Origin of the sequence: Microbispora sp. NPDC049125, from assembly GCF_040802045.1 — a bacterium.
In the GTDB taxonomy this organism is placed as follows: domain Bacteria; phylum Actinomycetota; class Actinomycetes; order Streptosporangiales; family Streptosporangiaceae; genus Microbispora.
Window position 1 is genome coordinate 1 of sequence record NZ_JBEZDW010000034.1, and the last position, 54,053, is coordinate 54,053.

The window sequence follows — 54,053 nt, forward strand, 5'->3', positions numbered from 1 at the left end:
TCTTCCCCAACACCCCGTATTTCGCTCCGGGGACCACCCCGTCCTCTGCTGCCTTTCCCAATAACCGCCGGGGCGCGCCGGGCGAAGCCGGCCGCGCGCCGGCGGCACACGTTTCCGGATCAGATGAGTCAGGCCCTGCCGCCCGGGGGCAGATCGAACTCGTCGTCGCGCATGCGCAGGAGGGCGACGCCGGCGCCGGCCATGCCGACCGCACCGACCGCCAGGCCCGCGGCGCTGCCGATGTGGCCGGGGATGAACGGGTGCGTCGGCCCGGCGACCATGAGCGCGATGCCCATCCAGGCGGGGGCGACACGGCTGCGCCACAGAGCCGCTCCGGCAAGTGCCAGACCCACCGTGAGCCCCAGGATCCACAGGCCCGACGCGACGGCCACGACCGGATTCGCCCACAGGGCCTGGTCGAGCGCGGTCACCACGCCTCGGTCGAGGCCGTCCCGCAGGGTGACCAGCGCGAGAAGGTGGTCGTTCGGCAACAGAGCCGAGGCGAGGAACCCTGTGATCGCAACTAGGGCGCCGGCCGTCGCGAGGCGGGGAGCGCCACGCCTGCCCACCCATGCCACCGTGCACGTGGCCGGGACGAGTGTGACGGTGAACACGGCCCCCACCCACTGGAGCGCCCCCACCATCCCCGGCGCGGCGGCGACACCGTTCAGCGTTCCGGCGAAGTCGCCGTCGCCGAGGTCCGGAAACAGCAGCTGGTAGAGCGACTGGGCCAGCAGGGGCAGCGGCGTGATCACCGCCAGCAGGAACCGCCAGAAGGTGCGGACGTCTCGCAGTGGCCTGCCGGTCGCCGGCGCCGCGGCCCGGCCCATCGTTTCTGTACGGGACTCGTGTTCCATGGATCGATCCTCCGATGGCTGCGATCGTGTTCTCGATCAGACAGTGAGCCGCCGGAGGTCCCGCCATCGTGGGTGCGGGCTCCCATCTGTTCCCGGGCGCCCTCTCCAGGGATGGGAGTCCGCCCCTATGGTCGCGGGAGTCACGGAGCCGGATGATGGTGCGCATGTCAGCCAGGCGAGCAGGGCCGATCGCGATACTCGCGATCACGATCATGGTGATCGCGGCGGCATGGGTGTCATGGTTCGCCGGCGGCTACGGCCTGCGTGACGCGGCCGAGACGTACCTGTCGACCAACACGGCGATGGCCGTGACGTTCATCGCGTTCGGCGCGCTCGTGCTGGCGCATCGGCCACGGCACCGCATCGGACTGCTGTTCGTCGCGTTCGGCGCCTGCTACGCGGCGAGCGTGGCGTGCCTGGGCCTGCTGTCGGGCGTGATCTCTCTGTCACCGGGGTGGGAGCGCCTGATCGACGTGCTCGGCATCACCGTATGGATTCCCGCCCCGGCGGTCTGCCTGCCGTTGATCCTGCAACTCTTCCCCGACGGAACACCGCTGTCCTCCCGATGGCGACCGCTCGCGGGCATCACCGTGGCCCTGCTCCTGCTCACTCCCACCTTGACGTTGCAGCCGGGAGCGATCGACCGTGAGCCGATCGCCGATCGCAGCCCCCTGCTGCCCGAAGCGGCCGGACGCGTCGTGGGCGCGATCGTCCCGGTGGCCGTCGCCGCCGTCGGGCTCGTGCTGGTCGCCTCCGTCCTCGTGTTGTGGCTGCGGGTCCGGCGTTCTGGCGGCGTGCAACGCCTCCAGCTGATGTGGGTGCTGTGGGCGGCGGCCGTCTTCCTCCTCCTCAACGTGCAGCGCGTCGTGACCGCCGACGGTCCGATCATGTTCCTGCTGACTCTGCCGCTGATCCCCGCGGCCGCCACGATCGCGATCGTGCGTCACCAGCTCTACGACATCCGGCTCGTCGTCAACCGTTCCATCGTCTACGGGGTGCTCACACTCGGCGTGATCGGCGCTTACCTCGGCATCGTCGCGGGCCTGGGCGCGCTGGCCCGTGAGCAGCTGGAGGCCAGTCCCCTGGTCGCGACCGGCGTGGTGGCGCTCGCCTTCGCACCCGCCCGCGCCGCGGTCCAGTCGTGCGTGGACCGGCTCATGTACGGCCAGCGCCACGATCCGGCGGCGGCGGCCGCCCGCGTCGGAGTGAGGCTCGGCGCCGGGCTGGACGGCGTGCTCCGCGCGGTGTGCGAGGCGTTGCGCCTGCCGTACGCCGCGGTCAGCGCCGACGGCCTGCTCGTCGCGACGTACGGCGAGGCACCCGACGGCCGGCTCATCCCGGCGTACGGCGAGGCACCCGACGGCACGTACACGGTGGCGCTGGAGATCGCCGACGGCACGCCCGCCGACCTGCTGGTGGGGCCGCGCACAGGCGAGTCCCGGCTGTCGGCGGCCGACCGGCGGGCGCTCGATCTGCTCGCCGCACCCATCGGAGTGGCTCTTCAGGCGGTCCGCCTGTCGGACCAGCTGCGCGAGTCACGTGCTCGCATCGTCGCCGCCCGAGAGGAGGAGCGCCGCCGGTTGCGCCGCGACCTGCACGATGGTCTCGGCAGCGCGCTGACCGCCGTAACCCTCAAGGCCGACGCGGCGCACAACCTGAAGATGGTCGACCCGGACCGCTCTGGGCAGTTGCTGCTCGACCTGCGCGCCGACCTGACCGCCGCCATCGCCGACATCCGCCGCCTCGTCTACGACCTGCGCCCGCCGGACCTCGACGAGCTCGGCTTGCTCGGCGCTCTGCGGCAGCACGCGGAACAATCCTGGCGCCGCGATGACTCCTCCTTCGTCGTCACCGTCGACTCCCCCGACGGCCTCCCCGTGCTCCCGGCCGCCGTCGAGGTCGCGGCGTACCGCATCGCCACGGAGGCCGTCACCAACGCCCTGCGCCACGGGAGTGCGGGCTCGTGCGTCATCTCACTGCGCGCCGATCACGCCCTGCACCTGGAGGTGCGCGACGACGGCGGAACCCGCGCCCCGGCATGGCAGCACGGTGTCGGCCTGCGCTCCATGCACGAACGCGCCGCCGAGCTGGGGGGCGTCCTGACCGCGGGGCCCACCGACAGCGGCGGCCACGTCCATGCCCTCCTGCCGCTGGAGCGATCATGACCTCCGAGACCCCGATCCGTGTTGTCGTCGTCGACGACCACCCGATGATGCGTGAAGGCATGCGTGCCCTCGTCGCCTCCCTGCCCGACATCGAGATCGTCGGCGAGGCCGGAGACGGCGAGGCCGCACGGCGGGAAGCACAACTCGCTCACCCCGACGTCATCGTGATGGACCTCCACATGCCGGGAGTCAACGGGGTCGAGGCGACCCGGTCGATTCTGCGGGCCGCGCCGGCCACCCGGATCCTCGTCCTGACCATGTTCGAGGACGACGAGTCCGTCTTCGCCGCGATGCGCGCCGGCGCCTGCGGCTACCTCGTCAAGGGCGCCCAGCAGGACGAGATCGTCAGGGCGATCCGCTCCGTCGCCGCCGGTCACGCCATCTTCGGGCCGACCGTGGCACGACGGATCATCGGTTTCTTCGCCGGAGGCGACCGGAGCACGTCGGCCTCGGCCCCTTTCCCCGAGCTGACCGGCCGGGAGCGTGAGGTCCTCGACCTCATCGCCGGCGGCCACTCCAACGCGGTGATCGGCCGGCGCCTGGTCATCAGCCCCAAGACCGTGAGTAACCACATCTCCGCGATCTTCGCCAAACTTCAGGTCGCCGACCGCGCCGAGGCGATCGTGCGCGCCCGCCAGGCCGGGCTCGGCCGGCGGCCGTGACGCTCCTCCCCCGACCACGTCCCCTGACCGTGCTCCAGGCGAGCGCTCCGATCGGAATCGCGGCAGTCCGTCATCGTGGGCTCGGGACATGGGGGCGGCGAGCCCGACCGTGTTTACGACACGGCATACCCAAGCCGACCTCTTCCCCAATAGGCGATATATACCGGATTGTCGCTTTCGAGTCCAGGGTATGGACGTCTCATGACCGATAAACACCAGCAGGACGAGCCGGCCGTGGGTGACAGGGTGACCTGGAAGAGCCACGGCTCCACCACCTCCGGCACGGTGAAGAAGAAAATCACGGAGAGGACCGAGGAAGCCGGCCGGAGCGTCGCCGCCTCCCCCGAGGAGCCGCAGTTCCTGGTCGAGAGCGAAAAGAGCGGCAAGACGGCCGTGCACAAACCCTCCGCCCTGCGTCACAAGGACTGACCGGAAGCGCCGGGAAGCCGGGGTTGGGGGGACGACAAGTCGATGAGCGAGGGACGGGGACTCTCGGTCACCACCCGCATCACCGTTCTGACCGGCGTGGTCGGGGCGCTGCTTTGCGTGCTCCTGGGCGTGGTGCTGATGACGGCCATCAACCGCCTCGCCAACGCCTACCTCACCGACGAGGTCAAGGGAGGCGCCGGCCGGGTCTCCAGGGAGATGGAGCTCGGCGCGCTCACCGACCCGATCGCCCCGGGCCCGATCCGCTACATCCAGGTCGTGGACGAGGCGGGGCGCGTCTTCGCCTCCACCCCCGAGCTCCGGGGCAGGCCGCCGATGGCCCGGTTCACGCCGCCCGACGACAATGACACCGCCCAGACCGTCATCTGCGGCGGCGTCTTCGCGAAGGGCGAATGCGCGATCGTGGTGGCGCAGTGGGCGCACCGGGCGGGCCGTTCGTGGATCGTGTACAGCGCGGCGCCGCGGTTCAAGCCGTGGGTGCATCCGGTGTTCGCCGTGCTGCTCCCGACGGCGACCGCGCTGCTGGCCGGAACCATCATCTACCTGGGGCGCCGGATCGCCACCGTGTCGATGAGGCCGGTGAGGGAGATCAGGGCCGAGCTGGACGAGATCAACGCGACGTGCCCGGGGCGGCGCGTGCCCGTCCCTCCCGGCGACGACGACATCCACGCCCTGGCGGAGAGCGTCAACCACACCCTGGGCCGGCTGCAGACCGCGATGGAGCAGCAGCGCCAGTTCGCCTCGGACGCCTCGCACGACCTGCGCAGCCCGATCACCGCGATGCGGGCCGAGGTGGAGGACGCCCTGCTCGCGCCCGACAAGACCGACGTGAAGAGCGTCGCCGGCGCCATGCTCCGCAGCCTGGACCGCCTTCAGGCGATCGTGTGCGACCTGCTGACCATCGCCCGCCTCGACGCGGCCATGCCCGGGGAGCGCGATCCCGTGGACCTCGCCGAACTGGTCACCGCGGAGCTCAAGATCCACCAGCACAGGACCAAGCGGATCGAGTGCCACCTCCAGGCCGGCGTGGTGGTGTTCGGCGACTGGCTGCGGCTCGGGCGGCTGTTCACGAACCTGCTCGACAACGCCGAGCGGCACGCGGAAAGCGCGATCGCGATCACCGTACGGCACGACTCGCGGGGGCCGTGCGACCCCGAGCGGTTCCCGGACGGCGCGGCCGTGATGGAAGTGCTGGACGACGGCGCCGGCATCCCCCCGGACAAGCGCGAGCTGGTGTTCCAGCGGTTCGCCCGCCTGGACTCGGCCCGCGCCCGGGACACCGGCGGCACCGGGCTGGGGCTGCCCATCGCCCGGCAGATCGCGGAGTCGTGCGGCGGCACGTTGCGCATCGAGGACAGCGACAAGGGGGCTCGCTTCGTCCTGTGCCTGCCCGCCGCCGCCGGCCCGCCGCTCCACGGCGCCTCCGCCACTCCCCCGGCCGCCAAGTGCGGCGCCGCGGAAGCCGGCGGCCGGGCCCAGGTCCCGCCGGTGGCCGGCGCCTGACCCGTTCGCGTCGCGCGTACGGAGCGGCGGGAGAGGAGAGGAGGAACGGCGATGGGCGGGACGATGGTCCAGATCGCGCTCAAGGCGGTCGCGGGAGGGCTGTTCGTGCTCCTCTTCGCCGCCCTCGCGGAGATGCTGGCGCCCAAGAGGCTGGCGGGAGTGCTCTCGGCCGCGCCGTCGGTGGCGCTCGGAAGCCTCCTCGTGACGGCGCTCGTCAGCGGGGAGCCCGGGATGCGGGCCGCCGCCGAGGGGATGCTGGCGGGGGCCGTGGCATTCACGGCGTACTGCCTGGTGGCGGCGCCCCTCCTGGAACCGTGGGGCACCTGGCGCGCCACCTTCACGGCCCTGGCGGTGTGGCTGCTCGTCGCGGCTGCGTGCTTCCTGGCGGTCCGGTGATGGGCATGGGGATCCGGCTGCGGCCGGGGGAGCTGACCCGCACCAGGCCACGAGACTGGCTGATCCGATTCGTGTTCGGCGCCGGGGTCTCGGCGTTCGCCGGAACGGTCACCGCGATCGCCGGGCCGCGAGCCGGCGGGGTGTTCCTGGCCTTTCCCGCGATCCTGCTCGCGTCGCTGACGCTGGTCGCGAGGGAGGAGGGCCTGCGCCAGGCGAGTGACGAGGCCCGTGGCGCGACGTTCGGGACCATCGGCCTCGCCGGGTTCGCCGTGACCGCCGCGGCCCTCGCCGGCCCCTGGGCTCCAGCGGCCGCGTTGTGCGCCGCCGCGGTGGCGTGGGCCGTGCTGGCCTTCGGATCCTTCCTGCTGGGCACGCGAACGCGCCCCCATGGCGCCGACGGCCACAAGACGGGAGTGGGCACATGCGAGCGGTAGTCCGACGGGTCTACGAGGACCCTTCGCCTGAGGACGGCACACGGGTGCTGGTCGACCGGATGTGGCCGCGCGGCCTCACCCGGGAGGCGGCGCATCTGGACGAGTGGATCAAGGATGTGGCGCCTTCGGCGGCGCTGCGCACGTGGTACGGCCACGTGCCGGAGCGGTTGGAGGAGTTCCGCCACCGCTACCTGGCCGAGCTGGCCGACCCCACGCGGCGCGAGGCCCTCGCCGAGCTTCGCCGCCTGCAGGACGCCGGGCCGATGACCCTGCTCACCGCGACCAGGGACGTCACACTCAGCCACGCGACCCTGCTCGCCGACATCCTGTCCGAACCGCCACCCTGAACCGGGCCGTGATCGCGCCGATGTCAGTGCACGATGCGCGTGTGCCTGCCTGGCCGGACCAGGCTCAACCGGACCAGTGCCGGCAGACGGCGCAGACCGAGCGTCGAGCGCAGGGCGGGCACCGCCTCGTCGTGAAGCCGGGTCACCAGCGCGCTCAGGTCGGCCGGCTCGCCGGCCGCCACGCCGAGATCCAGCCTGGGGTGATCCGACGACCCACGGAGGACGGCACGGGCGCGGCGCACATCGGGATACTCGCCGATCTGCGCGGCCACCGCGTCGCTCGCCGGTCGCGCGTCGACCTCGGTGATCCCCGACATGCCGGACTGCAGCCGCAGCCGCCGCACGCGGCCGATCCGCATCTGCGCGAGAAGCCATGCCAGCCCGAGCAGACCGAGCACGATCCCGAGACCGGCCATGGCCGGCCAGAACCAGGCGCGGCCCGCCGCGAGGCCGGAGCCGGCCTCGATCAACGGCCGGCGCGCCGCGGAGGCCCCGAAAGCGCCCAGCCCCCGGGCGAGCGCCAGCAGCCCGCCCGCGAGCAGGGCCAGCCCGAGCAGGAAAAGCCCGATCCGGTTGACTCCGGCCATCCGACGGCCCATGACCGTCCTCCTCTCGACTGGCGGCACCGGCTCAGGACGGCCCGTGCACCCGGACGCGTACGGAGATGGGGTGGGCGGGCGCCAGCCTGGCCAGCTCCTCACCCACCGCCTCGTGCACGCGCTCGGTCAACGCGGGCGTGTCGCGCAGGTCGGTCCTCACCATGACGTCCGTCTTCCAGCCGTACACCCGGGCGTGGGCTCTGCGCACGCCGTCGACGCGGGACGCCGCGGCCGACAGCGTGCCCGCGAGCGTACGGCGCGGCACCCCCACCACCAGGTCGGGGTCGCCGGTGCGCAGCGCGATCAGCCGGCCCCGCCCGGGAACCACCGCGATCAGCAGCAGCACCAGCCCGGCCAGCGCGACCGCGGTCGCGATGGCCACCGCCCGGCCGTCGTCCCATGTCGTGGTGCGGGCCCAATCGGTCGCCCGGTCGTACGGCACGAGCCGCATGGGACGTTTGAGCAGGGCGGACACCACGTGAGCCGCGGTCAGCACGCCCACCGCGAGCAGCGCGAGGGACGCGATCGTCGCGGGGATCGAACGGGTGGGCCGGAAGGCCCGCACCGCGCCTCTCCCCCCGGCCCGGGGCATGGGGACGAAGAACCCCCCGCCGTCGGACGGGGCCCGCTCCGCCGTCATGATCTCTCCTCCGCCCTCCGCTGCGCGGGGACCAGCCGGACGACCTCGATGTCGACGTTCTCGATCGTGATGCCGGTCAGGTCGCGCACCCGGCTCCGTACGTGCTCGCGCAGCTCCGACGCCAGCTCGGGCACCGGCGCCGGGTAGCGGACGGCGAGATCGAGGTGGACGGCGGCGACGCAGCCGCTCACCGAGCCTGACGCGTGCGGGCGGCCGGCGACCCGGTCGTCCTCCGCCGCGGCCTGCTCGGTGATCTTGATGAAGGCCCGGTCGGAGACGATCGTGTCACCGCGCCCGGAAGTCGTGTTCACTGGCGTCTCGGGTGAAGCGTCGGCATGCGGACGCCGCCTTCCATGACCAGCCCGACGAAGAAGCCGACGACGCCGAGGACCAGGACGATGAGGAAGGCGTTGAGACCGCCGAACGCCCCCACCACTCCCAGCACCGTGCCGAACGCGAGCCCTGCCAGAGCCCATACGGGAAACTCGCCCATGATCAATTGCCCCTTCCGGTGTCGTCGCCGGTGATGACGTCGGCGATGGTCACGTCCACTCTTCTGCCGCCCGCGAGATCCCCGATCGCCTCGCGCACCTCGGCCGCCACCTCCGGCAGCGGCCTGCCGTACCGTGCGACGACGTGGACCTCGATCTGGTCGTCACGCAGCGCCACGCCCGGGACCAGGTCGCCGGGCAGGTAGGTCGCCACCGTGCCGAACGGCCCGCCGGACAGGCGGGCGACGTCCGGGCACGACAGCACGCGCTCAGCGACGCGCCGGGCGGGCGCCTCGCTTTTCGCGTCCGCCACGCTCATTGGACCCTCGGCTCCCCGTAGGCGCCCTCCGGCGTCTCCTGCTTCGGCAGGTGCACGTCGTCGACGGCGATGTTGACCTCGGTGACCTCGAGCCCGCACATGTGCTCCACGGCGTCGATCACGTTGCGCCGGACCGACTCCGCCAGGTCGGGAATGGCCGCGCCGTACTCGACGATGAGGTCGATGTCGACGGCGGCCTGCCGCTCGCCGACCTCCACCGACATACCGCGGGTGACGCCGTCCTCCGCGCCGAGCCTGCCCTTGATGGCGCCGAGCGCCCGGGCCGTGCCCGTCCCGAAGTCGTACACGCCCTTGATCTCACGGGCGGCCATCCCGGAGATCTTGGCGACCACCTCGCCCGCGATGGTGGTACGCCCGTGCTCGGTCCTCAGGTGCGATTCGCCACGGTCGCGAGTCATGACCTGCTGAGTGCCCGACTGAGTGCCCGTCGCCGGGGCGCCGCGCACGTCCCCCTGGGCGGTCGCGCGGCCGGTGGCCGGCATGTTGGTCTCCGTCATGTGATTCCCCCGCTTCGACCCTCCGGCTTACGAGGCCTTTTGCCATTCACGCCGGTAATACCCGGTTTGCGTAGAGTAATCAGGTGAGGTAGGGCGAGGTTGTGTCAGCGGAAACCCCCTAAACAACCAAGGCCGCTTCGGAAGAGTCGATCGTCCCCATGGGGATCGCCGCCCGACGGTCCGCCACCCGGGACCGCTCCGGGACAGCCGGGAGGTCGCTCCGCCCGGATGGCATGACTGATCGTTCCTGAGGCGCACCGGCTTGGTCCGCCCCCCAGTGACTGGTGCGTCTAATCGCGGCTTAGCCTGCGTCAAATCTGTCCGTTATGTACAGATGTGAGTTTTTGTGTCCACCTCTCGGGCATGCCTCGGTCGATCGGGAGCGCGACGCCGCACCACGAGACGGGCCTCAGGCCGGACCGACGCTTCCAGGGCACTCAGGCGAGGAGGGGCGATCGATGAAGGACACCGTGAAGCTGGCCCTGGCTGTCATCGCAGGCTATTACCTCGGGCGCCACCACAAGCTTCGCTTCGCGTTCGCGCTGGCACTGGCCATCCTGTCCGGGCGGCTCAAGGGGGAAGGGGCCCTCGGCGGCCTCCTCGAACAGGGGACCAAGATCCTTGGCAGCTCGCCCGAGGTGGGGAAGATCACCGAGCGCGTGCGCGGCGACCTGCTCGACATCGGCAAGGCCGCGGCCATGCGGGCCACCAGCCGCCAGATCGACTCTCTCAGCGACAAGCTCCACGAGCGGGCGGAGTCGCTGCGCACTCCCAAGGGCCGCGGCCGCCCCGAAACCGCGGAGGAGGAGCCCGAAGCGGGCCGGCGCAGGCCCGCCCGGACCGCCACGCGACGCCCCCCGGAGCCCGAGCCCGAGGAGGACTTCGAGGACGAGGAGGCCTACGACGAGGAAGAGCCGTACGAGGAGGAAGAGGAGCCGGAGCCCGAGGAGCGCCCCCGGCCCCGAGCGCAGCGTCCCACCCGGCCGGTGACCCGGACCCGGAGGTGAGCCAGGCATGTCGGAGCAACTCAGAGACACGCCGCCGCGTACGGCGACGGACGAGCTTCCCACACACAGGCTTGGTGTGGAGTTCCAGAACCTCGCGACGGCGGTGACCGAGCGCGCCCTGTCGTCGGTGACGAACAAGATCGACGGTCTCGCCGGCCGTCTGACGGACTACGTCGAGCACGGCGGCCCGGGCCTGCTCGGCGCCGTGACCGGGAAGGCGGCCGGGGGCAACGGATCCCGGCTGCTGGGCGCGGTGACGAGCCGGTTGACGGGCGGTTCCGGCGGCTCCGGGCTGCTGGGCTCCCTGGCGCAGAAGCTGGGCGGCGGCGAGGGCGCCTCAGGCCTGCTCGGCGCGCTGACCGGCGGCGACGGAGGGGGGAGCCACCCCATGCGCGCCGCCGCCTTCGCGTTCGCGAAGGAGAAGATCAAGGGCATCTTCGGCGGAGGCGGCAAGGGCGGCAAGGGGGGCAAGGGCGGCAAGCTCAAGGTCGTCAACATCGTCGAGTCCCTCGACATCGGCGCCCCGGTCCGCGTTGTCTACAACCAGTGGACCCAGTTCGAGGACTGGCCCAGCTTCATGAAGAAGGTCAAGACCGTCGAGCAGAAGGCCGACGAGAAGGTCGGCTGGAAGGCGCAGGTGTTCTGGTCCCACCGCACCTGGGAGTCGACGATCATCGAGCAGGTGCCGGACAGCAAGATCATTTGGCGTTCACAGGGACCGAAGGGCCATGTGGACGGCGCGGTGACGTTCCACGAGGTCACCCCCGACATGACGCGCGTCCTGCTGGTGCTGGAGTACCACCCACAGGGGCTTTTCGAGCGCACCGGCAACCTGTGGCGCGCACAGGGCCGGCGGGCGCGGCTGGAGTTCAAGCACTTCCGGCGGCACGTGATGACGAACGTACTGCTGCATCCCGACGAGCTCGAGGGGTGGCGCGGAGAGATCCACGACAGCCAGGTCACCAAGGATCAGGAGACCGCCCTGCGCGAGGAGCGGGAGCGCGAGGAGCGCGAGGGCGGACGCGAGCCCGAGGAAGGCGTCGAGGAAGCTCCCGAAGAGGGGTTCGAGGAGGGCGCCGAGGAAGCCCCAGAAGAAGCCCCCGAAGAAGAGGCCGGTGAAGAGGAGGCCGCCGAGGGCGCGGAGGCTCCCGAGGACACCGAGGAGCTCGAAGAGGGCGAAGACTTCGAGGAGGAGCCGTACGAGGAGGAGCCCGAGGAGGGCGAGGAGGAGGCCGAGGAGGAGCCCGCGTACGCGGGGGCCGGAGCCCGGAGGCCGGCGGGAGCCGCGGGCGGCGCGGCGCGAGCGCGAGCCGAGCGGGGAACCGGGCGGCGCGCCGCCGAGTCCACGGCGCGCACCGGCACCCCCTCCGCCCGCGCGGCCACCGGCACATCCACCGGCCGCGCGTCCACCGGCACCGCGCGCGCCGGACGCGGCACCGCCGAAGGCGCCGGAACCACCGGACGCACCGGCCGGACCGGCCGGACCGGCGGCGCGGCCACCGCGACGGGCGGGCGCGCCGGGCCGGGAGCCGAGCCCGCGGCCCGCCGGGCCCCGGCGACCCGCGCGCGACGCCCCGGCGCGGAGGCCGAAGGCGAGGGCGGCGGCGAGCAGGCGGCCAGGGGTGGCCGCGGCGACGAGGCCGACGAGGCGCCGCGGCGCCCGGTCCGCCGCCGCGCGCCTCAGGGAGAAGCCGGACGACCAGCCGGCCGCAGGGGCGGCGCCCAGGACGAGTGATCCCGGACGACCGGCGACACCCTGACGACCGGCGACATCCGCGAGAGCACACGAGGAGGCGGAACGTATGACCGTAGCGGTTCCACCGGCGGGTGGCGGGGGGCTACCCGGCCGCTCATCCGGATCGGGCCTGGCCGACGTCATCGACACGATCCTGGACAAGGGTCTGGTCATCGACGCCTACGTCCGGGTTTCGCTCGTCGGCATCGAGGTTCTCACCATCGACGCGCGTGTCGTCGTGGCGAGCGTGGACACCTATCTGCGCTTCGCCGAGGCCGTCAACCGGCTGGATCTCACGCAGACCCAGGACACCCTGCCCGAGTTCATCGGCGGCATCACGCAGGGAGTCGCCCACAACAAGTCCAAGGGCGTGGCGAAGGGCGTGCTGGAGGCGGCCGGGGAGAAGCTGCAGGATCTCATGTCCGGCTACGCCGAGGAACCCGCGCCGCGTTCCCGTCGACGGCGAGAGGGGAGCTGACATGTCGAGTCCCACCAAGGCGTCAGGAGCGGCCGGCTCCGCTCCCGCCCCCGATGACCGGCGCGCCGTCGCCTGCTACGTGTACGGCATCGTGCCGGAGGACGTGGAGATCAGCGCGGACGCCGTGGGCGTGGGCGACCCGCCGGGGCGCATCCAGCTCGTACGGCACGGCGAGGTGGCGGCGCTGGTCAGCGACGTGAACGTGGACCGGCCGCTCGGCCGCGCGCAGGATCTCGTCGCCCATGAGCTGCTGCTCGACGAGGCCGCGGCCGAGGTGCCCGTGCTGCCCCTGCGCTTCGGGGCGGTGCTGACCACCCCCGAGGCGGTCGTCGAGGAGCTGCTTGCGCCCCACCACGACCAGTTCGCCGCCGCGCTCAAGGAGATCGACGGCCGCGCCCAGTTCGTCCTCAAGGCGAGGTACGCCGAACGCCCCGTGCTGACCGAGGTGCTGAACGAGAGCCAGGAGGCCAGACGGCTGCGCGACCGCATACGCAGCCTCCCGGAGGACGCGACGCGCAACGAGCGCATCCGGCTGGGTGAGGTGATCACGCAGGTGATCGCCGCCAAGCGGGAAGCCGACACGCAGGCCGTGGTCGACCGCTTCGGCGACTGCACGGTGGCCGCCACCGTCCGGGAGCCGAGTCACGAGCGGGACGCCGCCCACATCGCGTTCCTGGTCGAGAACGAGCGGCAGGCCGACTTCGAGGAGGCCATCGAGGAGTTGCGCGACGACTGGGGCGACCGGGTCGAGGTGCGGATGCTCGGTCCGATGGCACCGTACGACTTCGTCGTCACCTGACCGTGAACACGGGGCTGATCGTGAGGAGGATCTCGTGGGACTGATGGGCCTGCTCTTCGGCTGGCCGCTCGCCCCGGTACGCGTCGTCATGCGGCTGGGAGAGCTGATCCAGGAGCAGGTGGAGCATGAGCTGAGGGACCCCGCCGCCGTCCGGCGCCGGCTGGAGGCCATCGAGGAGGCGAGACGCTCCGGGCAGATCACCGAGGAGGAGGAGGCCCAAGCGGTCGAGGAGGTCCTCCGGACGATGACGGGCACGCGATGACGGGCACGCGATGACGGGCACGCGGAGAGGGTGATGGACTGGTGCCTCCCAGGCGACGGGCCCGCTACGAGGACGAGCCGTTCACCGGCACGGCCTCGCCCGAGGTGGTGATCGAGGAGGATGAGCGCCGCTCCCCCCGGCGGCGCGTCCTCACCGCGGCGACCGCGGGCCGGGCGGGGCTGCGGCACATCGCGGACATGACCGCGAAGGAGCCCGAGGCCGTCACGCTCGTGCAGCCGGTCGAGAACGGCTGGGTGGTGGACGTGGAGGTGGTCGAGGACCACCGGATCCCCTCGTCGAGCGACATCATCGCGCTCTACGAGGCGGAGATGGACGACGAGGGGACCCTGCTGTCCTACCGCCGCACCCGGCGCTACCGCCGTGGGGCGGGCGACTGTGGTGACGGCCGATGACCGATCCCCGGTCGCGCCCCGTCCTGCGCGAGTCGTACGCGCCTCCTGCGAGCATGGGCAGGGAGTCGGCGAACCTCGGCGACATCCTGGAGCGCGTGCTCGACCGGGGCATCGTCATCGCCGGCGACATCCGGGTGAACCTGCTCGACATCGAGCTGTTGACGATCAAACTGCGGCTGGTGATCGCCTCGGTGGACACGGCGCGGGAGCTCGGCATCGACTGGTGGGAGCACGACCCCTGGCTGAGCGGGAAGGACCACCGGCTGCGGGAGGAGAACCGCCGGCTGCGCGAGCGGCTGGCCGCCGTGGAGGAACGCCTGGCGCTCGACCAGCCGTCCGGCGACGTCGACGACGCCTACGACGAGGCGTACGACGAGGCGTACGAGCCCGTCGAGGAGCCCGCCGAGACACGGCCGCGCGGACCGGGACGACGAGGTGGCCGGGATGACTGACACCGGCGTCTACCTGTACGCCGTGACCCCCGAGCCGGCCGGGCCGCGGCTCGAAGAGCTGCGTGGCGTGCTGGGCGGGCCGGTGCGCCCGATCGCGAGGGGCGGGCTTGTCGCGTACGTGAGCGACGTTCCTCTCGACCAGTTCGGCGAGGAGCCGTTGCGGCGGCTGCTTGAGGACCTGGACTGGGTGGAGGGGGTGGCGCGGGCCCACCACCGCGTCGTCGAGGCCCTCGCGGACGACGGCCCGGCCGCCCCCGTCCGGCTGGTGACCGTCTACAGCGGGGAGGACCAGATCCTCGACCTGCTCGACAGGCGGCACGACGACTTCGCCGCGGTCCTGGCACGCGTCGCCGGGCGGCGCGAGTGGGGGGTCAAGGCGTACGTCAGCCGCGCGGCGAGAGGAGAGGGGCCGGCCGCCACCACCGGCGCGGCCCAGCCTGGCGGCCCGGCCACCGCGGGCACAGGGCGCGCGGGCGGCCCGGTGCCGTCGAGTACGGGCGGCGCGGGGCCGGTCACGGCGGCTCCAGGCGGCGGCGCGGCAGGCGGCCCGGGCACCGCGTACCTCAAACGGCGCAAGGCGAGCCTGCGAAGCCGGGAGGACCTTTGGCGTGCCGCCGTCGAGCAGGCCGAGCGCCTGCACTCCGCGCTGGGGGGCATCGCCGTGGCCAGCAGGCGCCACCGTCCACAGGATCCCCAGCTTTCCGGCAGGAGCGACCTCATGGTGCTGAACGGCGCCTACCTGGTCGAGCCCGGCCGCGACCGTGAGTTCGCCGCCGCTCTCGGCGCCTTCCGGGCCGAGGGGATGGACGTGCAGCTCACCGGCCCCTGGGCGCCCTATTCGTTCACCTCCCTGGAGCTCGGCACGACCGGTCCGGAGGCGCGCGATGACCGTTGAGCACCGGAGAGGCGCGGGGCCGGCCGCGCAGGGCCGCCTGCCGCCCGAGCGGGTGGCGCTCGTCGACCTGCTCGACCGGCTGCTCGCGGGCGGCGTCGTCGTGACCGGCGAGCTCGTGCTGTCGATCGCCGACATCGAGCTCGTCCGCATCTCCCTGCGGGCGCTGCTCGCCTCCGTACGTGAGGGCGACGACACGGGGGCCGGCGCCATGGACGACTACCACCGGGCGGCGGGCGCCGTACGAGACGGGACGGAGGGTGACGATGAGCCGTCCTGGCGCTGACCACGCCGAGCGCGCCCGGCATGCACCTGGCGAGGCTGCCGGCCGTGTTGAGCCTGTCGAGCCTGTCGAGCCTGTCGAGCCTGTCGAGCCTGTCGAGGCTGTCGAGGCTGTCGAGGCTGTCGAGGCTGTCGAGGCTGCTGAGCCTGCTGAAGCTTCCGGCCGGCGTGAGTCTCTTGGCCGGGCCGAGCGTGCTCGGTTCGAGGAGTTCGAGCGGCCCCTCGCCGCCGGTCCCGGCCGGGATCCGGCGAGGTCCGGTACGTGGCGGCTGAACACCGACCCCGAGGCCGTGCAACGCGACCTGAGCCGCCTGGTCCTCACGCTCGTCGAGCTCGTACGCCAGCTCGTGGAGCGCCAGTGCATCCGGCGGATGGACCAGGGCGACCTGTCCGACGAGCAGGTCGAGACGCTCGGCCTCACGCTGATGCGCCTGGAGGAGGCGATGACCGAGCTGTGCGACCGCTTCGGTCTCACCCCCGCCGACCTCAACCTCGATCTCGGCCCGCTCGGGACCCTGCTGCCCACCGACTGACGCGGCGGCCGCCCGGCGCACAGGTGTGTACGGGGAGATGTGAGGGGTACGGCGAAATCAATCGTTAAGGGGGCTTCATGGCACTGGTCGGACGAGACGATGTCCGTACGCTCCTGGAATCGCCCGCGCCGGACGCGACGATGGTGCTCGTCGAGGGGCGATGCCAGGTTGTGCCTGGCGGCGAGGCCGACGGTCTCGTCATCACCAGCAGGCGCGATCTGGAGGAGCAGATCGCCGCCGAGGATCTGGACGACCGGCGGCTCGACGAGCTGGCCGACCGGCTCGACACCGTCGTCCGCGATCTCGGCGCCTGACTTGACGCAGGCGGTCGTGCAGAGGGGCCTGCGAGGGGGAGGCACATGACCGGGGACTTCGACGCGTCCGCGTACGGCCGGGGGATCGCCGACGTCTACGACTCCACCGTGGAGCACCTGCCCATCGAGCCCCCGGTGGACCGGATCGAGAAGCTCGCCGAGGGCGGGCCGGTCCTTGAGTTCGGCATCGGCACCGGCAGGCTGGCCCTTCCGCTGGCCGCCCGTGGCCTCGCCGTCGCCGGGATCGACGGCTCACCGGACATGGTGGAGGCGCTGCGCGCCAAGCCCGGCGGCGACCGCATCCCGGTGGCTGAGGGCGACTTCTCCGAGATCCGGGTCGAGGGCACCTTCGCCCTGGTCCTGCTGGCCATCAACACGATCTTCGCGCTTCCCTCCCAGGACGCCCAGGTCCGGTGCTTCCGCAACGCGGCGGCGCACCTGCGGCCCGGCGGCCGGTTCGTGGTGGAGGCGTGGGTCCCCGACGTCGGGGCGTTCCGCGACCGGTCGGCGCTGCGGTTGCTGACGCTCGGCGACGACGCCGTGGTCGTCGAGGCCGCCCGGCTGTCACCCGCCGGCCAGATGATGCACACGACCAAGGTGCGTCTGACGTCCGACGGCGTCCGGCTGTTCCCGGCCAACCACCGGTACGCCTGGCCGTCGGAGATGGACCTGATGGCCCGGCTGTCGGGGATGGAGCTGGAGCACCGGTGGTCGGACTGGTCCGGCGCCCCGTTCACCGACGACAGCCGGGCCCACATCTCGGTCTACCGCATGTGACCGCCGCCTGACCCTGGAGAGTTTCCGATGCCGATGCCGATGCCCGCGCCGAGAGGCCCGATCACCGCCTGGTTGCTCCGGGAACTGAAGCAGCCGCCCCACCCGCTCGGTCCGCCGCCGTTCACCCCGGACGACCGCCGGCTGACCGACACGCGGCCGGGCCACTCCCGGCTGGACGTTCACGAGCTGCACCTCTCCGGGCTGGACGTGGCCGAGCTGGGCAATCCAGGGCTTGCCGAAGCCGAGCTGGACGACTCATGTCCGGACGACTCACAGCTCGACGACGAGGACCTGCAACTCGCCCTGTTCGCCTGCTACGAGCTGCACTACCAGGGCCTCGACGGCGTGGACGACCGCTGGGAGTGGAGCCCCTGGCTGCTCGGCCTCCGCGGACGTCTGGAGGAGCGGCTGGAGCGCGCCCTGGCCAGGGCCGTGCCCCGGCCGCCCGCCCCAGAGCCTCGTGACATGCACCGGGCGCTGGCCGATCTGGTCGCCTCCTACGACGGAGGGCCGTCGCTTTCGGCCTTCCTCCGGGGCAAGGCCGACCTCGGCCGGTTCCGCGAGTTCGTGGTGCACCGGTCGATCTACCACCTCAAGGAGGCCGACCCCCACACGTGGGCGATCCCGCGCCTGCTCGGCCGCCCGAAGGCCGCGCTCGTGGAGATCCAGGCCGACGAGTACGGGGGAGGCCGTCCCGGGCGCATGCATTCCGAGCTCTTCGCGGCCACGATGCGCGGCCTGGACCTGGACGACGCCTACGGAGGGTACGTGGACAGCGTGCCGGCGATCACGCTCGCGGTCAGCAACACCATGTCGCTTTTCGGGCTGCACCGGCGCCACCGGGGCGCGCTCGTGGGGCACCTGGCGGCGTTCGAGATGACCTCGTCGCAACCGAACCGCCGGTACAGCCAGGGCCTGCGCCGCCTGGGCGGCGACGCGGCCTCCCGCCGTTACTACGACGAGCACGTACAGGCGGACGCCGTACACGAGCAGATCGCCGCCCACGACATGTGCGGCGGGCTCGCGGCCGAGGCCCCGCATCTGGCCGGCGACATCATGTACGGCGCCGGGTGCGCGCTCACCCTCGACCGGCTCTTCGCTGAGCACGTGCTCGGACGGTGGAGGAAGGGGGCGTCGTCGCTCCGGGACGCAGGCGTCGCGGCGGCGACGGTGCCGTGAGCCGCGTCGACTACGTGCTGCCGCTGCGCTGGGAGGACGACACCGGTCTGGAGGAGCTGACCGCGTACCTGCGGATGATCGCCCAGCACGCGCGCGTCATCGTCGTGGACGGCTCGCCGGCTCGCCTCTTCGCGCGCCACGCCGGCCACTGGGCCGGGCTGGTCACGCATCTGGCGCCGGACGAGGACCTGGCCGTCGCCAACGGCAAGGTCGCCGGCGTCCTCACCGGGATGCGCAGGGCCACCGCCGACGACGTGGTCATCGCTGACGACGACGTCCGCTATGACCCTGACGGGCTGGCCCGGGTGATCGCTCTGTTGCGGCGGGCCGACCTCGTCCGGCCGCAGAACTACTTCGACCCGCTCCCCTGGCACGCCCGGTGGGACACGGCGCGCACCCTGCTCAACCGCAGCGTCGGCGCGGACTACCCGGGGACCTTCGGCATCCGGCGGGACATCTTCGAGAAGATGGGCGGCTACGACGGCGACGTGCTGTTCGAGAACCTGGAGCTCATCCGCACCGTCCGGGCGTACGGCGGGCGCGAGAACCGCCCCCTCGACCTCTACGTGCGGCGCCTTCCTCCCGGGGCGGACCGCTTCTGGTCACAGCGCGTACGGCAGGCCTACGACGACCTGGCACAGCCCGCCCGGATGGCCGCGTTCCTCGCCGTCCTTCCCGGTCTCGGTACGGCGCTGCTCCGGCGGCGCCTCGGAGCGGTGGCGATGGGCGCGGGCCTGACGGTCGCCCTGGCCGAGGCCGGCCGCCGTCGTGCGGGCGGACGCCGGGTTTTCCCCTTCATGGCGGCGCTGTTCGCCCCGATATGGGTCCTGGAGCGGGCGACGTGCAGCTGGGTCGCGCTGACCGCGCGGCTGGCGCTCGGCGGCGTGCCGTACGCGGGGAGGCGGCTGCGCGTGGCCGCCCACCCGGTCCGGCTGCTGCGGCGCCGTCAGGCCGGCGGCTCCGGCTCGCTCGCCGCGCGGAACCCGGCCGGCTTGTGAGACCCGTCGCAGAACGGCTTGGTGGACGACCGCCCGCAGCGGCACAGCGCCACCGTCGCCCTGCCCGGGTCTATGCGGCGCCCATCCTGGGTCATGAGCGTGAACGGCCCTCGCACCAGCAGAGGGCCGTCCTCGCATGGCGTCACCGTGACCCCGTCATCCGGCTCTTGTCTCATGTGCACCGGCATGCCCGGAATGTCCGCTAGGTAACGAGCCGGGTCAGTCCGTACGGGCACAGCGGCTGGAGGGGCTGAAGACCCAGCAGCCCGATCGGTCACCCGCCGGATGCCCCTGCTTGATCGGCACGGCGAACACGCCCGGAGCGCTCGTGGCCGGCGCCACCTTCGTCGAAGGCGGCGCGAACACCCAGCTCGGCGTGGCGAGCGGGCTCTCCATGAGCGCGGCGGCGCGCGCGCCGTGCCGGACGCCGACCGTACGGCCCCGCCATGGTGCGAGACTCCAGCACCCGGGCCCGCCGCTCTCGCAGGAGTGGGGGTACCGGGCGGCGAACGGCGGCAGTGGCAGCGAGTCCGCGATCCCGGGCGGCGGAGAGATCCGAGCGACCGGCGGTGCGATCGGCGGCGGCGCCTCACCCGGCGGTGTGAGGCCGGTCGTCACGGTGGGCGTGGGGCTCACTGTCGCGCTCACGCTCGCCGACGGCGTCGGCGTCAGGGTCGGCGTCAGGGCCGGTGTGGGTGTCGCGGGTGGGGACGGCGGCTTCGCCGTGACGCTCGGCTTGGGCGCCGGCGGCTTGACGGTCGGCCTGTGCGTGGGAGGCGGCGGCCGGTGGGTCGCAGAGTGCGTGGGAGTGGGCTTCGGCGAAGGCTTACTGGGGCTCGGGCTGGCACTGGGCTTCGGGCTGGGGCTGGGGCTCACGCTCCGGCTCGGCGAGGCGCTGGGCGACGTGCTGGAGGAGGGGCTCGGCGTCGGCGGCACGCTGACCGTCGGGCGCCCGCTCGGCGTCGCGGTGGGAGTGGAGCCGCCGGTCGGTGTGGGGGTGGCCCTCGGCGTCGCGGTGGCCGTCGCTGTGGCCGTCGCTGTGGCCGTCGCGGTGCCGCTGGCGGTCGGCGTCGCGGTGCGAGTCACCGTAGGGCTCGCGGTGGGAGTCCCTGTGACCGTTGCCGTCGGAGTGATGGTCACGGTCGCCGTCGCCGTGGGAGAGGACGGAGGGCTGACCGTCGCCGTTGGAGTCGCCGCGGTCGGGGTCACTGTCGTGGGAGGGATCGGGGCGCCGGGCCTGCGCCTGTCCCTCCGGGTGGGCGTCGGCGTAACGGTCACGGTGACGGTGACCGTGGGGGTCGCCGACGGGCTCGCCGACCCCGTCGGGACCGCCGTGCCGGTCGGCGTGCTCGTCGGAGGCGTCGAGGAGGGCCGCGGCGCGGTGGAGCGGGTGTGGCGAGGATACGGCGGCTGCGGGGCGATGATCCCCGGGCTTCGACTCGGATGAGGCGCCGGGTCCGCCGCCGTGGGGGACGGAACCGGCGTAGTGGACGAAGGGCGCTGCGGGGTCGACGGAGCGGTCGACGTGGGGGCCGAGGCGTGCGGCGTGGTGGGCTCAGTGGAGCTGGGCGCGGGGTCCGGGCCGCCACTGGACGTGGGGTCCGGGGTGCCGCTGGGTGCGGGGTCCGCGCTGCCGCTGGACGAGGGGCCGGGCTGTTCGTCCCGGGTGGGCTGTGTCTCGGGCAGGCTCCGGCGAGGGTGCTCGTCCCGGCTCGGGGTGGGCTGGGGCGCGGTCTCCTGCTGCCGGGGGGCCTCCGGCCGGTGGCGTGACCTCCTGGTGTGCTCCGGCTCAGGCGCCTGTCTCGTATGGGTCGGCTCCACGGCAGGGACCCCGTTCACGGCGCCGCCGTCCCCGTCACCGCTGCCCGCACCATTACTCGTGCCACCGCCTCCACCCCCGCCGGCGCCCTCGGAACCCCCGCCGTCCGAATCGGCGCCGTCAGAGTCGCCACCATCGGAGCCGCCACCATCGGAAGCGGCACCATCGGAAGCGGCACCGTTGGACCCGCCACTGTCGGAGCCGCCTCCATCGGAGTCGGCGCCATCCGAGGCGCCGTTCGCCGCGGAATCGTCAGAGGACTCGCCGGAGGTGTCGTCAGAGGCGGTGTCGGCGGCGGTGTCGGCGGCGGTGTCGTCAGAGTCGGCGGCGGGTTCTTCGGCCGACTCCGCGGCGGCCGGATCGGCCGCTTCGGGGGCGACACCGTCCACCGGCGGCGAACCAGGATCCGCGACGGCGGCCCAGGGCTGGGCGACTATGGCGCCGGTCGTCGCGGAGACCGCGGCCAGGAGGAGGCCGGAGACCAGGGTTGCGCGCCGGGAGGACATGCGTGATGTCATGGAGGGGCTCTTCCTCGATCTATGGGGTGGGCCGGGGACCGATGAGCGACTTCCAGCCCGCCGCGGCGAACTCGGGCGTGCCGGGGAGGGCGGCGGCGGGCACCGCGGGGGGCGTCGGGTCGGGGATGTTCACCCAGTCGCCCTTGTTCGTGCCACGCATATTGGGAGCCCACGCCATCAGCAGGCTCATGGCGTACGGGCTGGAGTAGACAGGGCCGGAGTCTCCAGCGCCCTTGGTCGCCGTGACCTGGACCAGCACAGACACCTGGATCTGGTCCTCTGCACGGCTTTTCCACTGGACACCGATCGTCTGTGTCCGAAGGGCCGCGCCGTCAGGCAGATCGCCGTCGGCGGGGAGCCCGAGTGTCTCGCGCCAGCCGCGTACGGCCGCGCGGGCGCCGTCACGAGCCGCCTCCCGCTGGTCCGGCGGCGCGTAGAGCACGGCGGCCTGCTCGGCCTGTCCGGCGTCCAGCGTCCAGGCCGCCTCCAAGGCGGCCGCCGCCGCCGACACCGCCCCCAGCTCGGTGCGGGGGAAGCCGACCGGATACCCCCCCTCGCCGTCGTGGCCGGATGGCGCCGCCAGCGCGACGACCGGCGTGGAAGGGACGACGACGGGTTCCGGCTCCGCCTTCCGGGTCTGCAGCACGATGACCGCCGCGGCGACCACGGTGATCGCCGCGACGACGATCAGCAGCACGTGGCGTGAATCCCACCGCTGCGGAGGGCTCAGGTCCCAGTCGAGCGACGGGTCCGGGATGATCGCCGGCACTAGTTCCCCCGGTCTGGGCGCTGCCCGAACGCCTGCCCGGCCGCGGCGGCCAGGCGCAGGTACGCGCCCCGGGTGGTGGGCCGGAGGCGGGCCAGGTCGACCTCCGCGCCTTCCTTGAGGTGCGGGTCGAACGGCACCCGGACCACCGCGCGGCAGCGGTTGGAGAAGTGCCGCTCCAGCAGGTCGACGTCGACGTGCGACTTGGGCTCGACCGCGTTGAGCACGACGATGGCGTTTCTCACGAGTGCGCCGTGGCCGTGGGCGGTGAGCCAGTCGAGCGTCGCGGCCGCGGAACTCGCGCCGTCGACCGCGACGAGCGTGACCAGCACGATCTGGTCGGCGAGCTCCAGCGTCGCACCCATCGCGCCGTGGAGGAGCCCGGTGCCGCAGTCGGTGATGCAGATCGAGTAGTACCGCTCGATCAGCCCGGCGACCGTCCGGTAGTCCTCCGCGTTGAAGGCCTCGCTGACCGCGGGGTCGGTGTCGGAGGCCAGCACTTCGAGCCTGGCCGGAGACTGCGAGGTGAACGCCCGCGCGTCCGCGTACCGGACGATGTGCGGGGCCTCGGCCAGCAGCGTACGGATCGTCGCGGCCGTCTCCGCCTTGACCTTGATGCCGAGCGTCCCGCGATCCGGGTTCGCGTCGATGGCGATCACCCGGTCGCCGCGCAGGGAGGCGAGCGTGTTGCCGAGCGCGGCGGTCGTGGTGGTCTTCCCCACGCCCCCCTTGAGACTCATGACCGCGATCCTGTGGTGGCCGCTGGCGACGGGCGTCTGCGCGTGGGCGATCAGCGTGCGCCGCTCCAGCTCGGCCGCCGACTCCGCGGGGATGACCCGGCCGCCGGAGACCTGGTAGACCAGCCTCCGCCATCCTCCGGTCGGCTCGGGTCGCCGGTTGGTGAGCAGGTGTTCCGCCGTGAGTGGCACCGTCTCCGGGTACTGCTCGGCGGGAACGGGCACGGGGGTGTGGGTCTCAGTCATGACCGGGTCCTTTCACCGACAGGGGAATCAGCGGCCGTCAGCAGGTACGCCAGCGCACGGTCGTGGTGGCCGAGCCCTTCGTGCCGCGCAACTCCAGGGGAGCGGAGGCGGGAGCGGGGGCTCCGCACCAGTAGCGCACTCGGAGGGCGCGCACGCTGAGCACCAGGGTCTGCCCGGGTTTCAGCGTGCCGCTGGACGGTTCGACGGCGAGGCCTGGCGCCGACAGGCGCCATGTCACGGCCTTCTTCGACGTGGACGCGAGCGTCAGCCGCCCCCGGCCGAACTCGTCGAGCGTTACGGCGGAGGGGGCCTCGATCCCACCGGCCGTCACCGCCGGAGGAGCGGACGAGGCTCCCTGCGCCGCGACGGTCGCCTCGACCGTGGCGAGGGCGTTCGCCTGCTCCGAGGCGGGTACGGACCCGGGGGCGGCGGCTCCCGCGGCCGGCTGGGCGACGCTCGGCTGGAGAGACCGGGCAGGCGTGCGCGGGACGTCCGGCGCCATGAGGTTGATCCCCGTCACCGTCCCTGCGGTGCCCGCCACCACGATGATCACAATCCGCAGTGCCGTGGCACGCACCAGCGAGCCCACCCGGGTCAGGACCCGCACGATCCGGATCTGGGCTCCGGCGGGCCGGGGACCCGGCGCGTCCACCGGCAGATCGGCGGCCGGAATCTCGTCGCCGGTCGCGGCCGAGTGGGCGAGGGACTCCCGTGCCTGGATCTGGGAGAGCAGCGCGTCGTACAGGGGGGTGCCCGGGCCCGCCGAGGAGCCTGTGGCCGGCAGAGGGCTCTGCCGGACCTCTGCTCCCTGCCGCGGCCCCGCCTCCCGTGCCCCGGTCTGCGGCCGCGCCTCCCGTAGCCCGGTCTCCGGCCGTGCCTGCCGTGCCTGCTGCTCGGGCGGCGAACCGGGGGGTGACGTACGGGGCTGGTGGGGCAAGCGGCGGCGAGAGCTGGGGACGGCCCGGGGGGCGCCCGCGGCCGGTGGGGGTGTCACCCCCGAGTCGGGCGGCACCGGGGGCGCCTGCCCCGTCGGCGTGTGCCTCGACGCCGGGGAGGACGGAGAGGCGGCAGATTCCGGAGACCGGGGAGACGGCGAAGGGCCCAGGGGCGGCGGAGGGGACCGGAAGGCCGCGGACGGCGGGAACGCCCCGGACGGCCGGGAAGGCGGGGACTGCGGCGGCGGAGACTGCGGGGATCGGGACGCCGGCGGGGACTGCGGCGGCGGAGACTGCGGGGATGGCGCGGCGGCGGTCCTCGGCTCCTCGGCGGTCTCGACAGGCGCGCCCAGCGGCACGCCGAACGACGACGGCGGGCGGAAGGCGGACCCGGCCTGAGACGGCTCTGGCGAGCCGGCCGAGCCAGCAGAGCCGGCAGAGCCCACCAAACCCGGCGATCCGGGCGAGCCGGAGGAACCCACAGAATCCGGCGAGCTGAGCGGACCAGCCGAACCAGGCGACCCGAACGAACCGGCGGGGCCGGCCGAACCAAGCGAGCCGCGCGAGCGGGCGGAAGGCGGAAGGGCGGTGACGGCCTCCATGAGCCGCCCCCTCACGTCCGGGGCGAGAGGCGCGAGCGGCGGATGGGACAGGACCTGCGGCACCGTGTACCGGATGTTGATGGGCCGCTTGCACACCAGGCAGGTGACGATGTGCGTCAGCAGGGCCGTACGGGCCTGGCCGTACCCGGCCCCGGCGCCGGGCCCGTCGGGGAAGACCGCGGCGGCCAGCGGGGCGAGCTCCGGGCAGAGGGGACGCCCGCGCGCCAGGCCGTCCAGCCCGCTGACGAGGATCTCCACCATGTCCTGCGTGCGCGCGACCAGGCGGCCGACCTCCCGCACCGGCAGAGCCAGCACGTAGGAGAGCTCTCTGACTCCGAGCTCGTGCCGGTAGAGCAGGCGCAGGGTCTCCGCTCCCAGCGGATCCACCAGCGCCCACGCGCGCCGTACGGCCCGGTCATCGGGCGCACCCGGGCCCGGCCCCGGCCGGAACCCCTCGGGGCGTCCGGGCGAGGCGCACTCGCGGCGCAGCGCGGCCATCAGCCAGGCGCGCTCTGCAACGTTCCCAGGTCTTGCCTGGACGGCGCACGCCTCCAGTGCCGCGACGGCCGCCGCGACCGCCCGGGACGGCTCGAAATGAAAGGAGGCGTAGTCGACGAGGTGCGCGCCGTGCTCGTCGACCCACGCCATTCTCGTTCCGGGATCGAGCACGACATCCCCGCTTCCGGCGGGCGGGTTCATGCGCGCGAAGGCGTGGCGGCAGCGACGACGGCATGTTCGGCCAGAGCATCACTGCGACGCGGGAGTCGCACTCGCCTAACTGGAAAGTCTGATGCATACCGATACATAGCACGAGATCTTAGACTGACCGCGTTCTGTTGGGAAGGAAAAGAACCAGAGAAATCATCGATTGATGATAAGCCGCAAATGACGCCCATAAGGTCGTCCGAAACCAGGCCGGAAGGCGGGGCCGTTACGCGCCCAAAGCTCTCCAGAGATGCCTCGACAGAGCGCTTTCATGAGTTCCATCAGCCGTCGCGACCTGGGCGTACGCCAAAATCCCGCTGGCAGTGAGGGCGCCGAGGCGGGGTTCGTTTCCGACCTCGACTTTGTACGTCCATCTCGCCGTCACGTCAATGCGAATAACCTTCATATCGGGAATGTTTGAGCGACCGGAGCCCCCTATTCGCCCCCCTTTCCGTCATTACGGCACGCGTACGCGCGACCTCACGACGCAGCGGGCGGACAAGAGGTCCATCGGCCGGCTGAATGGGCGTCCGCACTCCGGAGCGACACCATAGGAAAGGGGCCACTCACTCCCGGCGCGCTCAAGAGAGGCAACCGGCCGGCCACGCGCGCGCGAATACATAGTCGTGGACACCGTCATCGTGCTGTTCAACAGGGACCTGCGGCTGCATGATCACCCCGCGCTCGCCGAAGCCTGCGCCCGGGCCCGGCGAGTCGTGCCGCTGTTCGTGCTCGACCCCGCCATCGAGGCCAGGCACCGCCGGGACTTCCTGCACGAGACCCTCCACGATCTGCGGGCGTCCCTCCGTGCGCTCGGGGGCGACCTCGTCGTACGGCACGGCGACCCGGTGGCCGAGGCGATGCGGGCCGCCGCGGAGGTGCGGGCCACGGAGATCTGGGCGAGCGGCGACGTCAGCTCGCTGGCCCGGCGGCGCGAACGGCGACTGGCCGAGGCCTGCGCCGCCCAGCGGATCGGCTTCCGGCTCTTCCCGGGCGTCACCGTGGTGCCGCCCGCGGCCCTCACGCCTCCCGGCGGCAGCCACTACCGCGTCTTCACGCCGTACTGGCGGGTCTGGTCGGCCACCCGCAGGCGACCGGTCCTCCCCGCCCCCGAGAGCGTACGGCTGCCCGGCGGCGTGGATCCGGGCGCGCTCCCCGAGCCGCCCGCGCAGCCGTACGGGATCGTGCGGGGCGGGGAGACCGAGGGTCGCCGGCGCCTGGACCACTGGGTGAACGAGGGCCTGGCCGCGTACGGGGAGACCCGCGACAGGGTGGCGCGCCGCACGTCCATGCTCAGCCCCTACCTGCACTTCGGGTGCGTGTCGCCGGCCGAGGTCGTCGAACGGGCCTGCGAGCGGCCCGGCGCGGAAGAGTACGTCCGGCAGATCTGCTGGCGTGACTTCTACTACCAGGTCACCTACGCCTTCCCCGACCTGGGCAGGCGCGACTACCGGCCACGTGAGGGCGACTGGGAGCACGACGAGGACAAGGCCCAGGCATGGCGCGAGGGGATGACCGGCGTGCCGATCGTGGACGCGGGGATGCGCCAGCTCCTGACCGAGGGGTGGATGCACAACCGGTTGCGGCTGATCGTCGGCTCCTACCTGACGAAACGGCTGAAGATCGACTGGCGCGTCGGCGTGGACCACTTCGCCGACCTGCTCCTCGACGGCGACATGCCGAACAACTGCGGCAACTGGCAGTGGGTCGCGGGGACGGGCAACGACACCAAGCCCTACCGGACGCTCAACCCGCTCCGTCAGGCGAAGAAGTTCGATCCGGACGGGGAGTACGTCCGGCGGTACGTTCCTGAGCTGGCGTCCCTGCCCGGCTCTCTCGTGCACGAGCCATGGAAGGCGCCCGCCCTGGTCCCCGGCTACCCGCCGCCCCTCGGCGGCGAGCTCAAGGCCTGACGCCGCCCCAGCCGGGAGCTGCTCCGCAGTGCCGTACGGCACGGCTGGGACCGCGAAATCTGGTCATTGGTTGTCGCGATGTCCGCCATATTTCGTGCTGACACGACATAGAACGGTCAGTTTTACAGGCTTAGGCTCCCGGCTGGCCAAGCTCGTCAGACCGAACGCTCTCCGGAGGACAGTTGTCTCCCAGGACCCTCACCCTCGCGCTTGTCATGCTCCCCGTCGTGGCCACCGCGGCCCCGGCGGCGGCCGCCCCCGATCCGTACACCCACTCGGCCACGGGCGTGGCGTTCACCCCCAACCCCGTCACGCAACTGGGACGGCAGGACCTGACCGACGCCAAGGACGCCGACCTGCCGGTTTTCGCGCCGGCCTACAAAACGGTCACGCTCACCGACCTCGACGGGTCGGGCACGCTGACCGGCCGTTATGTCCGGGTCAAGAGCTCGACGGGCAAGGCCGCGCAGGCCGCCGGCGGCGCCTTCCCCGCCTATCACCGCGACGTCGACCAGTTCGAGCAGGTCATGGGCTACTACTGGGTCACGCGGGCGCAGCGCTACCTGCAGTCGCTCGGCTTCGGCGGTACGCTCCGGCCGGTGAACCAGCGCCAGATCGAGCTGCGCATCGACCAGTACGGCGGCGACAACTCGTTCTTCCGCGACGACAAGGCCAACATCACCCTGGGCAAGGGCGGCGTGGACGACGGCGAGGACGCCGAGGTGATCGTCCACGAGTACGGTCACAGCGTCCAGGACGGCCAGGTCCCCGGCTTCGGCACGACGCTCGAGTCCGGCTCCATCGGCGAGGCCTTCGGCGACTACCTTGCGGTCGCCGTGACGAACTGGGCCACCGGCCGGCCGGCGCTGACGGACGAGGCGTGCGTCGCCGACTGGGACTCGGTGACCTACACGGCCGCACCCCACTGCCTGCGCCGGCTCGACGGCACCAAGCACTACCCCGAGGACGTCGTCGGTGAGGTGCACGCCGACGGGGAGATCTGGTCGCGCGCCCTCTGGGACATCCGCATGGCACTCGGCGACGCGAAGGCCACGACGCTGATCGTCGAGGCGCAGTTCGACTTCGCCAAGGACACCACGTTCAAGGCGGCCGCGCAGGCCACCGTCGCCGCGGCGCGCAAGCTCTACGGCGCGACCGCGGCCGGCGCCGTCACCAAGGCGTTCACCGACCGCGGCCTCCTGTGAGACCGCCGGTCCCCAGGTGACGCGGCGGCGTTACGAGGACGGCGCAAGCCGCATCCCGCGGCCACGCCGTTCTCATCCGCCGGCCAGGTGGGCCCCCCACCGCTCGCGCCTCCTGGAACGTACGGCGTCATGGGCGTTTGGCCGTCAGCTTGGCCAGCTGGTCGACGACCCGCTCCCGGTACTGCCTGGACAGCGGATCGACGCCGAAGATGCCCTCGACCACGCGGGGCAGTGCGATCGGCGCGAAGGTCAGGGCGTAGGCGATCAGGAGGATGAACTCGGCGTCCAGCTCATCGGTGATCTCTCCCGTCTCCTGGCGGCGCCGCGTCCGCTCGACGGCCTCCCGCAGCCGTGCGCGCTGCGCCGCCGGACAGGCGTCCCGATCCCCCTCCGGCTCCGAAGCGTCCCGGTCCTGCTCGGGCTCATCGGCCGGCGGGCCGTCGCCGAGGGCCTGCCAGATCACCAGCCGGGCCCAGTCGGGCCGGTCCAGGGTGGCGTCGAGATGGGCGGCCACGCTCTCGGCGTACGTCGCGCCGGGCGGTGTCACGGCGGCCTGCGCCCCCGCCCACCTGCGTCGCAGCTCGTCGATCAGCCCTCGCTTGCCGCCGAAGTAGTACGAGATGAGCTGCTGGTTGACCCCCGCCCGGGCGGCGATGCAGGCCGTACGCGCCCCGGAGTACCCCTTCGCGCCGAACTCCTCGACGGCGGCCTGGAGGATGCGCTCGCGCGTCCTGTCCGCCGCCCTTCCACGCTCTTCCGGGGCGGGAGACCTGCGGGGCCGATCCGATGACGCCATACACCGCATTCTAGTGAATCAACCGTTTGATTGATATTTGTCAACCAAACACATGAAACAGCCCGTACCATGAAGCCATGATCTTCACTGAGCTTGAGATCGGCTACCTCGACGACCAGCGCCTCGGGCGGCTGGCCACCATCCAGCCCGGCGGGACGCTCCAGGTGAGCCCGGTCTCGTTCACGTACAACCGGAAGCTGGAGACCATCGACATCAGCGGTCACAACATGGCGGCGAGCCGCAAGTTCCGCAACGTCCTCGACAACGGCAAGGTGGCGTTCGTGGTCGACGACGTCCTGTCTCTCGATCCCTGGCAGGTGCGCTGCCTGGAGATCCGCGGGTACGGCGAGGCGCTGAAGGATCCGGTCGACTCGGCGGCCATGTTCCCCGGCCCGATCATCCGCCTGCACGCCCGGCGCGTGATCAGTTTCGGGATCGACCCCGGCAACCCGGCGGCCGGCGCGCGTGACGTCCAAGCGTAGAAGGGGCTACGCCGGGATCATGCCGTGCGGATCGAGGACGTACTTGCGCGCCGCCCCCTTGTCGAACTCCTCGTAGCCCCGCCGCGCCTCGTCGAGCGGCAGCACCGTGGCGTTGACCGCGTCGGCGATCCTGACGCGGTCGTTCAGGATCGCCGTCATGAGCCTGCGGTGGTAGCGCATGACGGGGCACTGGCCGGTGAAGAAGGCGTGCGCCTTGGCCCATCCCAGACCGATCCGGATGGACAGCGATCCCTGCTTGGCGGCCTCGTCCCCCGCGCCGGGGTCCCCGGTGACGTACAGACCGGGGATGCCCAGCCGGCCGCCCGCCCTGGTCGTCTCCATGAGCGCGTTCAGCACGCTCGCCGGCCGTTCGGCTCCGGCGTCGGAGCCGTGCCCGCGCGCCTCGAAGCCCACCGCGTCGACGGCGCAGTCCACCTCGGGCACGCCGAGGATGCCCTCGACCAGGTCCTTGGGGTCGCCTTCCGCCACGTTCGCGGTCTCGCATCCGAAGCCGCGGGCCTGGGCCAGGCGCTGCTCGTTGAGGTCGCCGACGATGACCACGGCGGCCCCGAGGAACCGGGCCGAGACGGCGGCGGCGAGCCCGACCGGGCCCGCACCGGCGATGTACACCGTCGATCCGGAGGTGACGCCCGCCGTGACGCATCCGTGGTAGCCGGTCGGGAAGATGTCCGCCAGCATGGCCAGGTCGAGGATCTTCTCCAGCGCCTGCTCCCGGTCGGGGAACACCAGCAGGTTCCAGTCGGCGTACGGCACGAGCACGTACTCGGCCTGGCCGCCGGGCCAGCCGCCCATGTCGACGTAGCCGTACGCCGCGCCCGCCTGCAGCGGGTTGACCCGCTCGCAGATGTGCGTGTCGCCCACCTTGCAGTTGCGGCAGCGACCGCACGCGATGTTGAACGGCACGGACACGAGGTCGCCCACCTTGACGACCTCCACGTCGGGGCCGATCTCCGCGACCTCGCCGGTGATCTCGTGGCCGAGGATGAGGCCGGGCGGCGCCGTGGTGCGGCCGCGCACCATGTGCTGGTCGCTGCCGCAGATGTTGGTCGCGACGGGCCTGACGATGGCCCCGTGCCGCAGCTGACGTCCCACGTTCTCCGGGGGGACTCCCGGCCCCTCCTTCAGCTGGAACTCCGGATAGCCGGCGTCGACGAGCTCCACGTTCCCCGGCCCCTGGTAGGCGACCGCCTTGTTGCCCGGCATGATGCGTTCCCTCCTGGCCGGCGTGCGGTCAGTTGGTCGCGCGCGGCCGCTGCCCGCCGCGGAGGAGACGGTGCCGAGCGGCCCTCAGCCGGGATGACCGGCCATCGCTCCCCCCGAAGCGGATGGCTCTGTCATTTCACGCTATCCCCTGGTCCGGCGGTGGACGTCGCCGGTCCGCTCGGTCAGCCCCTTGCGGTCGAGGTGCTCAAGCAACGGCACGGCCACCCTGCGGCTGGTGTCCAGGGCCGTCCTCGCCTGGCTGACCGTGAACGGCTGCGGCAGGCGGCTCAGCAGCGCCGCCGCCCGTGAGTCGGCGCCGGGGAGCAGCACGACGCCGTCCGCGATCCGCAGCAGGGCTCCCGCCCGTACGGCTGCCGCCAGCTCACGCGGCCCCAGCCCGAGCGCGGCCAGCCGCCCGGCCTCCGGCGCCGCGAAGGGGCGCTCGGCCAGCTCGGCCGCGAGCCGCCGCAACGCCTGGGCCACCGGAGCGGGCAGGCCCGCCGGCCCGGCGGCGATCCTCCCGTCGACGACGGCCAGCGGCGGCCGGACGAGCGCTCCCACCAGCCGCCGATCCGGGAGCCCGAGCTCGTGACGGGCTGCCTCCAGCGGCATTCCGGGTTCGAGAGGGTCGCGCGCCGCATGACGCCGCACCACCTCGGCCAGCCGGTCTCCCAGCTCCGCCCAGTGAGCCGGGTCGGCGTGCCAGTCGGCGAGCACCGGGCGCCCCGCGGGCGGGCAGCCCATGGCCGTCAGCTCGCTTTCGCGCAGGAACCGGTGTGTGCGCAGCAGGGACGCCGCGTCCGCCGCCGAGGCGGCCAGCGCGGCCGCACGGTCGCGTGCGGCGCCCCGCCGGCTCAGCCCAGGGGGGCGGACGTCGAGCACCTCGGCCCCCGCCAGCACCCGCAGCGCTCCGCCCCCCGGGTCGCGGAGCAGCAGCGAGTCACCCAGGTGCAGGGGCAGCGGCCGGGCCAGCCGCAGCCGGGCCGTGCCGGGGCCCAGCGGCCGGACGTCGCACGGCACGGCGGCCGACCCGATGTGCGCCGTCAGCCGGGGAGGCAACGTCTCACCCGCGCCCTCGGCCGGGGTCAGCCGCACGTCGATCAGACCGGTGCGGGTCCAGGCGCCGGGGGCGACGAGGGCGTGGCCGCGTTCGGGCGCGGCACGCCCGCGCAGGTTCACCGCCACCCGCGCCACCCCGCTGACCGAGCCGACCTGCTCCTTCAGCGACTCCAGGGCCCGGACCCGTACGGGCTCGCCGTCCAGATCCAGCTCGTCGCCCACGTCGATCCGGCCGGCCGGGAGGGTCCCGGTCACCACGGTCCCGCTGCCCCGGACACTGAACGCCCGGTCGATCCACAGCCGGACCGGCGCACCCGCATCCGGCTCAGGCAGCTCCGCCACCAGCCGGTCCAGCGCCTGCCGGAGCTCGTCCAGCCCCTGGCCGGTGCGCCCGCTCACCGCGAGCGCCTCCGCGCCGCCCAGACCGGCGTCCGCCAGCCGGACCGCCGCCTCCTTCATCGCCGGCCCGGGGTCGGCGAGGTCCGACCGCGTCACCACCAGCAGGCCATGCCGTACGCCAAGGGTGCGCAGGGCGACCAGGTGCTCCTCCGACTGGGGCATCCAGCCCTCGTCGGCGGCGACCACGAACATGACGGCGGGCACCGGGCCCACCCCGGCGAGCATCGTGCCCAGGAATCTCTCGTGCCCGGGGACGTCGACGAAGGCCACCCGCTCCCCCGAGGGCAACGCCGTCCACGCGTAGCCGAGCTCGATCGTGAGCCCGCGCCGCCTCTCCTCGGCGAGCCGGTCGGGCTCCATCCCGGTCAGGGCGCGCACCAGAGTCGACTTTCCGTGGTCGACGTGCCCGGCCGTGGCCACCACGTGCATCAGCCGCTCACCCCGAGCACCGCCTTGAGCACCTCGCCGTCCAGGGTGGGGGGCACGGCCCGCACGTCCAGCAGCAGCCTGCCCGCCTCCACCCGGCCGACGACCGGCGGCTCGCCGGTCCGCAGCGGCACGGCGAGCCGCTCGGGCAGGCTCACGGCCGCGCTCGGCAGCGCGACTCCCGGCGCTCCCCCGCCGCCCACCGTCGCCTCGGCCGGTACGGCTCTCGCGTCCACCCCGGCGTCCGCCATGGCGGCGGCCAGTGCCTCGGCCCGTTCGCGGAGCGTCGTGAGATCGGCGTGCAGGGCCCACCGCACCGGGGGCTCCGGACCTCGCAGCGTGGCCTCAAGCGCGGCCAGCGTCAGCTTGTCGACCCGCAGGGCGCGGGCGAGCGGGTGCCTCCTGCACCGCTCGACGAGCTCCCGGCGGCCGAGCATAAGGCCGGCCTGCGGCCCGCCCAGCAGCTTGTCGCCGCTCGCGGTGACCAGGCCGGCTCCCGCCTTCAACGTGCTCGCGGCGTCGGGCTCGTCCGGCAGCAGCGGCTCGCGTTCCAGCAGGCCGGAGCCGATGTCGCAGACCACGGGCACGCCGAGGCCGCCCAGCTCCCGGACTCCCACCGCCCCGGTGAAGCCCTCGACCCGGAAGTTGGAGGGGTGCACCTTGAGCACGAACCCGGTGTCCGGGCCGACCGCCGCCTCGTAGTCGGCCAGGCAGGTGCGGTTGGTGGTGCCCACCTCGCGCAGCCGGGCGCCGGTCGACTCCAGCAGCGCCGGGATGCGGAACCCGTCGCCGATCTCCACCAGCTCCCCGCGGCTGATCACGATCTCCCGCCCGGCCGCGAGCACAGTGGCGACCAGCACCAGGGCGGCGGCGTTGTTGTTGACCACGTGCACGGCCTCGGCCGCCGGGACGGCACGGGCCAGCGCCTCCAGCGCGCCACGCCCCCGGCGGGCCCGCGCGCCTGTCTCCAGGTCGAACTCCACATCCGCCGGGCCGGCCGCGGCGGCGACCGCGTCGATCGCGGCGGCCGACAACGGTGCGCGCCCGAGGTTCGTGTGGAGCAGCACGCCCGTCATGTTGATCACCGCCCGGAGGCTCGCGGCGTGGCGGGGAAGGGCCGCGAGGGCCTGGCCGGCGACGTCCTCGGGCTCGATCTCGCCCCGCCGCGCCCGTTCCTGCGCCCGCACCACCGCGTCCTTGACCACGGCGCGGCCCAGCCGCTCGCTGACGGCCTCCAGCCTGGGGTCGGCCAGCACGGCATCGGTGCGCGGCACGAGCCTTCGTCGGTCCACATTTCAATCTATCCCTCCCGTCCGCGGCCTCCCGCGCCACGCCACCCGGATCACCGCCGCCGCGTCACCTCAAGCGCCGTCACGCCCTCTGGCCGCACGGCGTGCCGAGAAGTCCAGTCGACCGTGCGCGGGACGAGCACACTCCTCTGACGTACCTCGGCGACTGGTATCCGGACGCCGGCGTTCGCGGACAGTGTCAGCCAACTGTTTGCATTGTTATAGTGAGATGCAAACAGTTGGAGGTGACCGTGAATCACTCCCCTGACCCCGCGCGTCCCGGACGGCTCCGCCGGCTGATCCTGACGGCCGCGCCCCCGCTGCTCATCCTCGTCGTGCCGTTGCTGCTCACGGCCGTGTACGGAGGACGGCTGCCCGAGCGGGCCTACGTCGGCAGCTGGGCCCGCTTCCCCGAGTACGCGCCGACCTGGGAACGCTGGATCGGCACACACGCCTACCCGTTCGCGATCTTCACCGTCTGGTACGCCGCCCTGTTCGCCAGGTACTGGCGCTGGCCTGAGCTCCAGCGCTGGATGGCCGTGATCAGTCTCGCGTTGAGCGTGTCGACGGCCGCGTCGAGCGCCGTGAGCCTCGCAACCCTGATCGACGCTTCCGGCCCTGTGCCCGAGCCCGCCTGGGCGACACCGGCGGAGGTGCTCGCCACCCTCCTCGCGGGAGCCGCCGCCTGGCTGCTGGCGGGCCCACTGCCCGCAGCGCCTGTAGCCCATGCCACGCCGCCCGCCGGGGTGCCCGTGCTGGCACTCGCTCCCGGACAGCGGGCCATGTACGCCGTCTCCACATGGTCCGGCCGGAAGCTGCTCCAGGGTGCGCTGTTCCTCGCCGCGGCCTGGCTTGGGGCCTTCAACTTCTCGGACGCCTGGCAGGGCACGGCGCTGCTGGCGTTGACGGGTGGCCTTGAACTTCTTCAGGCCCGCACCCTGCTCCAGATCGACGACAGGGGCGTGGAGCTCACTCTGCCCTTGCTCGGCCGCCTGCGGCGGCTTGTGCCGTACGCCACGGTGCGTTTCGCCGCGGTCGTGCCGCGCGCGTCCAGTAGCGGACTGGGCCTGCTGGGCGGACGGCGCGGCTGGGGTTACGTGAGCGGCCGTCTCCCCGTGCTGGTGCTCAAGCTGACCGACGGCAGGGACTTCCTCTACTCCACCCGCGACGCCGAGTCCGCCGCCGCGCTGGTCAATGCGACTCTCAGCCGCGTACGTGAGGAAGCAAGCGGTGCTGATCGTCGTTGACCCCTCCTCCACCCAGCCGCTCGCCGACCAGGTGGCGTCGTCGGTGCGGGCGGCGGTGGCCAGAGGCGCCGCCTCCCCGGGCGACCGGCTCCCCTCGGCGCGCGCCGTCGCCGCCGCGCTCGGCATCAACCTCCACACCGTGCTCCGCGGTTACCAGCAACTCCGCGACGAGGGCCTCGTGGAGCTGCGGCGCGGCCGGGCGGCCACGATCACCGCGCTCGCCGGCGAGGCCAGGCGCGCTCGCCTGCGCGAGGCGGCCGAGGAGTTCGTCAAGGCGGCCCGCCACCTCGGCGCCTCCGGCGAGGAGTCCCTCACCGCCGTCCGAGACGCCCTGACGGCCGGGCGACACGAGACGAGTCCCTAACATGATCTGTTATGAGTGTTCGTGAACTTCGCCTCGTCGTGACAGCTGGGGAGGACTACGAAGAGGCCTTGCGTTTCTACCGTGACGTCCTGGGCCTGCGCGAGCTGGCCGACTACTCCTCCCCCGACGGCCGGGTCAGGCTTCTTGAGGCCGGTCGCGCGACCTTGGAGATCGTGGACACCCGTCAGGCGGAGTTCATCGACCAGGTGGAGGTCGGGCGCCGTGTCGCCGGACATATCAGAGTCGCCTTCGAGGTGGAGGACTCCGCCGGAACCACCGCCGAGCTCGCCGACGCGGGCGCCACGGTCATCGCCTCCCCCACCCGCACTCCGTGGAACTCGCTGAACTCACGCCTCGAGGCGCCCGGCGGATTGCAGCTCACCCTCTTCGAGGAGCTCGGCGGCTGACCCCCGCCCGAGCCTCCCTGCCCCCAATAGGGACGGAAGCCGTCGGTCCCCTGTCTCCATACTTGATTCGGTTGCGACTCCATGTAGTTGGCATATAACTTAACGCGACATGCCCGGCCCCCGCCACGACGCGACCAACGACCTGGTCCGCGAACACCCCGAACTCGTCCGCCACCTCCTGCGCACCGTCGGAGGCGCCGACCTCCCCGACACACCGATCCTGCGCGTACACAGCGGCGAACTCAACGACCGCATCTCCACCGACCGGCACGCCGACACCCTCATCCTCGGCGGCCCCCCACACGACCCCTGGTACGCACTGATCTGCGAAACAGAGACACGCCTGTCGGCCGAGAAGTTCACCCAGGCGCTGCGCTACGCGGCCACCGTCTGGCTGCTGCTGAACAAGCCCGTGCACGTGCTGTTCATCACCCCCGACCCCAACGCCGACCGCTACGCCCACCCCGTCACCCTCGACGCCGGCGGCCTCACCGTCACCCTCATCCCCTGTGTCTGCGGACCCGGCCAGATCCCGCCGATCACCGACCCCGGCCAAGTCATGGCCGATCCCGCCCTGGCCACCCTGTCGGTGATGAACCACGGCCACCGCAAAGAGATCACCGAAGCATTCCTCACCGGCCTCAACGCCCTCGATCCCGATGACGCTCCGCGATACTATGAATACGCATACAACATGGCCGTACCCGAGGCCAGACACGTCCTGGAGGCACTGATGGCCACGACCACCTGGCCCGTGTACAGCCCCTTCGCCAAAGAGCACTACGGCAAAGGCGTCGCCGAAGGCCGTGCGGAAGGCCGGGAAGAAGGCCAAGCGGAGGGCCGGGTGCAGGGCCAAGCGCAAGGCAAGGCGGCCGCCGTGCTGGCGGTGCTCACCGCGCGAGGCCTCCAGGTCAGCGACGAGCAGCGCCGGCTGATCGAGGCCACCACCGACCACGACCGGCTCGACCACTGGCTTCGGCACGTGGCCACCGTCGAGTCCGCCGAACAGCTCCTTACCAACGAATCCGCCTAGACGATCGAGCCCTGAGCCCGGCCGGTGGTCGTAGGCGATCCGTGATCAGGTGACGGGCCGGCCAGTGGCGTGGTTGTGCCAGATCGCCGCGGTCGAAGCGAGGATGCGCCGGCCCACGCGGGCGGGGAGCACGGCCGAGGCCAGAGCGTCAACCCGGTGGACGCCGGCCTCCGTTCACAGCGTCTGAACAAAACGACGAGTACGAGGGTCTCATGACCATGAGACCTCGCCTGATCGCCCGATGGACCGCAATCGTGATGATCGGCGTGCTCGCTCTCGCCGCGTGCGGCGAAGCCGGGGGCCGTACCCCCTCGCCGGTAGCGGCCTCGCCGACCCCCACCCGCCCGCGTCCACCGGCCGCGGAGCCGTCGGAGTCCGCGGAGCCGGCAACGATGACGGTGTCCTCCATGGGGGTGCCGCGAGGCCCGGGCGGCACGCTGGCGGACGACGTCAACGGCGACGGCCACTCCGACGCGTTGATCGTCTCCGAGCGGGCCGAGGGCGTCAGGTTCCTCACCGTCCTGTACGGCTCACGCGGTGGGTTGGCCCCGGAGAGGCGGACCGTCGTGCAGACCGGTGGCCAGAAGCTCTGGCTGCTCGGTGGCAGCTGGCGGGCCCGGCGGCCCGACACCGCCGACCTGGACGGCGACGGATTCGCCGACATCCCCGTGCTTCTCTGGAGCAGGAACAGCACCTGGCCCGTGCTGCGGGTCATCTGGGGCGGCCCTGAGGGGCCGGTGGCCGATGGCCTTTCCCCGACGGTGCCGGTGCCGGCCGCCGAACGACTCACCTCGGACTGGCCCGCCACCGGAGACTTCGACGGGGACGGTCATCCCGATCTCGTGTTCGCTGTCCCGGACTCGGGCACACCGGAGAAGGGCGCGTACACCGTGCTCTACGGGCCGTTCGGCCGGGACGGCACGCCGCGCCGTACGGTGACCGCGCTGAGCCCGGAGATCGGCAAGTACAGGCGGTACCTCGGCTGGGTCGTCGCGGACCGGATCAGGCCGGGCCGGCGGACCGGCCTGATCATCCACGCGGGCGACGACGGTGAGCAGACCGGCGCGGTCGTCCTGCCGCAGGTCCCCCCGTCGACGGTCCACCTGCTGGGCCCGGGAAACGCGATCGCCTCCGGCGACTTCGACGGGGACGGCCGCGTTGACGTCGCGGTCGGCGACGACGGGAGCCGCAACGACGAACCGGGCTACGAGACCTCCGGTGCGACCAACGCTCTCACCGTCTACTACGGCAGGGCCCCGCAGGCCCCGGTGACGATCCCCATTCCCCACATTCACGACAAGCTGACCGCGGCGGACGTGGACGGTGACGGCCGGGACGACCTGGTCCTCCAGGTCGGCGACCAAGTCGAGGTGCGCACGCGGGGGCTGTCGACCACGCGGACACTGGGGCCGTTCCGCTGCCCCACGCGCGACAGGCTGGAGCGGCGGCCGGGGGCGGTGAGAGCCGGCGACTACGACGGCGACGGACGCGCCGAGGTGCTGATCAGCTGCTGGAGCTACATCTTCGGCCGGGATCCGAAGCTCTGGTGGGTGTGGGACGCGAACGGCCCGGGGATCCGGTTCGACACGACCGGGTTCACACCGTGACGCGACGTCAACCGAGCGGCCCGATGAGCTCCGTTCAGACCCATGAGCTCCGTTAAGACCCATGAGCTCCGGTCAGACCGTGACGACGACCTTCCCTGAGGCGTGTCCCTTCTCCTGGTACGCGACGGCCGCCGGGATCTCCTCGAACGGGTAGCACCGGTCGATGACCGGCGTGAGCTCCCCGGCCCCGGCGAGCTCGGTCAGCGTGCTCAGGTTCCGCCCGTTGTCGGCGCATCCGAGCACGTCCACCATGGCGATCGTCTGGGAGACGAACGGCGACATCGCGACCGCCGCGAACACATGGCCGACGGGCTGCAGCCATCGTCCGGCCGGTCCGCCGACGACGGCTAATGTCCCCTTGGGGGTCAGCACCCGCCGGCAGGCCCGTGCCGGGCGGCTTCCCGCGACGTCCAGCAGCAGGTCGTAGCGTCTGCCGCTCCGCGTGAAGTCCTCCTTGGAGTAGTCGACGACCTCGTCCGCGCCGATCGAGCCGACCAAGCCGGCGTTCCGCGGCCCGGACACTCCGGTGACCCGGGCGCCGAGCGACCGGGCGATCTGCACGGCGAACGTCCCCACCCCTCCCGAAGCGCCGTTGACCAGGACCCTGTGCCCCGGCTGGATCCGCCCCGTGTCGCGCAGGCCCAGCAGGGCGGTGCACGCCGCCAGCGGCATCGCCGCCGCCTGCTCGAACGACAGGTTGGCCGGTTTCGGCGCCAGGTCGCCCTCCCGTACGCATACGTACTCGGCAAAGCCGCCGCCCCGCTTGAGCATGGCGTACACCTCGTCGCCGGGACGGAAGCCCTTCACGGCCCGGCCGACGGCCTCCACCTGCCCCGCCATGTCGGCGCCCAGGATGGTGATCTTCGGAGCGCGCCGCCCGAGGGTGCCCATCAGGCGCGCGACGCGCGGCTCGCCTCTCATGAGGTGCCAGTCGAAGGGCTGCACGGACGTGGCGCGCACCCGGACCAGCACCTCGTCGTCGGCGGGCACCGGAGTGGCCACCTTCTTGAGCTCCAGGACGTCGGGCGAGCCGAACGACCGCAGGACGAACGCCTTCATCACACTCTCCTCATTCACCGGGGTGGTTCGTTTGACGGGATCAGTGTGAGGAATCCGTGCGAAGGCTCCATCGGCCGAAAGTACGCCCGTTCAATGGATGATCGGCCGGTGCGACTCCGGCCCATCTGTCGATGAACGCCACGGTCTCGGGGAGTCACGCTCGGGGCATGACTGGTGAGACACCGATGACAAGCCCCCCGCCGTCGCGGAGCGGGCGGAGCCCGGACGCCCGGAGCGGCGCGGGGAGCGCAGCCGTAGCCTCCACCGGGAGGACGTGGCTCGTCCCCGCCGCGCTGATCACATTGAGCGCCGTCCCGATCGCCGCGGGCGCCGCCCGCCTCGGCCAGTTCGCCCTCGGGGCGGAGATCACCGCGGAGAACGCGCGGTTCTTCGCCATGCCCGTGGGCGTGGTGGCGCACATCGTCAGCGTCAGCGTGTTCACCGTTCTGGGGGCGTTCCAGTTCGTCCCCCGCCTGCGCCGGCGCGGGGCCCGGTGGCATCGGGCCGCGGGAAGGATCACGGTCGCGAGCGGTCTGGTCGCGGCGCTCTCCGGCCTGTGGCTGACCCTGTTCTTCCCCCGCGTCGCCGGTGACGGCGTTCTCATCACCGGCTTCCGGCTCGTGTTCGGCTCGGCCATGGCCCTGTTCCTCGTGCTCGGCTTCGCCGCGATCCGGCGGCGCGACTTCGTCCGGCACCGCGCCTGGATGATCCGCGGTTACGCGATCGGCCTCGGTGCGGGCACGCAGGCCATGGTGCACCTGATCTGGTTCCCGTTCGGCGGCATGGCCGAAGGGACCACCAGGGCGCTGCTCATAGGCGCCGGCTGGACGATCAACCTCGTCGTGGCCGAATGGATCATCCGCAGGCGGGCGGCCTGGGCCGTGCGCGGTCAGTTCCTGACGCGGCCGGTCTCGTAGGCCCAGATGGCGATCTCGACACGGTTGCGGGCGCCGAGCTTGGCCATGAGGCTCGTGATGTGGGTTTTGACGGTGCTCAAGGAGATGTGGAGGTCGCCGGCGATCTCGCTGTTGGTCCGCCCGCGCGCCACGGCGAGGAGGACCTGCTCCTCCCGGTCGGTGAGCGCCTCGACGGGCCGCCTGGGCGAGGATGCGGGTCCAGCGTGGGCGAAAGTCCTGAGCAGCCGCGCCGTGACGCTCGGGGCGATGAGCGCGTCGCCGTCGGCGGCGGCGTGGACGGCCTGGGAGAGCAGGTCGGCGCCGGCGTCCTTCAGCAGGAAACCCCTGGCGCCCGCCCTCAGCGCGGCGTAGACGTAGTCGTCGAGGTCGAACGTGGTGATGACGACCACGGCGAGGGGGTCCTCGACGGCCGGGCCGGCGAGGGCACGGGTGGCCTGGATGCCGTCGACGCCGGGCATGCGGATGTCGAACAGGCACACGTCGGGGCGCAGGCGCCGTGCGAGCTCGACGGCCCGCCGCCCGTCCGCGGCCTCAGCGACGACGTCGATGTCCGGCTGGGCGTTGAGGATCATCGTGAGCCCGGTGCGGACGATCTCCTGGTCGTCCGCGACGATCACCCGTACGGTCACGTCGCCGCCCCGGTCCGCGGCAGCACGGCGGTCACGACCCAGCCTCCGCCGGGGGCGGGGCCGGCGTGGCAGGTGCCGCCGAGGAGCTCGGCGCGTTCGGTCATGCCGACGAGCCCGTATCCCGGCGGTCCCGGCGGGCGTACGGGACTGGTGTCGCCGTCGTCGCTCACGCGCAGGGACACCGAGGTGTCGTCGGCCGTCACGCGGACGTCGACCCGGGTGGCGTGGCGGGCGTGCCGCCGGGCGTTCGTGATCGACTCCTGGGCGATGCGGTAGATCGCGGCCTCGACCGGCGGGGCGAGCCCGTCGACGTCCCCGCGGATCTCCACCTCGACGCGGGGCGTGGAGCCGCCGGCCCGGCTCGCGAGGCCTTCGAGATCGGCGACGCGCCGGCCGGGCGCCAGGTCCACCACCTGGTCCGCCTGGTCCGCCGCCTGGCCCGTCCGCCGGTCCGCCTTACGGCCGGTCTGCTGGTCCGTCCGCTCGTCACGGCGCAGCACGCGGACCATGGCGCGCATCTCGGCGAGGGCCCGCGACGCCTCGGCCTCGATCACGTGGAGCGCGTCGGCGGCGGCGCCCGGCTGCGACGCCGACACCGCGAGACCCGCCTGGGCGCGGATCGCCATGGCCGAGACGTGATGGGCGACGGTGTCGTGCAGGTCGCGGGCCAGCTGTTCGCGTTCGAGCAGCTTGATCTGGTCCAGCTCGCGCAATCTCGCTCCGGCCCGGTACCGGAACGCCCCGCCCAGCGCGGCGACCGAGAACACCACGGCGAATCCGGCGACCACGTCGGAGGCGCCGGGAGAGTCGAAGACCGCCCAGAGGCCGAGCTTGGCGACGACGACGGCCAGCCCGATCACGGCCTCGCGTCCCGTCCCCCAGCGGAACAGCGAGTACGGCAGCAGCAGCGCGTACGCCATGGTGCTCGTGTCCGGGCAGCCGCAGCGCGTCAGCAGCGGGACCACGGACAGGACGCCGAAGGCGATCGCGACCATCAGCAGCGGCCTGGTCCTGCGCCACACCACGGTGGGGACCAGCGCGACGGTGAGGATCAGCGAGAGGGCCCGCCACGGAAGATCCGGCCGCAGGGCCGCTTCGAGCACCGCGAGCGCCGCGAGCACTCCTGCGAGCGCCCAGTCCCGCCACGCCGGGGGCGGCACGTGAGGAGGACGGGGCTCGTCCCACCCGGAGCGAAGGAGGGCGAGCATCCCCTCATGGTAGAAGGCCCGGCTCTTCTCCGGAACGGCCGAAAGTATGAGACGCGTACTTCAACGCCGCGCTCTTCTCTCCCACCATGCCTCGGAGCGAGCTGACGCCGAGGTCTCCACCGGAGTTCCGCTCCAAGCTGTGACCGGAAATGATCACCTGCCGCGACGTAATCACCGCTTCACGGCGTTCCCGCACCCCGAGGACTTCAGTGTCGGTGATGGCCCTCGCGCTGCGGGGGCATCTGGGTCGGCCACGGGCTGGGCGGGGCAGCGGGCGCATGGGGTGGCTGCCCCGAACCGAAGGGCGCCGGAGGGTAGGAGACCGGGACGGCAGACGGCGTATCCCGGACCGAGTCCCGGCTACGGGCCCCCACCGCGACGGAGACGCCGGCGATCTCGAGAGCGATCCCGGCCATGCCGAGGAGGAGCGGGGTCTGCACACCGTCCTCGGTGTCGCAGATCTGCACCGGCTCCTTCTCGATTTCCGTGGCCCGGCATTGCCACCCGGTGGCGTCGTCCATGTCCCATAGGGCGGCGTAGCCGAGTACGGCGAAGCCGGCCACCATCAGGAAAATCTGCAAGATGCGAGCTATCGGCGACATGATCCGCCACGATAGCGGTCAGGTGCGCACATTACAGCCGAGCAGCCGCAACCGCTGACCGCGCCTCGGAGAATCCGCCGAGTACGGACAGCAGACGCCTCTCGCCCGGCCCTCGGTCGAGCCGGGAGGAATGGTCCAGACCTGACAGAGCCGTGCCGGCCGCTCTGAGCAGGCCGAAGCCCGCCGCCCCCGGACATGGCCGAGATCGCGGGCTCCTCGCCCTGGCTTCGGCCAGTACGGAACCCATCGCCCGACCGGCCTGCGGACAACCGGGCAGGCGGCGACATGCCTAGCGGAGGCGGACGGGAATCGAACCCGCCAGGCCGAGGACCTCGGCCTCGTCGGTTTTGAAGACCGCGGGGGCCACCAGGCGCCCACACGCCTCCGGGAGAAACCTAACCTGAACCTGGTAGGACTCCGGGCACCACCCCCGGAACCGGCGAGGCGACATCAGGCGAGGGCGGCATGACCGAGACGGCGAAGCGCATCCGGCTCACCCAGTACGCGCACGGGGGCGGCTGCGCCTGCAAGATCCCGCCCGGCGAGCTGGAGGCGATCGTGGCGGGGCTGGTCACATCGGCCGGCGACGACCTGATCGTCGGGCTCGACGACGGCGACGACGCGGCCGTGGTACGGATCGAGGGCGGCAGGGCGATCGTCGCGACCGCCGACTTCTTCACCCCCGTGGTGGACGATCCGTACGACTGGGGGCGGATCGCCGCGACCAACGCGCTGTCCGACGTGTACGCGGTGGGGGGCGAGCCTGTCGTGGCGGTGAACCTGCTCGGCTGGCCCCGTGACACGCTGCCGATGGACCTGGTCAAAGAGGTCCTGCGTGGCGGCCTCGACGTGGGCCGGGCGGCGGGCTGTCACGTCGCGGGTGGCCACAGCGTCGACGACCCCGAGCCCAAGTACGGCATGGCGGTCACCGGCCTGGCCGACCCCGAGCGGCTGCTGAGGATCGACGGAGGCCGGGCGGGGACGCCGATCTCCCTCACCAAGCCTCTCGGCGTCGGGGTGCTCAACACCAGGCACAAGGCGACCGGAGAGGTGTTCCCCCAGGCGATCGAGGCGATGACGACACTCAACAGGGACGCCTCCCGGGCGGCCCTGGCGGCGGGCGCTGTCTGCGCGACGGACGTGACCGGCTTCGGCCTGCTCGGCCACCTGTACAAGCTGGCCAGGGCGAGCGGGGTCACGGCCGTGGTCGACGTGGCCGCCGTGCCGTACCTGGAGGGCGCTCGCGAGGCTCTGCGCGACGGCCACGTCAGCGGCGGCACGCGGCGCAACCTCGACTGGGTGCGGCCTCACCTGAACGCCGGGCGCTTCGGCGAGGACGAGCTGCTCCTGCTGGCCGACGCCCAGACCTCCGGCGGCCTGCTCGTCGCGGGTGAGATCCCCGGCGCCCCCGTCATCGGCCACCTCGTCCCCCGCGAGCCCGCCATGCTCCGGCTCGCCTGACCCCGGCCCGGCGGCGCCCGGCAGTCCGTACCCGATCTGAGAGGGTTCCACGGCGCGGGCGGCTGATGTTACGGTTTTCATGAGGACGCGCGAAGACACTGTCCGGTATGGGTTAGTCCGGACGGCGCACCGCGCTCAACATCACCTCGTATGAGGGGTGACCTGTGCGTCCCTTTCTCTGTCAGCACGAGGAAGGGACGGCTGTCATGCCGCATCCGCACGTGATCGTCATCGGCGCCGGGCCGGGCGGGCTCTGCCTGGCCAACGGGCTGCGCCGCCAGGGCGTGAGCGTCGCCGTGTACGAGAGCGACGACTCACCCAACTCACGTCACCAGGGCTACCGCCTCCACATCGACGACGACGGCGACAGGGCGCTGGCGCGGACGCTGCCGCCCGCCCTGCACGAGCTGTTCCTCGCCACCGCCGAGGTCCTGCCCGGCCGCACCCCGGTCTACGACGACCGGCTCGCGCTGCGAACGATCCTGGAGCCGCCGGGCGCGCTGCACCTGGCGGTCGACCGGCTGACGCTGCGGGAGATCCTGCTCGCCGGCGTGACGGATCTCGTCGCCTTCGGCAGGCGTCTCACCGGCTACACGACCGGCGCCGACGGCCGCGTCACGGCGCGCTTCTCCGACGGCACGACGGCGACCGGCGACGTACTGGTGGCGGCGGACGGCGTCAACTCCGTCATCCGCCGGCAGTACCTCCCGCACGCGCGCATCGCCGACACCGGTCTGCGGCAGATCTACGGCAAGGTCCCGCTCACCGCGCGCACCCGTGAGCTGTTCCCGGAGGAGATGCTCGCGGTGTTCACGCCGATCATCGGCCCGGACGGATCGTACGTGGGCGTGGGCTCGGTGCGCTTCCCCGAACCGCCGGCGCGTGCCGCCGCCCGGATCGCGGCCGGGGCTCGGCTCACCGACGTCCGCGACTACGTCTCCTGCTCCTACGGCGTGCGCCGCGAGCTCCTGCCGTGCTCCGACGACGAGCTGCGCGCCATGCCGGGCGAGGACCTGCGGGCGCTGACCCTCAAGATGATCAGCGGCTGGAATCCCCGGATACGCACGATGATCGAGCACTGGGATCCGGCCACGGTCTTCCCGCTGTCCCTGCGCACCAGCGTCCCCGTGGCCCCCTGGCCGGCCACGAACGTCACCCTGCTCGGCGACGCCGTCCACGCCATGAGCCCGGCCGCCGGCGTCGGCGCCAACACGGCCCTGCGGGACGCGAGCGCCCTCGCGGAGGCGCTCGGCGAGGTCGCCCGCGGCGAGCCGGCCGTCCAGGCGCTGGCCCGCTACGAGGCGGCGATGACCGAGTACGGCTTCGCCGCCGTGCGCACCTCGGCGGAGAACGGGCACCGCCTGCTCGGCCAGGATCCGCTCCCGGCCGGCTGATCTGACAGGGGGTTACCCGGAAGCGGGGCCGGCCGCGTCGAGGCGGGCGCGCTGGGGCACCACGGTGTACTTCGGGTCGGCGGCCGAGGCGCGGCCGGCGGCCAGGACGCCGAAGCGGGTGCACAGCGCTCCCGCCGTCAGCGCGGCGGCGGACAGCGCGGTGAGCGCCCGGCTGCGTCCGGCGACCGTGGCGAGCACGCCGCCGCCCAGCGTGAGAACGCGGGAGGCCTTCATCAGCCGCCCCGCCCTGCCCTGCCGGTACGGCTCGCCCACCAGGCCGAGGCGGCGCTCCATCACGGCGCCCGCGAGCACCTCGGTGACGGCCCCCACCGCCGCGAGCGCCCTGATGGGACCGGCCTGCGCCCGGGGCGTGGCGACCATGACCGCGGCCGCCGCCGATGCCAGCGCGCTGCCGGCGAACAGGAACGGCAGCTCGCGGCGAGCCTCGTGCCAGGCGGGGACGGCCGTGTCGGCCAGCAGCACGGCGGTGTAGGTGGCCATCACCGGCCCGGTGACACCGCTCACCAGCGTGGCCGCGTCCCCGGCCAGGGGCAGGACGCCGGTCACCGCCGAGCCCAGACTGACCGCGGTCAGGCCGCCCTGGGCGGCCAGCGTCCAGGAGCCGACGCTCATCGGCGAGGTGGGCTTGAAGACGCGCAGCATGTTCAGGAAACGCTCGGGCCTGCCCAGCTCCGCCACGAGGAAGGCGGCCCCCAGCGTCCCGCCGGCGAACGCGGCGCCTCTCGCGGCCATCTCCAGCCTCGGCCGCCCGGTGAAGCGCCCGGCGGCGGCCATCGTGGACGCCGCCCCCGACACGCCGCCGAGGTAGAGGTAGACCGGCATGTGGGGCTCATGCCAGATCGGCGCCTTGATGACGCGCTGGCCGTAGTAGGACCGGAACTCGGCCTCCGGCACCATCTCCTCGTCACGGCGCCGGGGCATCAGCGTCTCCTCAGGAAGCAGGCGGCCACGGCGCCGGTCATCGCGAGCGCGGCCCCGCCCGCCCACCGCCACATCTGCGGCAGGTCCTTCGTGGTCACCACCGGGTCGGGCGGCAGGCCGTAGGCCTCGGGCTCGTCCTGCAGCAGGAAGAACGCGCCCGCGCCGCCCACCCCGTCGTCTGGGCTGTCGCCGTACAGCCGGGCGTCGGTGTTGCCCTCGGCGTGGAGCCGCTCGACCCGCTCCTGGGCGCGGACGCGCAGCTCGTCCAGAGGGCCGAACTGGATCGACTGCGTGGGGCACGCCTTGGCGCAGGCGGGCTCCAGGCCTCCGAGCTGGCGGTCGTAGCACATCGTGCACTTGAACGCCCGGCCGTCCCGCTCCCTGCGGTCGATCACGCCGTACGGGCAGGCGGGGACGCAGTAGCCGCAGCCGTTGCAGACGTCCGCCTGGACGACCACGGTGTCGAACTCCGTGCGGAACAGCGCCCCCGTGGGGCAGACGTCGAGGCAGGCGGCGTTCGTGCAGTGCTTGCACACGTCGGACGACATCAGCCAGCGGTCGCCGGTCTCGATGAACGCGACGTGCCGCCAGGTGTCGGCGCCCAGCGCACCGGTGTTGTCGTAGGAGGTGGCGCGGAAGACGAACCCGTCGTCGGGCACGTCGTTCCACTCCTTGCAGGCCACTTCGCACGCCTTGCACCCGATGCAGACCGTGGTGTCGGTGAAGAAGCCCATCCGCCGTGTGGAAGGCTCAGCCATCGCGGTACCTCTCGATCAGGTCCAGCAGGGCCCTGCCCCTGGGCCGGCGGCCCGGCCGCACGTCGCACGTGCCGGCCTTGCTCTCCTGGATGAAGACGTTGGGATCGAGGACGATCGGCGAAAGGTCGTTGACCACGTCTCCCGTGACCAGACCGCCGCCGCCGTACCCCCAGTGGTACGGCATGACGATCTGGTGGACGGTCCGATCGCCGAGCCGCAGCGGCCTGACCCGGTCGGTCACCAGCACGCGCAGCTCGATGGCCGTACGTGTCGTGATGACGGTCGCCCAGCCGCCGTTCTCCAGCCCGACCTCGGCCGCCATCCGCGGCGACACCTCGACGAACGCCGCCGGCTGCAGCTCGGCCAGGTACGCCAGGGGTCGGCTCATGCCACCCGCCGTGTGGTGCTCGGTGAGCCTGCTGGTCGTGAACACGTACGGGAACCGGTCCGACAGCGCCGGGTTGTACGGGTTCTCCGGCCGGTCGACCGTCCTGCGAGCCGGGTTGGACTGCTCGCCGTAAAGGGTGTTGCGGACGGGCGACTCGTGCGGCTCGTAGTGCGCGGGCAGCGGCCCGTCCGACAGCCCGGCCGGGACGTAGAGCCAGCCCTTGCCGTCCGACTGCATGATGAACGGGTCGGTGCCGCGGAGCGCGTCCTGCGCCTTGGCGCCCTCCGGCGGCGTGTAGTCCGGCGGCTTGTGCTCCTCGAAGTCCGGCACGTCGTCGCCGGTCCACTCGCGCTTGTCCGCATCCCACCAGACGTACTTCTTGCGCTCGCTCCACGGGCGCCCGTCGGGGTCGGCGGAGGCCCGGTTGTAGAGGACGCGCCGGTTGGCGGGCCACGCCCAGCCCCATTCGAGCGCCGTCGGGCCCTGCTCGCGCCCCGGCTTCCTGCGCGCGGCCTGGTTGACCTCGCCGGCGTAGACACCGCAGTAGATCCAGCAGCCGCAGCTCGTCGAGCCGTCCGGCTTGAGCTCCCGCAGCGACGGCAGCGCCTTCCCGTCCGGGCCGGTGCCGTTGATCTCGCGCAGCACCGCCTCGGCCGAGGGGTCGCGCTGCTCGCCGTGCTCCGGGTAGTCCCAGGTCAGCTCCTTGACCGGGCGGTCACGCTCGTCGTCGCCGAGCAGCGCCCTGATCTTCTTGCCGAGGTGGTAGTAGAACCACAGGTCGCTACGGCAGTCGTCCGGCGGCTCGATCGCCTTCTCCCGCCACTGCAGCAGCCGCTGCGTGTTGGTGAAGGTGCCGTCCTTCTCCACGTGGCTCGCGGCGGGCATGAAGAAGACCTCGGTGCCGATGTCCTCGGTGCGCAGCTCCCCTGTCTCCAGCTCCGGGGCGTCCTTCCAGAACGTCGCCGTCTCGACCAGCATCAGGTCACGCACGACCAGCCAGTCGAGGTTGGCCAGGCCGAGCCGCTGCGCCTTGCCGTTTGCGGAGCCCACCGCGGGGTTCTCCCCCACGACGAAGTAGCCCTTGACCGTCCCGTCGATCTGGCCCATCACGGTCGTGTAGTGACCGTGGTCGCCGGTGAGACGCGGCAGGTAGTCGAAGCAGAAGTCGTTGTCCGCCGTGGCCGCGTCGCCCCACCACGCCTTGAGCAGGCTGACCAGGTAGGCCCGCCGGTTGCCCCAGTAGCCGGTTTCGCCGCCCTCCGCCTCGATGTAGTGGTCGAGGCCGTCGTGCCGGTGGGCGTGCGGCATCGCGATGTAGCCGGGCAGCAGGTTGAACAGCGTCGGGATGTCGGTCGAGCCCTGGATGCTGGCGTGGCCGCGCAGCGCCATGATCCCCCCGCCCGGCCGGCCCATGTTGCCCAGCAGGAGCTGCAGGATCGAGGCGGCCCGGATGTACTGCACGCCGACCGAGTGCTGGGTCCAGCCCACCGAGTAGACCCACGCCGTGGTGCGCTCACGCCCGGAGTTGGCGGTGACGGCCTCGGCCAGCTCGGCGAACCGCTCGGGCTCGATACCGCACAGCTCGGCGACCATCTCGGGCGTGTAGCGGGAGAAGTGGCGCTTGAGGATCTGGTAGACGCACCGGGGGTGGCTCAGCGTCGGGTCGGAGGGAGGCTCGGCGCTGGACCCGGCGCCGCGCGCACCGTAGGAGTCCGACCCGGCCGCCTCGGCGTGCCGCTCGTCCCCCTCGCGCATCTCGTCGGTCTGCCCCGAGTCGCCCTCGTACGCCCAGCTCCGGGTGTCGTACCGGCGGGTCTCGGGGTCGAAGCCGGAGAACAGGCCGTCGAGGTCCTCGGTGTCGCGGAAGTCCTCAGACACGATCGTCGAGGCGTTCGTGTACGCGAGGACGTACTCGCGGAAGTCCAGCCCGTTGCTCAGGACATGGTTGATCAGCGCGCCGAGCAGGACGATGTCCGTACCGGCGCGGATCGGCAGGTAGCGGTCGACCGACGCGCTGGTCCGGCTGAACCGGGGGTCGATGTGGAAGACCTTCGCCCCGCGATCACGCGCCTCCATCACCCATTGGAACCCCACGGGATGGCACTCGGCCATGTTGGAGCCCTGGATGACGATGCAGTCGGCGTTCGCCAGATCCTGCTGCGACTGCGTCGCACCGCCACGCCCGAAGCTGGTCCCCAGACCGGGGACGGTGGCGGAGTGTCATATGCGCGCCTGGTTCTCCACCTGGATCGCGCCGAGGGCGGTGTAGAGCTTCTTCATCAGGTAGTTCTCTTCGTTGTCGAGCGTCGCCCCGCCCAAGCCGGCGATGCCCAGAGTGCGCCTGACCTCCTTGCCCTCGTGAGTCTGCTCCCACGTCTCGTGGCGGGTGCGGACCACCCGTTCGGCGATCATGTCCATCGCGGTGTCGAGGTCGAGCCGCTCCCACTCCGTGCCGTACGGCCTGCGGTAGAGCACGTGGGTCTGGCGGCCCGGATGGGTCACGAGCTGCTTGCTCGCCGAGCCCTTCGGGCACAGCCGGCCGCGCGAGATCGGCGAGTCGGGGTCGCCTTCGATCTGGGTGACCCGGCCGTCCTTGACGTAGACGAGCTGGCCGCAGCCGACCGCGCAGAAGGGGCAGACCGAGCGGGCGACCGAGTCGGCTTCCTCGACTCGCGGACGCAGGGCGTCGGTGCGCGCCGAGCGCGCGGCGTCCCGCCTGCCGTCCTGTCCCTGGAGCTGCCGGATGACCGGCCAGCGGGAGAGCCATCCACCTGCCACGGTGCCTCTCCTCCCCTCCACACGCCGGACTAATCTCACCATAAACGGGCCTCCCTTTTCACCCCGCCCGGGGGACGCAATACGGAACGGAAAGACCACCGTGCGAGGTGTAGCTCCCGCAGGACGGGCACTATCCGGACGTCGGACAACGTCGTACCGCACCGTCAAACGACCGCTGAAGATCCGGGAAGCCGCAGGGGCCGGCCCGGGTACGCGGAAACAGGGGATTTCATGAGCGACGAACAGCCCGACTGGGCGAGGAACCTGGAGGACGCCGCGGCTTCCGCCGCCCGGGAGTTCGGCGCGGCCTTCGAACGGGCCGGCAGGGCGATCGGCAAGGCGGTCGAGCAGGCGGCCCGCACAGCCAAGGCGCAGGCGGCGATGGCGGCCGCCTACCAGGCGGACCTGGAGGCGCTGGAACAGGTGCTGCGCGGCCTGGCCCCCGAGCACGTCCGGGAGATCTCCGCCGCCGCCGCCGTGGTCACCGCCACGGCCGACCGCGTCCTGGCCCAGACGCCCAACCGCGACGACGCCTGAACGGCGGCCCCGGGCAGGTCACAAGGCGCGGTCATGTCATGGAGCGCGTCATGCGTTCAGGTCATGTGGCGTGATCAGACGGTGGGGTGCGGGCGGGCGGTCAGGTCATGAGGCGGGGCTCCGCGTGCCCGCTCCCGGGGGCGAATCGTCGCTCTGGGGTCGTCGCCGCGCCGCGGCGGCGCGGGCGGCGAGGGCGGCGGACAGCGCCTCGCACTCGTCGACGGTGAGCGGCGCACGGGGAAGAAGGTAGAGCAGGCCGGCGGGACCGTCGACGAGGTCGACCGGCAGGGGGCGTGTATGCGCCTTGGGCGGCGCGGCGGTGGCGGTCACGATGAAGGCCATTCTTCCGGGTGCGACCGACAGAATCGCGGTCCCGCGACGCGGGGCACCCGGCGCCGCCGGCGGAACCCCCGTGGGCCGGATCGCGCCGCAGGGGTGGTCTCCCCTGCGGCTTTCCACACCCCGGCCGGGCGGCCCTCCTCATGGTGCGTGTCCTGCGGCGACTCGTAGCGTGACGAGCATGAACGCATCAAGCCTCGGCGGCATCGCCGGGTGGGCCACCGAGATGATGGATCGGCTGGGGGCCGTCGGCGCCGGGCTGGCGATCGCCCTGGAGAACCTCTTCCCTCCCCTTCCCAGCGAGGTCATCCTGCCGCTCGCGGGGTTCACGGCCAGCCGGGGGGAGATGAGCCTGGTCGCCGCCCTGTTCTGGACGACGGCGGGATCGGTGACGGGGGCGCTCGCGCTGTACTGGGTGGGCGCGCTGCTCGGCCGGGAGCGTACGGTGGCCATCGCGGCACGTCTGCCGCTGGTCAAGACCGCGGACATCGAGAAGGCGGAGGCGTGGTTCGCTCGGCACGGCGCGAAGACGGTGTTCTTCGGCCGGATGATCCCCATCTTCCGCAGCCTCATCTCGGTCCCGGCAGGGGTCGAGCGCATGCCGATGGGCACCTTCGTCCTGTTCACGACGCTGGGCAGCCTCGCCTGGAACACGATCTTCGTGCTGGCCGGCTACCTGCTCGGCGAGAACTGGACGCTCGTCGAGGAGTACGCCGGGATCCTGTCCAAGGTGGTCGTGGCGGCCGTCGTCCTGGTCGTGGCCGCTTTCGTCACGGTCCGGCTCCGGGAGCGGCGCTCCCAGGGCAGGCACGCCCGATGAGACGAACGCCCGCCGTACGGAGGACCGCATGAGCGAGCAGGACCACAGCGGACGCGGCCAAAGCGAGCAGGGTCAGAGCGAGCCCGGTCACAGCGAGCAGGGTCAGAGCGAGCCCGGTCACAGCGAGCAGGGTCAGAGCGGGCAGGGTCAGAGCGGGCAGGGTCAGAGCGGGCAGGGCCGCCACTCGAAACGGAGCGCGCGGGCGGCCCTCGCCCTGGCGGCGCTCGTCCTCGGCACGCTCACCGCGGTCGTCGAACTGGTCACCCTGGTCGTGGCCGGAGCGGTCGCGCTCATCTGCCTCGCCCACCCCCGCGTACGGCGCGCCTCGGCCAGGCTGATCGCGACGGTGGCCGGACGGCTCGCACGGGTGGAGATCCGGCGGCTGGGCCTTCTCGGCGGGTTCGGCGGACTCGACGTGAGCGAGCCCGGCGCGGGCCGGGCCCCGGCCTACCTCGCCGTCCGATGGCTCGTCGGCGTGCTGGGCGGGATGGTGCTCTTCCTGCTCGGGCTCGGCGTCGGCGCCGGCGTGCAGCTCGTGTGGGGGTGGAGCCACGGGGAGACCCCCGACGGCATCCCGCCCACACCGGCCATCATCGCCTATCTGGGCGTCGCCGGCGCCGTGCTGCTCTTCCTCGACGTCATGGGCATCGTAGGGGTCGCGGCGCTGGAGCTGCGCCTCGCGCGCCACTTCCTCGGCCCGAGCCCCACCGAGCTGCTGGAGCGCCGGATCACCGAGCTGGCCGAGACCCGCCGGGGCATCGTGAGCGCCGTCGACTCCGAGCGGCGCCGCATCGAGCGGGACCTGCACGACGGCGTGCAGCAGCGGCTCGTGGCGCTCGCCGTGCTCATCGGCCGGGCCCGCCGGGGCCGCTCCCCCGAGCTGCGCGAGGAGCTGCTGCGGCAGGCCCACGAGGAGGCGCAGGAGGCGCTGCGGGAGCTGCGC

The 54,053-nt window shown here is 72.5% G+C and carries 59 protein-coding genes and 1 tRNA gene (1 of these 60 running past the window's edge); 36 read left to right on the forward strand and 24 right to left on the reverse strand.

Features of this window, described 5'->3' with window-relative positions:
* Positions 1 to 128: 128 nt before the first annotated feature.
* Entirely contained in the window at positions 129 to 857 is a 729-nt protein-coding gene (locus tag AB0B72_RS30475; protein WP_367742651.1) for a hypothetical protein, read from the reverse strand.
* 164 nt (positions 858 to 1,021) lie between these two features.
* Between AB0B72_RS30475 and AB0B72_RS30480 the strand changes: the two genes are divergently transcribed.
* From AB0B72_RS30480 to AB0B72_RS30510, 7 genes are all read left to right on the forward strand, one after another.
* Positions 1,022 to 3,022 carry a sensor histidine kinase gene (locus AB0B72_RS30480; protein ID WP_367742653.1) on the forward strand — a complete coding sequence of 667 codons (2,001 nt, stop codon included), beginning with the start codon at positions 1,022 to 1,024 and terminating at the stop codon, positions 3,020 to 3,022.
* On the forward strand, positions 3,019 to 3,684 hold the full coding sequence (locus AB0B72_RS30485; RefSeq protein WP_367742654.1) for a response regulator: 666 nt from the start codon (positions 3,019 to 3,021) through the stop codon (positions 3,682 to 3,684). The genes AB0B72_RS30480 and AB0B72_RS30485 overlap by 4 nt, the downstream gene beginning before the upstream one ends.
* Before the next feature lie 201 nt (positions 3,685 to 3,885).
* Complete coding sequence (locus tag AB0B72_RS30490; RefSeq protein WP_367742656.1) at positions 3,886 to 4,113, forward strand: DUF2945 domain-containing protein; 228 nt, start codon at positions 3,886 to 3,888, stop codon at positions 4,111 to 4,113.
* A gap of 42 nt (positions 4,114 to 4,155) precedes the next feature.
* Positions 4,156 to 5,634 (forward strand): sensor histidine kinase, encoded by a 1,479-nt coding sequence (locus AB0B72_RS30495; protein ID WP_367742658.1) that lies wholly within the window; start codon positions 4,156 to 4,158, stop codon positions 5,632 to 5,634.
* 51 nt (positions 5,635 to 5,685) lie between these two features.
* Positions 5,686 to 6,030 carry a DUF3147 family protein gene (locus AB0B72_RS30500; protein ID WP_367742659.1) on the forward strand — a complete coding sequence of 115 codons (345 nt, stop codon included), beginning with the start codon at positions 5,686 to 5,688 and terminating at the stop codon, positions 6,028 to 6,030.
* Positions 6,031 to 6,035: 5 nt separating this feature from the next.
* The gene (locus AB0B72_RS30505) at positions 6,036 to 6,464 is read left to right on the forward strand and encodes a DUF3147 family protein (RefSeq protein WP_367742660.1); all 429 of its coding nucleotides are present in this window, start codon (positions 6,036 to 6,038) and stop codon (positions 6,462 to 6,464) included.
* Positions 6,452 to 6,811, forward strand: coding sequence for a DUF488 domain-containing protein (locus AB0B72_RS30510; RefSeq protein WP_367742661.1), 360 nt, complete (start codon positions 6,452 to 6,454; stop codon positions 6,809 to 6,811). Before AB0B72_RS30505 ends, AB0B72_RS30510 begins: the two co-directional genes overlap by 13 nt.
* Positions 6,812 to 6,834: 23 nt before the next feature.
* Here AB0B72_RS30510 and AB0B72_RS30515 read toward each other — a convergent pair whose 3' ends face one another.
* Genes AB0B72_RS30515 through AB0B72_RS30540 form a run of 6 tightly spaced genes read right to left on the reverse strand, consistent with a single transcriptional unit; the run spans position 6,835 to position 9,279 of the window.
* Positions 6,835 to 7,410, reverse strand: a complete 576-nt coding sequence (locus tag AB0B72_RS30515; protein WP_367742663.1) for an alkaline shock response membrane anchor protein AmaP — start codon at positions 7,408 to 7,410, stop codon at positions 6,835 to 6,837.
* Positions 7,411 to 7,441: 31 nt separating this feature from the next.
* Positions 7,442 to 8,050 carry a DUF6286 domain-containing protein gene (locus AB0B72_RS30520; RefSeq protein ID WP_367742664.1) on the reverse strand — a complete coding sequence of 203 codons (609 nt, stop codon included), beginning with the start codon at positions 8,048 to 8,050 and terminating at the stop codon, positions 7,442 to 7,444.
* Positions 8,047 to 8,361 (reverse strand): Asp23/Gls24 family envelope stress response protein, encoded by a 315-nt coding sequence (locus AB0B72_RS30525; RefSeq protein WP_367742665.1) that lies wholly within the window; start codon positions 8,359 to 8,361, stop codon positions 8,047 to 8,049. The genes AB0B72_RS30520 and AB0B72_RS30525 overlap by 4 nt, the downstream gene beginning before the upstream one ends.
* Positions 8,358 to 8,543 (reverse strand): hypothetical protein, encoded by a 186-nt coding sequence (locus AB0B72_RS30530; RefSeq protein WP_367742666.1) that lies wholly within the window; start codon positions 8,541 to 8,543, stop codon positions 8,358 to 8,360. The genes AB0B72_RS30525 and AB0B72_RS30530 overlap by 4 nt, the downstream gene beginning before the upstream one ends.
* Positions 8,544 to 8,545: 2 nt before the next feature.
* On the reverse strand, positions 8,546 to 8,860 hold the full coding sequence (locus tag AB0B72_RS30535; protein WP_367742668.1) for a hypothetical protein: 315 nt from the start codon (positions 8,858 to 8,860) through the stop codon (positions 8,546 to 8,548).
* The gene (locus AB0B72_RS30540; protein WP_367742785.1) at positions 8,857 to 9,279 is read right to left on the reverse strand and encodes an Asp23/Gls24 family envelope stress response protein; all 423 of its coding nucleotides are present in this window, start codon (positions 9,277 to 9,279) and stop codon (positions 8,857 to 8,859) included. Before AB0B72_RS30540 ends, AB0B72_RS30535 begins: the two co-directional genes overlap by 4 nt.
* Positions 9,280 to 9,836: 557 nt before the next feature.
* Between AB0B72_RS30540 and AB0B72_RS30545 the strand changes: the two genes are divergently transcribed.
* From AB0B72_RS30545 to AB0B72_RS30610, 14 genes are all read left to right on the forward strand, one after another.
* Complete coding sequence (locus AB0B72_RS30545) at positions 9,837 to 10,385, forward strand: hypothetical protein (RefSeq protein ID WP_367742669.1); 549 nt, start codon at positions 9,837 to 9,839, stop codon at positions 10,383 to 10,385.
* Positions 10,386 to 10,392: 7 nt separating this feature from the next.
* Positions 10,393 to 12,120, forward strand: a complete 1,728-nt coding sequence (locus AB0B72_RS30550) for an SRPBCC family protein (RefSeq protein WP_367742670.1) — start codon at positions 10,393 to 10,395, stop codon at positions 12,118 to 12,120.
* A 67-nt stretch (positions 12,121 to 12,187) separates the two neighbouring features.
* Entirely contained in the window at positions 12,188 to 12,598 is a 411-nt protein-coding gene (gene gvpJ, locus AB0B72_RS30555) for a gas vesicle protein GvpJ (RefSeq protein ID WP_367742673.1), read from the forward strand.
* A gap of 1 nt (position 12,599) precedes the next feature.
* On the forward strand, positions 12,600 to 13,397 hold the full coding sequence (locus AB0B72_RS30560; protein ID WP_367742675.1) for a GvpL/GvpF family gas vesicle protein: 798 nt from the start codon (positions 12,600 to 12,602) through the stop codon (positions 13,395 to 13,397).
* Between the two features lie 43 nt (positions 13,398 to 13,440).
* Entirely contained in the window at positions 13,441 to 13,659 is a 219-nt protein-coding gene (locus AB0B72_RS30565; RefSeq protein WP_367742786.1) for a gas vesicle protein GvpG, read from the forward strand.
* A 41-nt stretch (positions 13,660 to 13,700) separates the two neighbouring features.
* Positions 13,701 to 14,072, forward strand: a complete 372-nt coding sequence (gene gvpO, locus AB0B72_RS30570; protein ID WP_367742677.1) for a gas vesicle protein GvpO — start codon at positions 13,701 to 13,703, stop codon at positions 14,070 to 14,072.
* Positions 14,073 to 14,125: 53 nt separating this feature from the next.
* Positions 14,126 to 14,524: a gas vesicle protein GvpJ gene (gvpJ, locus tag AB0B72_RS30575; protein WP_367742787.1), complete on the forward strand. Its 399-nt coding sequence runs from the start codon at positions 14,126 to 14,128 to the stop codon at positions 14,522 to 14,524.
* Entirely contained in the window at positions 14,517 to 15,419 is a 903-nt protein-coding gene (locus tag AB0B72_RS30580; RefSeq protein ID WP_367742679.1) for a GvpL/GvpF family gas vesicle protein, read from the forward strand. Before gvpJ (AB0B72_RS30575) ends, AB0B72_RS30580 begins: the two co-directional genes overlap by 8 nt.
* The gene (locus tag AB0B72_RS30585) at positions 15,409 to 15,702 is read left to right on the forward strand and encodes a gas vesicle protein (RefSeq protein WP_367742681.1); all 294 of its coding nucleotides are present in this window, start codon (positions 15,409 to 15,411) and stop codon (positions 15,700 to 15,702) included. Before AB0B72_RS30580 ends, AB0B72_RS30585 begins: the two co-directional genes overlap by 11 nt.
* A 265-nt stretch (positions 15,703 to 15,967) precedes the next feature.
* Complete coding sequence (locus AB0B72_RS30590) at positions 15,968 to 16,231, forward strand: gas vesicle protein K (RefSeq protein WP_367742788.1); 264 nt, start codon at positions 15,968 to 15,970, stop codon at positions 16,229 to 16,231.
* A 77-nt stretch (positions 16,232 to 16,308) separates the two neighbouring features.
* Positions 16,309 to 16,545, forward strand: coding sequence for a hypothetical protein (locus tag AB0B72_RS30595; protein ID WP_367742684.1), 237 nt, complete (start codon positions 16,309 to 16,311; stop codon positions 16,543 to 16,545).
* Between the two features lie 45 nt (positions 16,546 to 16,590).
* Positions 16,591 to 17,322 carry a class I SAM-dependent methyltransferase gene (locus AB0B72_RS30600; protein ID WP_367742686.1) on the forward strand — a complete coding sequence of 244 codons (732 nt, stop codon included), beginning with the start codon at positions 16,591 to 16,593 and terminating at the stop codon, positions 17,320 to 17,322.
* Positions 17,323 to 17,361: 39 nt separating this feature from the next.
* Positions 17,362 to 18,501, forward strand: a complete 1,140-nt coding sequence (locus AB0B72_RS30605; RefSeq protein WP_367742688.1) for an iron-containing redox enzyme family protein — start codon at positions 17,362 to 17,364, stop codon at positions 18,499 to 18,501.
* Positions 18,498 to 19,499, forward strand: a complete 1,002-nt coding sequence (locus AB0B72_RS30610) for a glycosyltransferase (protein WP_367742690.1) — start codon at positions 18,498 to 18,500, stop codon at positions 19,497 to 19,499. Before AB0B72_RS30605 ends, AB0B72_RS30610 begins: the two co-directional genes overlap by 4 nt.
* On the opposite strand, the gene AB0B72_RS30615 is transcribed toward AB0B72_RS30610, so the two are convergent.
* Positions 19,448 to 19,687, reverse strand: coding sequence for a CDGSH iron-sulfur domain-containing protein (locus tag AB0B72_RS30615; RefSeq protein WP_367742692.1), 240 nt, complete (start codon positions 19,685 to 19,687; stop codon positions 19,448 to 19,450). The two genes, AB0B72_RS30610 and AB0B72_RS30615, sit on opposite strands and share 52 nt — an antisense overlap.
* A 107-nt stretch (positions 19,688 to 19,794) precedes the next feature.
* Between AB0B72_RS30615 and AB0B72_RS30620 the strand changes: the two genes are divergently transcribed.
* A complete protein-coding gene (locus AB0B72_RS30620; protein ID WP_367742694.1) occupies positions 19,795 to 20,946 on the forward strand; it encodes a hypothetical protein in 1,152 nt (383 codons plus the stop codon).
* 909 nt (positions 20,947 to 21,855) lie between these two features.
* Here the strand turns inward: AB0B72_RS30620 and AB0B72_RS30625 are convergent.
* Genes AB0B72_RS30625 through AB0B72_RS30635 form a run of 3 tightly spaced genes read right to left on the reverse strand, consistent with a single transcriptional unit; the run spans position 21,856 to position 25,770 of the window.
* Positions 21,856 to 22,605 carry a hypothetical protein gene (locus tag AB0B72_RS30625; RefSeq protein WP_367742696.1) on the reverse strand — a complete coding sequence of 250 codons (750 nt, stop codon included), beginning with the start codon at positions 22,603 to 22,605 and terminating at the stop codon, positions 21,856 to 21,858.
* The gene (locus AB0B72_RS30630; RefSeq protein ID WP_367742697.1) at positions 22,605 to 23,585 is read right to left on the reverse strand and encodes an AAA family ATPase; all 981 of its coding nucleotides are present in this window, start codon (positions 23,583 to 23,585) and stop codon (positions 22,605 to 22,607) included. The genes AB0B72_RS30625 and AB0B72_RS30630 overlap by 1 nt, the downstream gene beginning before the upstream one ends.
* A 37-nt stretch (positions 23,586 to 23,622) precedes the next feature.
* Complete coding sequence (locus tag AB0B72_RS30635) at positions 23,623 to 25,770, reverse strand: hypothetical protein (RefSeq protein WP_367742699.1); 2,148 nt, start codon at positions 25,768 to 25,770, stop codon at positions 23,623 to 23,625.
* A gap of 683 nt (positions 25,771 to 26,453) precedes the next feature.
* Between AB0B72_RS30635 and AB0B72_RS30640 the strand changes: the two genes are divergently transcribed.
* Positions 26,454 to 27,740 (forward strand): deoxyribodipyrimidine photo-lyase, encoded by a 1,287-nt coding sequence (locus tag AB0B72_RS30640; protein WP_367742701.1) that lies wholly within the window; start codon positions 26,454 to 26,456, stop codon positions 27,738 to 27,740.
* A 182-nt stretch (positions 27,741 to 27,922) separates the two neighbouring features.
* A complete protein-coding gene (locus tag AB0B72_RS30645) occupies positions 27,923 to 28,945 on the forward strand; it encodes a M4 family metallopeptidase (RefSeq protein WP_367742703.1) in 1,023 nt (340 codons plus the stop codon).
* 127 nt (positions 28,946 to 29,072) lie between these two features.
* Here the strand turns inward: AB0B72_RS30645 and AB0B72_RS30650 are convergent, their stop codons facing one another.
* On the reverse strand, positions 29,073 to 29,741 hold the full coding sequence (locus AB0B72_RS30650; protein ID WP_367742705.1) for a TetR family transcriptional regulator: 669 nt from the start codon (positions 29,739 to 29,741) through the stop codon (positions 29,073 to 29,075).
* A 77-nt stretch (positions 29,742 to 29,818) separates the two neighbouring features.
* Between AB0B72_RS30650 and AB0B72_RS30655 the strand changes: the two genes are divergently transcribed.
* Positions 29,819 to 30,223 (forward strand): PPOX class F420-dependent oxidoreductase, encoded by a 405-nt coding sequence (locus AB0B72_RS30655; protein ID WP_367742707.1) that lies wholly within the window; start codon positions 29,819 to 29,821, stop codon positions 30,221 to 30,223.
* 6 nt (positions 30,224 to 30,229) lie between these two features.
* Here AB0B72_RS30655 and fdhA read toward each other — a convergent pair whose 3' ends face one another.
* From fdhA to selA, 3 genes are all read right to left on the reverse strand, one after another.
* On the reverse strand, positions 30,230 to 31,447 hold the full coding sequence (fdhA, locus tag AB0B72_RS30660) for a formaldehyde dehydrogenase, glutathione-independent (RefSeq protein WP_367742708.1): 1,218 nt from the start codon (positions 31,445 to 31,447) through the stop codon (positions 30,230 to 30,232).
* A 141-nt stretch (positions 31,448 to 31,588) separates the two neighbouring features.
* On the reverse strand, positions 31,589 to 33,334 hold the full coding sequence (selB, locus tag AB0B72_RS30665; RefSeq protein ID WP_367742709.1) for a selenocysteine-specific translation elongation factor: 1,746 nt from the start codon (positions 33,332 to 33,334) through the stop codon (positions 31,589 to 31,591).
* Positions 33,334 to 34,623, reverse strand: coding sequence for an L-seryl-tRNA(Sec) selenium transferase (selA, locus tag AB0B72_RS30670; RefSeq protein ID WP_367742711.1), 1,290 nt, complete (start codon positions 34,621 to 34,623; stop codon positions 33,334 to 33,336). The genes selB and selA overlap by 1 nt, the downstream gene beginning before the upstream one ends.
* 248 nt (positions 34,624 to 34,871) lie before the next feature.
* Between selA and AB0B72_RS30675 the strand changes: the two genes are divergently transcribed.
* The 5 genes from AB0B72_RS30675 to AB0B72_RS30695 all read left to right on the forward strand — a co-directional run bounded on the left by AB0B72_RS30675 (position 34,872) and on the right by AB0B72_RS30695 (position 39,278).
* Entirely contained in the window at positions 34,872 to 35,867 is a 996-nt protein-coding gene (locus AB0B72_RS30675; RefSeq protein ID WP_367742713.1) for a hypothetical protein, read from the forward strand.
* The gene (locus AB0B72_RS30680; protein WP_367742715.1) at positions 35,851 to 36,231 is read left to right on the forward strand and encodes a GntR family transcriptional regulator; all 381 of its coding nucleotides are present in this window, start codon (positions 35,851 to 35,853) and stop codon (positions 36,229 to 36,231) included. The genes AB0B72_RS30675 and AB0B72_RS30680 overlap by 17 nt, the downstream gene beginning before the upstream one ends.
* An 11-nt stretch (positions 36,232 to 36,242) precedes the next feature.
* Positions 36,243 to 36,638 (forward strand): VOC family protein, encoded by a 396-nt coding sequence (locus AB0B72_RS30685; RefSeq protein WP_367742716.1) that lies wholly within the window; start codon positions 36,243 to 36,245, stop codon positions 36,636 to 36,638.
* Positions 36,639 to 36,747: 109 nt separating this feature from the next.
* Complete coding sequence (locus AB0B72_RS30690; RefSeq protein WP_367742717.1) at positions 36,748 to 37,671, forward strand: hypothetical protein; 924 nt, start codon at positions 36,748 to 36,750, stop codon at positions 37,669 to 37,671.
* Between the two features lie 407 nt (positions 37,672 to 38,078).
* Positions 38,079 to 39,278, forward strand: a complete 1,200-nt coding sequence (locus AB0B72_RS30695; RefSeq protein ID WP_367742719.1) for an FG-GAP-like repeat-containing protein — start codon at positions 38,079 to 38,081, stop codon at positions 39,276 to 39,278.
* A gap of 72 nt (positions 39,279 to 39,350) precedes the next feature.
* On the opposite strand, the gene AB0B72_RS30700 is transcribed toward AB0B72_RS30695, so the two are convergent.
* On the reverse strand, positions 39,351 to 40,337 hold the full coding sequence (locus AB0B72_RS30700) for an NAD(P)-dependent alcohol dehydrogenase (RefSeq protein WP_367742720.1): 987 nt from the start codon (positions 40,335 to 40,337) through the stop codon (positions 39,351 to 39,353).
* A 167-nt stretch (positions 40,338 to 40,504) separates the two neighbouring features.
* On the opposite strand from AB0B72_RS30700, the gene AB0B72_RS30705 reads away from it, so the two are divergent.
* The gene (locus AB0B72_RS30705) at positions 40,505 to 41,254 is read left to right on the forward strand and encodes a DUF2306 domain-containing protein (protein ID WP_367742722.1); all 750 of its coding nucleotides are present in this window, start codon (positions 40,505 to 40,507) and stop codon (positions 41,252 to 41,254) included.
* Here the strand turns inward: AB0B72_RS30705 and AB0B72_RS30710 are convergent.
* From AB0B72_RS30710 to AB0B72_RS30725, 4 genes are all read right to left on the reverse strand, one after another.
* Positions 41,227 to 41,883 carry a response regulator gene (locus tag AB0B72_RS30710; RefSeq protein ID WP_367742723.1) on the reverse strand — a complete coding sequence of 219 codons (657 nt, stop codon included), beginning with the start codon at positions 41,881 to 41,883 and terminating at the stop codon, positions 41,227 to 41,229. The genes AB0B72_RS30705 and AB0B72_RS30710 overlap by 28 nt on opposite strands.
* Positions 41,880 to 43,091: a sensor histidine kinase gene (locus AB0B72_RS30715; protein WP_367742724.1), complete on the reverse strand. Its 1,212-nt coding sequence runs from the start codon at positions 43,089 to 43,091 to the stop codon at positions 41,880 to 41,882. Before AB0B72_RS30715 ends, AB0B72_RS30710 begins: the two co-directional genes overlap by 4 nt.
* 206 nt (positions 43,092 to 43,297) lie before the next feature.
* Positions 43,298 to 43,693 carry a hypothetical protein gene (locus AB0B72_RS30720; RefSeq protein WP_367742725.1) on the reverse strand — a complete coding sequence of 132 codons (396 nt, stop codon included), beginning with the start codon at positions 43,691 to 43,693 and terminating at the stop codon, positions 43,298 to 43,300.
* 293 nt (positions 43,694 to 43,986) lie between these two features.
* Positions 43,987 to 44,079, reverse strand: a tRNA-Sec gene (locus AB0B72_RS30725).
* A 79-nt stretch (positions 44,080 to 44,158) separates the two neighbouring features.
* Here AB0B72_RS30725 and selD point away from each other — a divergent pair.
* The gene (gene selD / locus AB0B72_RS30730; protein WP_367742727.1) at positions 44,159 to 45,154 is read left to right on the forward strand and encodes a selenide, water dikinase SelD; all 996 of its coding nucleotides are present in this window, start codon (positions 44,159 to 44,161) and stop codon (positions 45,152 to 45,154) included.
* Positions 45,155 to 45,360: 206 nt separating this feature from the next.
* The gene (locus AB0B72_RS30735; protein ID WP_367742728.1) at positions 45,361 to 46,548 is read left to right on the forward strand and encodes an FAD-dependent oxidoreductase; all 1,188 of its coding nucleotides are present in this window, start codon (positions 45,361 to 45,363) and stop codon (positions 46,546 to 46,548) included.
* Between the two features lie 12 nt (positions 46,549 to 46,560).
* Here the strand turns inward: AB0B72_RS30735 and nrfD are convergent, their stop codons facing one another.
* From nrfD to fdh, 3 genes are read right to left on the reverse strand one after another with little or no spacing between them, the layout of a single operon-like run.
* Complete coding sequence (nrfD, locus tag AB0B72_RS30740; protein ID WP_367742729.1) at positions 46,561 to 47,490, reverse strand: NrfD/PsrC family molybdoenzyme membrane anchor subunit; 930 nt, start codon at positions 47,488 to 47,490, stop codon at positions 46,561 to 46,563.
* Positions 47,490 to 48,248, reverse strand: coding sequence for a 4Fe-4S dicluster domain-containing protein (locus AB0B72_RS30745; protein ID WP_367742732.1), 759 nt, complete (start codon positions 48,246 to 48,248; stop codon positions 47,490 to 47,492). Before AB0B72_RS30745 ends, nrfD begins: the two co-directional genes overlap by 1 nt.
* Positions 48,241 to 51,456 carry a formate dehydrogenase gene (fdh, locus tag AB0B72_RS30750; RefSeq protein WP_367742733.1) on the reverse strand — a complete coding sequence of 1,072 codons (3,216 nt, stop codon included), beginning with the start codon at positions 51,454 to 51,456 and terminating at the stop codon, positions 48,241 to 48,243. The genes AB0B72_RS30745 and fdh overlap by 8 nt, the downstream gene beginning before the upstream one ends.
* Positions 51,457 to 51,645: 189 nt before the next feature.
* Here fdh and AB0B72_RS30755 point away from each other — a divergent pair, with 189 nt between their 5' ends.
* The gene (locus AB0B72_RS30755; protein ID WP_367742734.1) at positions 51,646 to 51,951 is read left to right on the forward strand and encodes a hypothetical protein; all 306 of its coding nucleotides are present in this window, start codon (positions 51,646 to 51,648) and stop codon (positions 51,949 to 51,951) included.
* A 105-nt stretch (positions 51,952 to 52,056) separates the two neighbouring features.
* Here the strand turns inward: AB0B72_RS30755 and AB0B72_RS30760 are convergent, their stop codons facing one another.
* Positions 52,057 to 52,281 (reverse strand): hypothetical protein, encoded by a 225-nt coding sequence (locus AB0B72_RS30760; RefSeq protein ID WP_367742736.1) that lies wholly within the window; start codon positions 52,279 to 52,281, stop codon positions 52,057 to 52,059.
* Between the two features lie 190 nt (positions 52,282 to 52,471).
* On the opposite strand from AB0B72_RS30760, the gene AB0B72_RS30765 reads away from it, so the two are divergent.
* Together AB0B72_RS30765 and AB0B72_RS30770 are read left to right on the forward strand one after the other, a co-directional pair.
* Entirely contained in the window at positions 52,472 to 53,110 is a 639-nt protein-coding gene (locus tag AB0B72_RS30765; RefSeq protein ID WP_367742737.1) for a DedA family protein, read from the forward strand.
* A 28-nt stretch (positions 53,111 to 53,138) separates the two neighbouring features.
* Positions 53,139 to 54,053, forward strand: the 5' portion of a protein-coding gene (locus AB0B72_RS30770) for a sensor histidine kinase (RefSeq protein WP_367742738.1). 399 nt of this gene lie beyond the right edge of the window; the window shows 915 of its 1,314 coding nt (coding positions 1–915); the start codon lies at positions 53,139 to 53,141; its stop codon lies beyond the right edge, outside the window.

Coding starts and splice junctions, on each gene's coding strand:
- fdhA (WP_367742708.1), bottom strand. CDS start 31,447: ATGCCGGGCAACAAGGCGGTCGCCTACCAGGGGCCGGGGAACGTGGAG.
- AB0B72_RS30520 (WP_367742664.1), bottom strand. CDS start 8,050: ATGACGGCGGAGCGGGCCCCGTCCGACGGCGGGGGGTTCTTCGTCCCC.
- AB0B72_RS30585 (WP_367742681.1), top strand. CDS start 15,409: ATGACCGTTGAGCACCGGAGAGGCGCGGGGCCGGCCGCGCAGGGCCGC.
- AB0B72_RS30475 (WP_367742651.1), bottom strand. CDS start 857: ATGGAACACGAGTCCCGTACAGAAACGATGGGCCGGGCCGCGGCGCCG.
- selD (WP_367742727.1), top strand. CDS start 44,159: ATGACCGAGACGGCGAAGCGCATCCGGCTCACCCAGTACGCGCACGGG.
- AB0B72_RS30720 (WP_367742725.1), bottom strand. CDS start 43,693: ATGTCGCCGATAGCTCGCATCTTGCAGATTTTCCTGATGGTGGCCGGC.
- AB0B72_RS30600 (WP_367742686.1), top strand. CDS start 16,591: ATGACCGGGGACTTCGACGCGTCCGCGTACGGCCGGGGGATCGCCGAC.
- AB0B72_RS30490 (WP_367742656.1), top strand. CDS start 3,886: ATGACCGATAAACACCAGCAGGACGAGCCGGCCGTGGGTGACAGGGTG.
- AB0B72_RS30700 (WP_367742720.1), bottom strand. CDS start 40,337: ATGAAGGCGTTCGTCCTGCGGTCGTTCGGCTCGCCCGACGTCCTGGAG.
- gvpJ (WP_367742673.1), top strand. CDS start 12,188: ATGACCGTAGCGGTTCCACCGGCGGGTGGCGGGGGGCTACCCGGCCGC.
- AB0B72_RS30705 (WP_367742722.1), top strand. CDS start 40,505: ATGACTGGTGAGACACCGATGACAAGCCCCCCGCCGTCGCGGAGCGGG.
- AB0B72_RS30500 (WP_367742659.1), top strand. CDS start 5,686: ATGGGCGGGACGATGGTCCAGATCGCGCTCAAGGCGGTCGCGGGAGGG.
- AB0B72_RS30495 (WP_367742658.1), top strand. CDS start 4,156: ATGAGCGAGGGACGGGGACTCTCGGTCACCACCCGCATCACCGTTCTG.
- gvpJ (WP_367742787.1), top strand. CDS start 14,126: ATGGGCAGGGAGTCGGCGAACCTCGGCGACATCCTGGAGCGCGTGCTC.
- AB0B72_RS30630 (WP_367742697.1), bottom strand. CDS start 23,585: ATGACTGAGACCCACACCCCCGTGCCCGTTCCCGCCGAGCAGTACCCG.
- AB0B72_RS30485 (WP_367742654.1), top strand. CDS start 3,019: ATGACCTCCGAGACCCCGATCCGTGTTGTCGTCGTCGACGACCACCCG.
- AB0B72_RS30545 (WP_367742669.1), top strand. CDS start 9,837: ATGAAGGACACCGTGAAGCTGGCCCTGGCTGTCATCGCAGGCTATTAC.
- AB0B72_RS30595 (WP_367742684.1), top strand. CDS start 16,309: ATGGCACTGGTCGGACGAGACGATGTCCGTACGCTCCTGGAATCGCCC.
- AB0B72_RS30755 (WP_367742734.1), top strand. CDS start 51,646: ATGAGCGACGAACAGCCCGACTGGGCGAGGAACCTGGAGGACGCCGCG.
- selB (WP_367742709.1), bottom strand. CDS start 33,334: ATGCACGTGGTGGCCACGGCCGGGCACGTCGACCACGGAAAGTCGACT.
- AB0B72_RS30745 (WP_367742732.1), bottom strand. CDS start 48,248: ATGGCTGAGCCTTCCACACGGCGGATGGGCTTCTTCACCGACACCACG.
- AB0B72_RS30715 (WP_367742724.1), bottom strand. CDS start 43,091: ATGCTCGCCCTCCTTCGCTCCGGGTGGGACGAGCCCCGTCCTCCTCAC.
- AB0B72_RS30695 (WP_367742719.1), top strand. CDS start 38,079: ATGGGGGTGCCGCGAGGCCCGGGCGGCACGCTGGCGGACGACGTCAAC.
- AB0B72_RS30565 (WP_367742786.1), top strand. CDS start 13,441: ATGGGCCTGCTCTTCGGCTGGCCGCTCGCCCCGGTACGCGTCGTCATG.
- AB0B72_RS30690 (WP_367742717.1), top strand. CDS start 36,748: ATGCCCGGCCCCCGCCACGACGCGACCAACGACCTGGTCCGCGAACAC.
- AB0B72_RS30605 (WP_367742688.1), top strand. CDS start 17,362: ATGCCCGCGCCGAGAGGCCCGATCACCGCCTGGTTGCTCCGGGAACTG.
- AB0B72_RS30505 (WP_367742660.1), top strand. CDS start 6,036: ATGGGGATCCGGCTGCGGCCGGGGGAGCTGACCCGCACCAGGCCACGA.
- AB0B72_RS30635 (WP_367742699.1), bottom strand. CDS start 25,770: ATGGCGTGGGTCGACGAGCACGGCGCGCACCTCGTCGACTACGCCTCC.
- AB0B72_RS30685 (WP_367742716.1), top strand. CDS start 36,243: ATGAGTGTTCGTGAACTTCGCCTCGTCGTGACAGCTGGGGAGGACTAC.
- AB0B72_RS30550 (WP_367742670.1), top strand. CDS start 10,393: ATGTCGGAGCAACTCAGAGACACGCCGCCGCGTACGGCGACGGACGAG.
- AB0B72_RS30650 (WP_367742705.1), bottom strand. CDS start 29,741: ATGGCGTCATCGGATCGGCCCCGCAGGTCTCCCGCCCCGGAAGAGCGT.
- AB0B72_RS30510 (WP_367742661.1), top strand. CDS start 6,452: ATGCGAGCGGTAGTCCGACGGGTCTACGAGGACCCTTCGCCTGAGGAC.
- AB0B72_RS30515 (WP_367742663.1), bottom strand. CDS start 7,410: ATGGGCCGTCGGATGGCCGGAGTCAACCGGATCGGGCTTTTCCTGCTC.
- AB0B72_RS30535 (WP_367742668.1), bottom strand. CDS start 8,860: ATGAGCGTGGCGGACGCGAAAAGCGAGGCGCCCGCCCGGCGCGTCGCT.
- AB0B72_RS30615 (WP_367742692.1), bottom strand. CDS start 19,687: ATGCCGGTGCACATGAGACAAGAGCCGGATGACGGGGTCACGGTGACG.
- nrfD (WP_367742729.1), bottom strand. CDS start 47,490: ATGCCCCGGCGCCGTGACGAGGAGATGGTGCCGGAGGCCGAGTTCCGG.
- AB0B72_RS30560 (WP_367742675.1), top strand. CDS start 12,600: ATGTCGAGTCCCACCAAGGCGTCAGGAGCGGCCGGCTCCGCTCCCGCC.
- AB0B72_RS30580 (WP_367742679.1), top strand. CDS start 14,517: ATGACTGACACCGGCGTCTACCTGTACGCCGTGACCCCCGAGCCGGCC.
- AB0B72_RS30530 (WP_367742666.1), bottom strand. CDS start 8,543: ATGGGCGAGTTTCCCGTATGGGCTCTGGCAGGGCTCGCGTTCGGCACG.
- AB0B72_RS30765 (WP_367742737.1), top strand. CDS start 52,472: ATGAACGCATCAAGCCTCGGCGGCATCGCCGGGTGGGCCACCGAGATG.
- AB0B72_RS30480 (WP_367742653.1), top strand. CDS start 1,022: ATGTCAGCCAGGCGAGCAGGGCCGATCGCGATACTCGCGATCACGATC.
- AB0B72_RS30735 (WP_367742728.1), top strand. CDS start 45,361: ATGCCGCATCCGCACGTGATCGTCATCGGCGCCGGGCCGGGCGGGCTC.
- AB0B72_RS30655 (WP_367742707.1), top strand. CDS start 29,819: ATGATCTTCACTGAGCTTGAGATCGGCTACCTCGACGACCAGCGCCTC.
- AB0B72_RS30540 (WP_367742785.1), bottom strand. CDS start 9,279: ATGACTCGCGACCGTGGCGAATCGCACCTGAGGACCGAGCACGGGCGT.